Origin of the sequence: Pseudomonas sp. MF6755 (genome assembly GCF_016405635.1) — a bacterium.
Classification (GTDB): domain Bacteria; phylum Pseudomonadota; class Gammaproteobacteria; order Pseudomonadales; family Pseudomonadaceae; genus Aquipseudomonas; species Aquipseudomonas haemolytica.
This window is the reverse complement of the sequence record NZ_JAEKDA010000028.1, coordinates 1-57671: the sequence shown is the minus strand read 5'-3', so window position 1 is coordinate 57671 and position 57671 is coordinate 1. Positions and strand designations below refer to the sequence as shown.

The window sequence follows — 57671 nt, the reverse complement described above, 5'->3', positions numbered from 1 at the left end:
CGCCCCGTTAAACCACGCTGGCCGGAATTCGATATTGATTTGGGGGGTAAACCGGCAGGGATGCCGGTTTAGCCGCCCCGCGCCATGGATGGCGCGTGGCGGCGGCCCCCCAAATCAATGTCGGATTACGGGCACACCGAGCCTAGGCGAGGTGCCGAGTGGTGGGGCAAGAGCGTTTTGCTTACTTTTGCGCTGTTCAAAAGTGAGCCGCTGTAAGAGCGGAACCTTAAGTGGCCGTTACCGCAGCAATGGATATGTACACCGACAGACCGACAACCCACCCCCGACTGACGGTTATTGTCAGAAATATCCCACAAGAGTACAAATGTACTCCATGACAACCCTGACCCCCCGCCGTACCGCCATCCTGACCTTCATCCGCGATCGCATCGCACAACAAGGCCAGCCCCCCAGCCTCGCCGAGATCGCCGAGGCGTTCGGCTTTGCCTCGCGCAGCGTCGCCCGCAAGCATGTGGTGGCCCTGACCGAAGCCGGCTTTATCGAGGTCAACCCCAACCAGGCCCGTGGCATTCGCCTGCTCAATCAACCCGCGCGTCCCGAGTGGCTGGATGTACCGGTACTCGGCCGTGTGGCGGCCGGGCGACCCATCGGTGCCGATGCCGAGGTGCACAGCCGCTTGCAACTGGACCCCGCCACCTTCGCGAAAACCCCCGACTACCTGCTGCGGGTCCAGGGCGATTCGATGATCGAAGACGGCATTCTCGACGGCGACCTGGTGGGCGTACGCCGCAATGCGGAAGCCTTGAACGGGCAGATTGTGGTGGCGCGCCTGGACGGTGAAGTCACCATCAAGCGTTTCGAGCGCAATGGCGATCGGGTTCGCCTGCTGCCGCGCAACCCGGCGTATCAACCCATCGTGGTCGGCCCCGACCAGGACCTGGCCATCGAAGGGGTGTTCTGCGGCTTGGTGAGGCAAGGCTGATGGGTGCCGTGGTTGCCCTGGACTCGCTGTTCAATGGCGGGCGAGTCTGGAAGGGCCGGCCCGCCGCGCCACCGGCCAGCGTGCACCCTACGGGGCTGGCGGCGCTGGATGCGGTGCTGCCCAGTGGCGGATGGCCGGAAGCGGCCTTGAGTGAAATCCTGATGGCCAAGGACGGTGTGGGCGAGTTGCAACTGGTGCTGCCAACCCTGGCGCGCTTGTCGGCCCTGGGCGAGCGCATTGTGCTGGTGGCGCCGCCCTATACACCGTACCCCCACGCCTGGCAGAACGCCGGGGTGGATGTGCGCCAGCTTTCCATCATCCAGGCCGAGGAGCGCGACGCGCTGTGGGCGGTGGAACAATGCCTGCGCTCCGGCAGTTGCGGTGCGGTGTTGTGCTGGCCGCGCAAGGCTGATGATCGGGCTTTGAGGCGCTTGCAGGTGGCAGCAGAAACCGGCCAGACCCTGGCTTTTGCCTGGCGCCCCTTGAGTGACGCGATCAATCCATCGCCCGCCGCCCTGCGTCTGGCGGTCGAGGCCAGGCCCGCGCAAGTACGGGTGCTCAAGTGCCGGGGCGGGTTGGCCCATCCGGCGCCGATTGCCCTGGCGGGGCATTGAGGTTGCCATGCGTTGGGTGTGTATTGTCTTCCCGCAATTGGCGCTGGACGGGGCGCAGCGCGTGCACCCCGAGCCCGACCAACCCCTGGCGCTGCTGGCCGGCACGCCGCAGCGGCGTGTGCTGCAAACCGTCAACGCCGCCGCTCGCGCCTTGGGCCTGCGGCCGGGCCAATCGTTGACGGCAGCCCATGCCCTGGCCAAAAGCTTTGCCTGCGTCGAATACGATCCGCTGGAAATCGAGCGCCTGCAGCAGTTTCTCGCCGCCTGGGCCTATCGCTTCAGCTCTCAGGTCAGCCTGTATTACCCGCGGGCCTTGCTGTTCGAGATCGAATCGAGCCTGGGCCTGTTCGGGCCCTGGCCGCAGTTCGAGGCACGCTTGCGCAAGGAGTTGACCGAGCTTGGTTTTCGTCATCGCATTGTCGCCGCACCCAACCCCGCGGCGGCACGGGTGTTGGCGAACCTTTACGATGGCCTGGCGGTGGCTGACGACGGCGCCCTGATGCAGGCCCTGGCGCCGCTGCCCATTGACCGCGCAGGCCTTGAACCGCAGGCCGCCACTGCCTTGTCGCGCATGGGCCTGCGCACCCTGGCCCAGGTGCAGGCACTGCCTCGGCATACCCTGGCGCGGCGCTTTGAAGCCAGCCTGCTCAAGCACCTCGACGCCCTGAGCGGGCAACGGCCATTGGCCCTGGCGTTCTATCAACCACCGGACCAGTTTGATGCGCGCATCGAGCTGAATTTCGATGTGCAATCCCACCAGGCGCTGCTCTTTCCCTTGCGGCGCTTGACTGGCGATCTGTCGGCTTTTCTCTGCGGGCGCGACAGTGGCGTGCAGCGCTTCGACCTGCACCTGGAGCATGCCCAGGCGCCCGACAGCGTGATCAAGGTCGGCTTGCTCAGCGCCGAGCGCGAGCCTTTGATGCTGTTTGAACTGGCCCGTGGGCGCCTGGAGCAAGTCCAAGTCACCTCGCCGGTGCGCGGTTTGCGCCTGATGGCCGAAGACTTGCCGGTGTTCGTGCCGCAACGCCATGACCTGTTTGACGACCGCCCGCAACAAACCCTGCCGTGGGAACAATTGCGCGAACGCCTGCGCGCGCGCCTGGGGGATGAGGCGGTGCAGGGCCTGCGTTTTCACGCCGACCACCGCCCCGAATGCGCCTGGCAAGCCAATACAGACAGCCGTTCATGCCCAACCCTGAACAAGGTCCGGCGCCCCGGCTGGTTGTTGCTCGAACCGACCTTGCTGGCCGAGCAGGGCGTGCAGATCCTGATGGGCCCGGAACGCATCGAATCCGGCTGGTGGGATGGCGCCGATATCCGCCGTGACTATTACCTGGTCCAGACCCGCGCCGGCCAACAGGGCTGGGCCTACCGCATTGTGGGCCAAAGCGATGGGCTATGGCTGCAAGGCTGGTTTGCATGAGTTACGCCGAACTGCACTGCCTGTCCAACTTCAGCTTCCAACGCGGCGCTTCCAGCGCACTGGAGCTCTTCGAGCGAGCCAAAGCCCAAGGCTACAGCGCCCTGGCGATCACCGACGAATGCACGTTGTCGGGCATCGTCCGGGCCTGGCAGGCGGCGAAGGCGGTGGACTTGCCGCTGATTATCGGCAGCGAGATGCGCATCGAAAACGGCCCGAAACTGGTGCTGCTGGTGGAAGACCTCAGCGGCTACCAGCACCTGTGCCGGTTGATCACCCTGGCCCGGCGCCGTGCTGAAAAAGGCCGTTATCGCCTGCTGCAAGAAGACTTCGATCAACCGCTGCCCGGCCTGCTGGCACTGTGGGTGGCGCAAGACGACGACACCCAAGCCTCAATCGAATGGCTGCACCGCACCTTCGCCGAGCGTCTGTGGCTGGCGGTGCAGCTGCATTGCGGCCAGGACGATAGACGGCATCTGGAGCAACGCCTGAACCTGGCTGCCAGCCTGCAAATCCCCGCCGTGGCCTGCGGCGATGTGCATATGCATGCTCGCGGCCGTCGCGCCCTGCAAGACACCATGACCGCCATCCGTCACCACGTACCGGTGGCCGACGCCGGCACGCTGTTGCACCCCAATGGCGAGCGGCACTTGCGCAGCCTGGATACCCTGGCCGGGCTCTACCCGCAAGCATTGCTGGACGAAACCCTGGCGGTTGCACGGCGCTGCACTTTCGACCTGAGCCAGTTGCGCTATCACTACCCACGGGAGCTAGTGCCCGCAGGCCATGACGCGCAATCCTGGCTGCGCACCGTTACCGAAGAAGGCATCGCCCTGCGCTGGCCCGAGGGGGTCGATGTCAAGACCTTGGCGCAGATCAACAAAGAGTTGGAGCTGATCAGTGAGCTGGGCTACGAAAGCTACTTCCTCACCGTGCACGACATCGTGCGCTTCGCCCGCAGCCGTTCCATCCTGTGCCAGGGCCGCGGCTCGGCGGCCAATTCGGCGGTGTGCTTTGCCCTGGGCATCACCGAGATTGATCCGAGCCTGACCAGCATGCTGTTCGAACGCTTCCTGTCCAAGGAGCGCAACGAGCCGCCGGATATCGACGTCGACTTCGAACACGAACGCCGCGAAGAAGTGCTGCAATACGTATTCCAGCGCTACGGCCGCAACCGTGCGGCGTTGACGGCGGTAGTCAGCAGCTACCATGCGGCTGGCGCGGTGCGGGATGTGGCCAAGGCCCTCGGGCTGCCGCCGGACCAGATCAACGCGCTGGCCGACTGCTGCGGACGCTGGACTGACGACACGCCGCCCCTGGAGCGCCTGCGTGAAAGCGGCTTCGACCCGGACAGCCCACTGTTGCGCCGCGTGCTGACGCTCACCCAGCAATTGATCGGCTTTCCCCGGCACCTGTCCCAGCACCCCGGCGGTTTCGTGATTTCCGAATACCCGCTGGACACCCTGGTGCCGGTGGAAAACGCCGCCATGGCCGAGCGCACCATCATCCAGTGGGACAAGGACGACCTCGACGCGGTTGGCCTGCTCAAGGTGGATATCCTCGCCCTGGGCATGCTCAGCGCGATCCGCCGCTGTTTCGATCTGCTGCGCCGTCAACGCAACCTGGACTTGAGCCTGGCAGGCATCCCCAAGGAAGACCCGGCGACCTACGCGATGATCAGCAAGGCCGACACCATCGGCGTATTCCAGATCGAATCGCGGGCGCAGATGTCGATGTTGCCCAGGCTCAAGCCGCAGACATTCTATGACTTGGTAATCGAGGTCGCCATCGTGCGACCGGGGCCAATTCAAGGCGGCATGGTGCATCCGTATTTGCGTCGCAGAAATAAAGAGGAAGCAGAAACCTATCCTTCACCCGCGTTGGAAGCTGTGCTCAAACGCACTCTGGGCATCCCGCTGTTCCAGGAACAAGTGATGCAGATTGCCATGGTCGCTGCCGACTACGGCCCTGGCGAGGCCGACCAGTTGCGCCGCTCCATGGCCGCGTGGAAACGCCATGGCGGCCTGGAGCCGCACCAGCAACGCCTGCGCACCGGCATGCTCAAGAACGGCTACACCGAAGCGTTTGCCGCGCAGATTTTCGAACAGATCAAAGGTTTCGGCAGCTATGGCTTTCCCGAATCCCATGCCGCCAGTTTTGCCTTGCTGACCTACGCCAGTTGCTGGCTCAAATGCCATGAACCGGCAGCCTTCGCCTGTGCCCTGATCAACAGCTGGCCCATGGGTTTCTACAGCCCGGACCAGATACTGCAGGACGCCCGGCGTCATCGCTTGCAGATCCGCCCGGTGGATGTGCAGGCCAGTGACTGGGATTGCAGCCTGGAGCCTATCGACGGTCAGCAACCGGCGATTCGCCTGGGCTTGCGCATGATCTCGGGGTTTCGCGAGGACGATGGTCGGCGTATTGAGGCCGCACGCCAGCGGCAAATCTTCAGCGACATCGCCGACCTGGATACACGCGCCGGGCTGGATGCCCGTGCCCAGGCACTGCTGGCGGATGCCGGAGCCTTGCGTGCCCTGGCCGGCAACCGGCATCAGGCGCGCTGGGACGTGGCCGGCGTGCACAAGCAACTCGGTTTGTTTGCCGGCTTGCCCAGCCCCGATGAAGCGCTGGTGGCGTTGCCCGCACCCAGCGTAGGCGAAGACCTGTTTGCCGATTACGCCACGGTTGGCACCACCCTTGGGCCGCACCCATTGGCGCTGCTGCGCGCCGAGTTGCGCAAGCGACGCTGCCGCAGTTCCCAGGAGCTGCTGGCGGTGGAGCATGGGCGCAATGTGAGCGTCGCTGGGCTGGTCACCGGCCGCCAGCGCCCAGGCACGGCCAGCGGCGTGACCTTTGTCACCCTGGAAGATGAATTCGGCAACCTCAATGTGGTGGTTTGGCGCGATCTGGCCGAGCGTCAGCGCCAGGCGCTGGTGGGTTCGCGCCTGCTCAAGGTGGACGGCCGTTGGGAGGCGGTGGGCGAGGTGCGGCACTTGATCGCAGGGCGCCTGACCGACCTGACGCCGCTGCTGGAAGGGGTTACTGTGCGCAGCCGGGACTTTCGCTGAGCCCCCTGGTTTTTGCAGGGATGAGCACCTAATTTATACCCGATGAAACCATCCCTCTCGGGCGTGCTCCAAAACGTGCGACTGTCCTCTTCTTTGCACCGAGTCGAACCATGCAATTTTTAACCAACCCTCACGGCTGTGAAGGCTGGGCCGGTGAAATGGCCCAGCGTATTCGCGCGTTTGACTGGTCGACCACCGACCTGGGTCCCATCGACCGCTGGTCCACTAGCCTGGCCTGTACCGTCCAGATGATGCTGGCTTCCCCGGTGCCGATGGTGATGCTGTGGGGGCGCGCCGGCTACATGATCTACAACGACAGCTATTCAGTCTTTGCCGGCGGCCGCCATCCGTACCTGCTTGGCACGCCGGTGGAGCTGGGTTGGCCGGAAGTGGCCGAGTTCAACCGCCAGGTAGTCGACACCTGCCTGGGGGGCGGCACCTTGTCCTTCAATAACAAAGACCTGGTGCTGTCGCGCAACGGCAGGCCGGAAACGGTGTGGCTGGACCTTTATTACAGCCCCGTCGCCGGCGATGACCAGCAACCCGCCGGGGTGTTGGCGATCGTGGTCGAGACCACTGAGTTGGTGAAGTCTGAGCAGGTGCGCCAGGAACTCACCCACAACCTTGAGCAGCGTGTGGCCGCCGAAGTGCAGGCTCGCTCCGCTGCCGAAGACCAGTTGCGCCAGTCGCAGAAGCTGGAAGCGATTGGCGGCCTGACCGGCGGCGTGGCCCATGACTTCAATAACCTGCTGCAAGTGATCGCCGGCAACCTGCATTTGCTCGCCCGGCATGAGCCGGACAACCTCCAGGTGCAACGTCGCGTCACCGCCGCCATCGCTGCGGTGGAGCGGGGCGCCAAGCTGTCGTCGCAGCTGCTGGCGTTTGCCCGGCGCCAACCCTTGTCGCCGGCGGTGTACAACCCGCAACGCATCTATGCCGGCCTGGGCGAGTTGCTGCAAAGGGCGCTGGGGGAAACTATCCATATCGACGTGCAATTGCCCCAGGATTCCTGGTGCATCAACGTCGACCGCAACCAGCTGGAAAACGCGCTGCTCAACCTGGCGATCAACGCCCGCGATGCCATGCAGGGCGAGGGTGTGATTCGCATCACCGGCGAGAACGTCATCCTCAACCCTCCCGATTGCGCCGGCAAAGCCATCAAGCCCGGCGAATACGTGCGCCTGGCGGTGACCGATACCGGCGTGGGCATGTCCCAGGCAACCCTCATGCGTGCGTTCGAACCCTTCTTCACCACCAAGCGCGAAGGCCAGGGCACTGGCCTGGGGTTGAGCATGGTCTTCGGCTTTGTGCGCCAGAGTGGCGGGCATGTGGAGATGTGGAGCGAGGAGGGCAAGGGCTCGGTGGTGCAGATGTATTTCCCCCACAGCCTGGAGCCCGAATGCCTCGATGCCCACAGTGAATTGGACCTGCACAGCAATGGCCAGGAAACCATCCTGGTGGTCGAGGACAATGAAGGCGTACGCCTGACCGTGGTCGAGTTGCTGGAACAGTCAGGCTATACCGTCATCACCGCCGAGGACGGCGACCACGCCATGCAGGCGTTGCGCAGCGGTGTAGCACCGGACCTGATCTTCACCGACGTGGTGATGCCCGGCCGGGTCAAGAGCACTGACCTGGCCGACTGGGCGCGAGCGCAACAGCCACCGGTGGCAGTGCTGTTCACCTCCGGCCACACCCGCGACATCCTGTCCTCCAATCATCTGCTCAGCGCCGATATCCACCTGCTGAGCAAACCCTACAGTCCTGAGGCCCTGACGCAGCGGGTGCGTACGGTGCTCAACGCAAGACAAGGTTGCCCATGACTTCACAGCGCAACATCCCTCCGGTCACGGCCCAGCATTTGGGTTTTGTGCGGGTGCGTGGCGCCCGCGAACATAATTTGCGTAACGTCGATGTGGATATCCCCCGGGATGCCCTGGTGGTGTTTACCGGCGTGTCCGGCTCCGGCAAATCATCCCTGGCATTTTCCACCGTGTATGCCGAGGCCCAGCGTCGTTATTTCGAATCGGTGGCGCCCTATGCGCGGCGCTTGATCGATCAGGTCGGCGTGCCGGATGTGGACAGCATCGAGGGTTTGCCGCCGGCCGTGGCCCTGCAACAGCAACGCGGCACGCCAAGTGCGCGCTCCTCGGTGGGCAGCGTCACCACCTTGTCGAGCTTGATCCGCATGCTCTATTCCCGCGCTGGCAGCTATCCGCCGGGGCAGGCCATGCTGTATGCCGAGGACTTTTCCCCGAACCTGCCCCAGGGCGCGTGCCCGCAATGCCATGGCCTGGGCCGTGTGTATGAAGTGACCGAGGCGCTGATGGTGCCGGATCCGTCACTGACCATCCGCCAGCGCGCAGTAGCGTCCTGGCCGTTGGCCTGGCAGGGCCAGAACCTGCGCGACATCCTCGTGACCTTGGGCTACGACGTAGACATCCCATGGCGCGACCTGCCGAAAAAACAGCGTGACTGGATCCTGTTCACCGAAGAAACCCCCACCGTGCCGGTGTACGCCGGCTTCACCCCGCAGCAAACCCGCGATGCGTTGAAACGCAAGCTCGAGCCCAGTTACCAGGGCACCTTCAGCGGGGCGCGGCGCTATATCCTACACACCTTCGCCCACACCCAAAGCGCACTGATGAAAAAGCGCGTGTCGCAGTTCATGCAAGGCAGTGCCTGCCCGTTGTGCGAAGGCAAGCGGCTGACCCAGGCAGCGTTGTCGGTGAAGTTTGCCGGGGTAGATATCGGTGAGTTGTCGCAACTCTCCCTGGCGCAATTGGCCGAGTTGTTGCGGCCGGTGGCGGCGGGGCAGGACAAGATGAAGTTGTCGGTGGAAAAACGCCTGGCGGCCCAGCGCATCGCCCAGGACTTGCTCGAACGGGTGAACACCTTGATCGAGTTGGGCCTGGGCTATCTGTCCCTGGAGCGCAGCACGCCGACCTTGTCGTCCGGAGAGCTGCAGCGTTTGCGCCTGGCCACCCAGTTGGGCTCGCAGTTGTTCGGCGTCATCTATGTGCTGGACGAGCCCTCGGCGGGCCTGCACCCGGCGGATGGCGAAGCGTTGTTCACGGCGCTTGAGCGCTTGAAGGCTGCGGGCAATTCATTGTTTGTGGTGGAACATGACCTGGAAACCATGCGCCGCGCCGACTGGTTGATCGACGTGGGCCCGGCAGCCGGTGAACATGGCGGGCAGGTGTTGTACAGCGGGCCGCCTGCGGGGTTGGTGGATGTCGAGGCATCGCAGACCCGCGAATACCTGTTTGCCGAACAGCGCCCGACGAACCCGACGCGCCGCGAACCCAGCGCTTGGCTGAAGCTCGAAGGCGTGACGCGCAATAACCTCACTGAACTGAAGGTAGATTTCCCGCTGGGCTGCTTTACGGCGGTGACGGGTATTTCCGGCTCGGGCAAATCCAGCCTGGTCAGCCAGGCACTCCTGGAGCTGGTGGGCAGCGGCCTGGGCCGTGTGCTGGAAAGCGACGACGAGCCGAACCTGGAAGACGCTGCACCGCAAGCCAGTGGCGGGCGCATCAGCGCCGGGCTGGAGCACATCCGCCGGTTGGTACAGGTGGACCAGAAACCCATCGGCCGCACGCCGCGTTCCAACCTGGCGACCTATACCGGGCTGTTCGACAACGTGCGCAAACTGTTTGCCGCCACGCCGGCGGCGAAAAAGCGCGCTTACGACGCCGGGCAGTTCTCCTTCAACGTTGCCAAGGGCCGTTGCCCGAACTGCGAGGGTGAAGGCTTTGTCAGCGTTGAACTGTTGTTCATGCCCAGCGTGTACGCACCGTGCCCGACCTGCCACGGTGCGCGCTACAACCCCGAGACTCTGGCGATCAAATGGCAAGGCTTGAATATTGCCCAGGTGCTGGGGCTGACGGTGGAGCAAGCGGTGGAGGTATTTGCCGAACAACCTGGCGTACTGCGTTCGTTGCAGGTGCTGCGCGATATCGGCCTGGGTTATCTGCGCCTTGGTCAACCGGCCACCGAATTGTCCGGGGGTGAAGCGCAGCGCATCAAGCTGGCCACCGAGCTGCAACGCAATGCCCGCGGCGCCACCTTGTATGTGCTGGACGAGCCCACAACCGGGTTGCACCCCAAGGACGTCGACCGCTTGCTCAGCCAGTTGAATCACCTGGTGGACGCGGGGCATACGGTGGTTGTGGTGGAGCATGAAATGCGCGTGGTGGCCCAGAGTGACTGGGTGATTGATATCGGGCCGGGGGCAGGGGACCGGGGCGGGAAGGTGGTGGCGTGTGGTACGCCGCAGAAAGTCGCCAAGAGCAAGAGCAGCCGGACTGCGCCCTATCTGGCCCGAGAGCTGGTCTAAAGCTTGATGATGTCAAATGTGGAAGGGGGCTTGCTCCCGATGGCGGCGGGTCAGTCACAGATGTATCACTGACAATCCCTCATCGGGAGCAAGCCCCCTCCCACATTTAGCCCATTGTTAGTCAGTGAGGTTATGTTGGGTCTGCTCCTTGGCCAGCTTCACCACATTCTCCACCGTAAACCCAAACTTCTCCTGCAACTTGGGCAGCGGTGCCGACGCGCCAAAGCTGTTCATCACCACCTTGGCGCCGGTCTGCCCGACATAACGGTCCCAACCCAAGGGGCCCGCCTGTTCCACCACTACGCGGGCTTTCACTGCGGGCGGTAAGACGCTGTCGCGGTAGGCCTGGTCTTGATCTTCAAACAGCTCCCAACTCGGCATCGACACCACGTGCGCGGCAACGCCTTCGCCCTTGAGCTGCTCATAGGCGGCCACCGCCAGGCTGACTTCACTGCCGGTCGCGATCAGGATGACCTCAGGTTTGTCCGAACCGGCCAACACGTAGGCGCCTTTGGCCGCGCCAGTGGCGCTCGCGTATTTTGTGCGATCCAGCGTAGGTAGCGCCTGTCGCGACAGCACCACACAGCTTGGCCGATGGGTTTGTGCCAGGGCTACCTTCCACAACTCCAGGGTTTCATTCGCATCGCCCGGGCGCAGGGTCAGTAGCCCCGGTGTAGCGCGCAATTGGGTCAGGTGTTCGATAGGCTGGTGCGTCGGCCCGTCCTCGCCCACGCCGATGGAGTCATGGGTAAACACGAAGATAACCGGCAACTCCATGATCGCTGCCAGGCGGATCGGCGGTTTCATGTAGTCGCTGAACACTAGGAAGGTCGAGGTGTACGGCCGCAGGTAGGACAGCGCCATGCCGTTGGCAATCGCGCCCATGGCGTGTTCGCGGATACCGAAGTGCAGGTTGCGCCCGCTGTAGTCATCGGCGCTGAAACGCCCGGCGCCGTCGAAGGTGAGGTTGGTCTTGGTCGAGGGCGACAAATCCGCCGAGCCACCCAGCAACCACGGAATCTGCTGGGCAAAGACGTTCAGTACCTCACCGCCTGAGGCGCGGCTGGCGACGCCTTTGGCATCAGCGGCGAAGGTCGGCAGGTGCGCTTGCCATTGCTCGGGCATTTCCCCGGCGCGCATGCGCTGTAGTTCATCGGCCAGTTGCGGGTCGAGGGACGCCAGGGTCTGGTTCCACTCGGCGTACAGTGGCTCGGCACGCTCGTAGAGGGCATCGCGCAACACGCTGCGGGCTTCATCGGGCACCAGGAAATTCGAATCCTGCGGCCAGCCATAGGCGGCCTTGGTCAGGCGAATCTCGTCTTCGCCCAACGGCTCGCCATGGGCGGCGGCGGTGTTGTGTTTGTGCGGCGAGCCATAGCCGATCACGCTGTCGACCACGATCAGGGTCGGCGCGCCGGTATTGGCCTTGAAGGTTTCCAGCGCCACGCTCAACGCCTGCAAATCATTGGCATCGGTGACGTGCACGGTGTGCCAGCCGTAGGCCTGGAAGCGCTTGATTACGTCTTCGCTGAACGCCAGCTCGGTGTGGCCCTCGATACTGATGGTGTTGTTGTCGTAGATCCAGCACAGGTTATCCAGCTTCAAGTGCCCGGCAATCGAAGCGGCTTCGCTGCTGATGCCTTCCATCATGTCGCCGTCACCGCACAGGGTGTACACGTTGTAGTCGAACAGCACCTGGCCGTCGCGGTTGAAGCGCTCGCCCAGCCAACGCTCGGCCATGGCCATACCCACGCTGTTGGCGCAGCCCTGGCCCAAAGGACCGGTGGTGGTTTCCACGCCGGTGGTCATGCGGTACTCGGGATGGCCTGGGGTTTTGGAGCCCATCTGCCGGAACTGCTTGATATCGTCGAGGCTGATGGCTGGCTGGCCCGAGCGCTTGCCGTGGGCATCGATCTCCACCACACCGGCCAGGTGCAGCAGCGAATACAGCAACATCGACGCATGCCCCACCGACAGCACAAAACGGTCACGGTTGGGCCAGTCGGGATGCTCCGGGTGATAACGCAGGAAGCGACTCCACAATGTGTACCCCACCGGTGCCAGGCCCATGGGCGTACCGGGGTGGCCCGAGTTGGCCTTCTGCACGGCATCCATGGCCAGGGTGCGAATGGTGTTGATGCATTGGGTGTCGGCAACTGTGGCAACGTGATTCATAAAACCGTTCTCCCTCGGGTGGCGATCTACAGTGGAGGGCAGGGCACCGCAAAGGTTTGATCCCATCGCCAGGGTTACGACGAACGGACGCGTATTGACCGGGCACATGACAAGACCGGTTGGAATGGGCTAGCTTCAAGGGCGTAGGCCAATGAATAACTTGTGGAGGTACGCCATGCCAGTGAAACACGACCTGTATCAGGACTTGGGTTTTAGCAAGGAAGAGGTTCACAAGCGCAGGGCGGACGATAACCGGTTGGATTCGCTGCTCACTCATTATGACGAAGCCGACGCAAAGGTGCTGAAGGCAGAAAAAGCCAGTGCCGGCGATGAGGAAGTCGAAAACCTGAAGAAGAAACGGCTGTTGATCAAGGACGAGATCGTCGCGCGATTGGGCTAGCAGCAGGGCGGCAATATTTGTTCAGATTTGTATACGGGACATCGTAGGATTCAGTCTTTATGATGCGCCCCGTCCACCCGGCTCTGGGGACTTTTGTAGCGCAAGGATTGTGCTGCTGAGCCGGGGAGGACACCCTTTTTCATGCCAGCAGTGTTCCCATGCACTCATCGATGGAACGCTGCTGCGTCTGGCCATACAGCTGCAACTCATCAATCGTCTTGCGGCCCAGCGCCTTTTCAAATTCAGCCTGGTTGGCGTTGGCCGCGTAGTGACTCTGCGCCGCATCCCCCAGGTTTGACTGGAAGATCCCCGCCGCACTCACCGGCAGAAAATCCTCATACACCAATGGCTCCACTGCCACGTGACCGGCACTCACCAGCGCCTCAAGCGTGCGCGGCTGCTCGGCCTGACCGCGTGCTGCCAGGCCGATCTCGGTGACGAAATAGCGGAAGTACGCCAAGCCTTGCTCGCGCATCTGCGGGTGGTTATCAGGGAACGCCCGGAAGTGCTGTTCCATCAATTGCACATACCGCTCGGCGTTGGCCTCATTGGGGAACGCACCGAGTTCATCGCGGGCGGCGTTCAGCAGTTGGTCGTACAGGGCGCGGCCCTTGGGCGTCAGGGCGACGCCGCGTTGTTCGATTTCGCCAAAGCGCGCGCTGTGGCTGCCATGGGCATCGGTGAAGGCGATGGGTTCATCCAGGGCCTTGAAGCTGGTCTGGCGCAGCAGGATCGGGCACTGGCGCCGCGGCGGGCCTTCGATCACTGCCTTGGGCGTGATGCCTTTGCCAGGCATGGCAGCCTGCACCTGGTCGATGTCCAGGGTGCGTGGCGTGAGATGGTTGATGTGCGGGCCTTTGAAGGCGACCACGTCGGCGATCAGACGGTGCTGGTTGCTGAGTTGCTGGTATTGGGCGCCCGTGACTGTGGCCGTGTGGTGCCAGCGGAACGTCTCCAGCGCCTCGCGGATAAACACCTCGGCGTCGCTGGCATTCAGGCCGCCTTGTGTTTCGGCTTGTTCGATCAACGCCAGGGCGCCGGGGGTGAAGATTGAGCGCTTGGCCAGGGCGCTTTCGGCGAAGGCGCGCAGCGCCGGGTTTTCGATCAGCTCCAGGCGCAGCAATGAGGTAAATACGCGGAATGGGCTGGTTTGCAGCGCGTGCTCATGTACCGCGCGAAAGGCGGTGGAATGCACCGGCACCCCGGCAGGGCTGAGGTCGTAGTAGCCCACCGGTTGCATGCCCATGACCGCGAACAAACGGCTGATGGTCGCCAGTTCCGCAGCGGTGCCCAGGCGAATGGCGCCGTGGCGTTCCAGGTCCAGGCGCTGGATTTCCCCAGTGCGTTGCAGTTGCTGCGCAAGGCCCGGTTCGCTGTCGAGTACGCGAGCGTTGGTCTCGGCCACCAGTTCCAGCAGCGCGCCGTACAGCGGCACTTCATCCCGGTACATGTCGGACATGGCCTTGGAAAAGCCCTTGCGGATCTCATCGGGGCTGACATGTGCAGTGGCGTGCATAGAAAAATTCCTGATGGCTATGGCGATGAAAGTGGCCTTGCCCAGATTCTGTTGAGCGCCAAGCCGGCTTGCAAACGAAGATTCCTCTGGACTTCATTCTGCAAATGAATGCGACATGGCGCTTTGGGCACAGGCAACGATTGCAGCGCCTTACTCGAAGACACCTGCGCCATCTTCCAAGTCTTCATGTGCAACCGGGCGTCATTGGGTTCTACACTGCGCCTCACTGTGTAGGTGATGGAGGACTCAATGACGGCCGTACCCGTAACCAGCCTGCTTGACACGATTGAAGGCCAGCGCCTGGCCAAGCAAGACGCCGAACGTTGGCGCGAGTGGGGCCCGTACTTGAGCGAGCGCCAATGGGGCACGGTGCGCGAAGACTACAGTGCCGACGGTGACGCCTGGGCCTACTTCCCCCATGAACATGCACGTAGCCGCGCCTATCGGTGGGGCGAGGATGGCTTGGCCGGTTTCAGCGACAAGGCACAACGCTGGTGCCTGGGCCTGGCGCTGTGGAACGAGCAAGACGCAATCCTCAAGGAGCGCCTGTTCGGCCTCAATAATGCCGAAGGCAACCACGGTGAAGACGTCAAGGAACTGTACTTTTTCGTCGATGGCGTACCGAGCCATGCCTACATGCGCATGCTCTACAAGTATCCCCATGCCGCCTTTCCCTACACCGACCTGATCGCCGAAAACGCCCGCCGTGGGCTGGGCGATGCCGAGTATGAAATCCTCGATACCGGTGTGTTTGAAGACAACCGCTACTGCGACGTCAGCATCGAATATGCCAAACACCAGCCCGACGATATCTTCATGCGCATCACCGTGCACAACCGCTCGGACCAACCGACGCGCCTGCAGGTGCTGCCCCAGTTGTGGGCGCGCAATGACTGGAGCTGGACCTTCGATGCGCCCAAGCCCAGGTTGACCCTGGAAGGTGAGCGCGTGCTGGCCCGTCATCATGAGCTGGACGATCGCCAACTCAGCGCCTGGGGCCAGGACGGGGTGCAATGGCTGTTCTGCGAAAACGAGACCAACTTCGCCAAACTGGACGGGCAACCGACGCCAGGGCCATTCAAGGATGGCATCAACGATTATGTGGTGGAGGGTGATCAAGGGGCGATTCGTCGCGACGTGGGCACCAAGGTGGCGGCGCATTTCAGCCTCGAGCTGGCGGGCCAGGAAAGCAAAATTATCTATCTGCGTTTTGCCCCTGTGGATGCGCCCGAGGTCAATGCGCGCAAGCTGTTTGCACAGCGCCGCCAGGAGGCCGATGACTTCTACGCGGCCCTGCAACAGGGCATCGCCGATGACGATGCGCGCAATGTGCAGCGCCAGGCCCTGGCCGGCTTGCTGTGGTCCAAGCAGCTGTACTATTTCGACGTGAACCAGTGGCTCGACGGCGACCCGGCCCAGCCCGCGCCGCCGCCCGAGCGCCTGCATATCCGTAATACCCATTGGCGGCACCTGTCCAACTTCGACATTCTGTCCATGCCCGATACCTGGGAATACCCGTGGTACGCCTCCTGGGACCAAGGCTTCCAGGCGGTAGCCATGGCGCTGATCGACCCGGGCTACGCCAAGCAACAACTGCTGTTGCTGGTTAAGGACCGCTTCATGCACCCCAACGGCCAGTTGCCGGCCTATGAATGGCGCTTCGACGATGCCAACCCACCGGTGCATGCCTGGGCCAGCTGGCGTGTGTATCAGCAGGACAAGGCGCTGACCGGCGTGGGCGATATGGATTTCCTGGAGCGCATCTTCCACAAGCTGCTGCTGAATTTTTCCTGGTGGGTCAACCGCAAGGACGCCGAGGGCCGCAACCTGTTCCAGGGTGGTTTTCTCGGCCTGGACAATATCGCCTTGTTCGACCGCTCGGCCGCGCTACCGCCCGGCTACCAGTTGGACCAGGCTGACGGCACCGCCTGGGTCGCGGCCTATGCCCTGGACCTGATGCGCATCGGGCTGGAGCTGGCCAAGCGCAATGTGGTGTACGTGGATATTGCCGTGAAGTTTTTCGAGCACTTCCTGTACATCGCCGGCGCGATCAACCGCGTCGACGACAGCGCCGAAGGCCTATGGGATGAGCAGGATCTATTCTTCTACGACGTGCTGCACCGCCCCGACGGCCAGGGCGAACCGGTGCGCCTGCGTTCCATCGTCGGCCTGATGCCATTGTTCGCCGTATTGGTGCTGGAGCAGCGCGAGCATGAAGGCTTGGATGGGCTGCGCGAGCGCCTGCTGGGGTTTATGCATCACCGGCCGGACCTGGCCAAACTGGTCTCACGCTGGAACGAACCGGGGCAGGGCAACCGCCTGCTGCTGGCGTTGCTGCGCGGTGAGCGCACCAAGGATTTGTTGCGGCGCATGCTCGATGACAATGAGTTCTTGTCCGCCTTCGGGGTGCGCTCGTTGTCCAAGGCGTTCGCAGAGCAACCCCTGGCACTGAAGATGAATGGCGACACCTTGTGCGCCAGCTACCAGCCCGGCGAATCCGATTCACGCTTGTACGGCGGCAACTCCAATTGGCGCGGGCCGCTGTGGATGCCGGTGAACTACATGCTGATTGAATCGTTGCGCGAATTTCATCGGTACTACGCGGATAATTTTTCCGTGGAGTACCCGACGGGCAGCGGTTACCTGTCGTCCATGGAGGAGGTGGCTGATAGCCTCAGCCAGCGCCTTACGCGGTTGTTTCTCAGGGATGAAAATGGTCTGCGGCCGTCAATGGCGGGGTATGCGCAGTTGGAGGCGGACCCGGCCAGCCGTGACCTGGTGTTGTTCCATGAGTATTTTCATGGGGAGACGGGGCGAGGGTTGGGGGCTTCACACCAGACAGGCTGGAGTGCGTTGGTGGCGTTGTTGCTGCAACCCAGAATCTGAATACCACGGCAGATCAATGTGGGAGGGAGCAAGCCCCCTCCCACAGGGATTCAGGTTTTACCCATGAATCAAGCTGGGAACAGCTCGCTCAATTTCATCGCCAGCATCATGTCGCCTTCGGTGCGCAGCTTGCCGCCCATGAACGCCTGCATGCCGTCGGTAGAACCGTCGACGATGCCTTTCATGGTTTCTGCGTCCATGACCAGAGTCACTTGGGCGTCAGGGTTTTCACCTTCCAGCAGTTCGCAGGTGTTGTTTTTCACCACCAGCGAAAAATTCTGGGTGTCGTCGATACGGAAACCAAACACCAGGTCCAGGCCGTCGGCAGCGGCTGGGTTGAATTTGGCTTTCATTGCTTCTACAGCTTTGGCTACGTCAGTCATGGTTTCGATCCTTTTATGGTGAGTCCAGTGACCTTGGGGTCACGGTTGGCCGCAGTTCATCGGAAAGTGATGAGCTGCGGCGCCTTCAACAGTTGCAAGTGGGTATGACTGTTGAAGGAAGCCAGTGCCACCTCGCGACCGCGGAATTTCAGCTGGTTGAGCGAGGTGTTAACAATTTGCCAGTTCAGTTCGAACGCCTGGGCGGCAGGCATTCGGGTAATCAGGTGGAGCAGGGCGGTGATAGTGCCGCCGGAGGTAAACACGGCGATTTTGTCGGCGTTGTCGGCGGCCTCAAGGATGCGCTGTAAGCCACCCTGGACCCGCTCGACAAACCCCAGCCAGCTTTCCAGCCCTGGTGGATCATAGGTGCCGGCCAGCCAGCGCTCGATGAGCAGGGCGAAGATGCGCTGGAACTCACTGCGGTTCTGCGCGCCATTGCGCAGCACGTGCACGGCGTCGGGTTCGCTGCTGAGCAGGTCGGGCAACAGGCCGCGGATAATCGCTTCGCCGTCGAATTCGTTGAAGGCACTGTCGGTTTCCAACGCCGGAACCGGCAGGCCAAGGGCGCTGTATTGATCCAATGTGGCGGTGGCGGTGTGCTGCTGGCGACGCAGGTCACCGGCAACACAGCGGTCGAACGTAAGGCCCAGGTCTGCCAGGTGGCGACCGAGCACTTGCGCCTGTTCCACACCGACGGGCGACAGGACGTCATAGTCGTCTGCACCGAAGGAGGCCTGGCCATGTCGAATCAGATAGATGCTGCCCACGTCCGTTTTCCCGGTACGTTGAAAGTCTGGCGAGGTTATGAGGATGCCTGCGGGCTGTCAATGAAAAAACATACGCTTGTTTTAAAAGCGCGTTGGAGCCCATCTGCTGGCGGTTTGATCACTGGCTCCAACGCGGTGGCGTCGGTATGCTGGGGCCATCCGCGCCTGGCGCAGTGCATTCTTAAGGAGACATATGGATTTTTTGGCCGAATACGCGAGCTTTCTGGCGAAGACCGTCACCCTGGTGGTCGCTATTCTGGTGGTATTGATCAGCTTCGCAGCACTGCGCAGCAAAGGTCGTCGTAAATCCGCCGGCCAATTGCAGGTCAGCAAGCTGAATGATTTCTACAAGGGCTTGCGCGAGCGCCTGGAGTCGAGCCTGCTCGACAAGGACCAGCTCAAGGCCCTGCGCAAGTCCGAAAGCAAAGCCGAAAAGAAGCAAGGCAAGAAGAAACCCGAGGCCAAGCCGCGGGTGTTCGTGCTGGATTTCGACGGCGACATCAAGGCCTCGGCCACCGAAAGCCTGCGCCATGAAATCACCGCGCTGTTGAGCCTGGCCACACCCAAGGATGAAGTGGTGCTGCGCCTGGAAAGCGGCGGCGGCATGGTGCACAGCTATGGCCTGGCCTCGTCGCAACTGGCGCGCATCCGCCAGGCCGGCGTGCCGTTGACCGTGTGCATCGACAAGGTGGCGGCCAGCGGCGGCTACATGATGGCGTGCATCGGCGAGAAGATTATCAGCGCACCCTTTGCCATCCTCGGTTCCATTGGCGTGGTGGCGCAGTTGCCCAACGTCAACCGCCTGCTGAAAAAGCACGATATCGACTTCGAAGTGCTGACCGCAGGTGAATACAAACGCACCCTCACGGTGTTTGGCGAAAATACCGAGAAGGGCCGGGAGAAGTTCCAGGAAGACCTGGACATCACTCACCAGTTGTTCAAGAACTTCGTCTCGCGCTACCGTCCACAGTTGGCGATTGACGAGGTGGCCACCGGTGAAGTGTGGCTGGGTGTTGCCGCCCTCGACAAACAACTGGTCGATGAGCTGCAAACCAGTGACGAATACCTGGCTACCAAGGCCAAGACCGCCGAAGTGTTCCACCTGCACTATGCCGAGCGTAAAAGCCTGCAAGAGCGCGTCGGCCTGGCGGCCAGCGGTTCGGTGGACCGGGTGCTACTGACATGGTGGAGCCGGTTGACCCAGCAGCGGTTCTGGTAGCCAATCTTCAGAATGTAGGCCGCCCCTCCCACATTTAGCTGTGTGTGGGGATCGGCTTGCGCATCAACCTCCCCACCACCAGCGCCCCCAGCAATCCCAATAACCCCGCCACCCATAACACCCCGCTGAACCCGCCCACAAACGCCTGCCGCGCCAGCGGTTGTACCGTCACCCGCGCCGCTTCCGGCACCAGGCTCAGCGCCGCTGGCATATCGCCCGCCACCACCCGCGAAGCAATCCCAGCCACCTGTGCCTGCCATTGGGGGTCGATACTCGCGTTCAGCAGTTGCTCGCTATGGCTACTCAGCAATGCGCCATATACGCCGATAGCCAACATGATCGCGCTGAAACGCATGGTGGTGCTCATGCCCGACGCCATCCCCGCACGGTCCCGTGGTACACAGGCCATGATGTTTTTCTGCGTGTCGCCATTGAGCAATCCAGCCCCCGCACCGGTGACGGCAATCGCCAGGGCAAAGGGCAAATAGCCGCCAACCTGCACCGCCCAGGCGCTCAACAGGTTGCCGCAGCCCACCAGGGTCAAGCCGCTCGCCATCATTGTCGCCGGCGTGAAGCGTGCCGCCAGGCGTGCACCGATGCGCGGGCAGACCAGCATGGTCAAGGCGAACGGCAGCATGCCCAGGCCCGAGGCAATCGCGGAGAAACCGAGGCCGTTCTGCAGGTAGAACGGCAGCAGCGTCATCATCACTTGGGCACACCCGGCATAGGCAAACATGCCGAGCAAGGCGCCGATAAAGCGTGGGTGCCGAAACAGCTGCAAGTCCACCATCGGTCGCTGTTGCAGCCGTTCGACCAGTACGAACACGCCCATCAACAGCCCGCCACCGATCAGGCGGGCGTAGGTCAGCGGGCTGTCCCAGCCGACACGATTAGCCTCGATCAGCCCCCAGATCAGGCACAGCAAGCTGCCACTGAACGCCAGGCTGCCCCAGGGATCCAGGCGCGCCGATTGAGTGTCGCGAGACTCCGGGATCGCCCGCAGCACCAGCGCCATCAGCCCCAGGCCCACCGGCAGGTTGAGATAGAAAATCCAGCGCCAGCCCAAGTACTCGGTAATCAAGCCGCCTACGGTCGGCGCTGCGGTCATCGCCACACCCATGCACGCGCCCCAGAACGCCCACGCCTTGGCCCGTTCCGTTTCATCGTGGAAGGTATGCCCGATGGAGGCCAGCGCGGAGGTCAGCAACAGGGCCGCGCCCACCCCCTTTACTGCCCGGGCGGTGTCCAGCCAAAGCGCAGTGGGGGCCGCGCCGCAGCCAAGGGACGCAAGGATGAAAATCCCCAGGCCCCACACCAGGGTTTTCTTGCGGCCGAAGCGATCGGCGATACTCCCGGCCGGCAACAACAGCGCGGCGAACGCCAGCATATAGGCGCTGACCACCCATTCGATATCGGCAAAGTTGGCGCCCAGGTCGCGGGCGATGCTCGGCAGCGTGACGGCAACGATATTGGTATCGAGCACGATCAACGAACAGACGCCGGAAGCGGTCAGCAACGTCAGGCGTGGACTGACCCGGCTCATGATTGAATTACCTTACAGGTAATAGGGAAAACACAGTTGACGTACATCGCAAGGGCTCTCTAATGTTGAGTTACTGCAAGCTTATCCCCTGCCAATCACGTTTTTGTTAGGCGCGGGAAAGCACTTCATTACCTTTGAGCTAATGCTGCGATGGAAATCCGCCATTTTCGTTACTTCCTGGCCGTGGCCCGGCAGCGCAATTTCACCCGTGCCGCCGAGCAATTGGGCATCGCGCCGCCCACCCTGAGCCGGCAAATCCAGGACATGGAAACCAGCCTGGGCACGCGCTTGTTTATCCGCCAGCAGCGCGAAGTCAGCCTCACCGAAGCGGGTGCCGCGTTACTGATCGAGGCCGAAGCCACTGTGCGCCAGTTCGAGTTCGCCCAGCGCAATGCCCAGCGCGCCGGGCGTGGCGAGACCGGGCATATCGAGTTGGGCTATGTGGCCTCGGCGCTGTACTCGGGGTTATTGCAACGCCAGGTACAGGCGTTCAGCGAGGCGTTTCCCGACGTCAGCGTGACGGTGCGTGAATGCGCCATGGCAGCGCTGCCAGGCGCGGTGGCCGATGGGCGGTGCGATATCGGTTATATCCGCTCGCCGATGACCTTGCCTGACGGCGTGGACGCGGTGCGTCTGGACAGCGAAGGCTTTGTGCTGGCGCTGGCCCAGGATTCCTGGCTGTTGGGGCTCAGGGCGATCGCATGCGAACACCTGGAGAACGAGACGTTTATCTTGCCGGAGCAAATCAGCGGCACGTTGCACGTTGCCGCCCAAGGCGGCTACGCACCGCGCCTGGGGCCGCAGCCGGGCGGGTTGGTGGCGGTAGTGGCGCTGGTGTCGCTGGGGCAGGGCATAGCGGTGGTGCCGGCATCGATGGTCGGGCATGTGAGCCTGCCGGGCGTGGTGTACCGCACTATTCAGGGCTGCGATGCGTCGTCGTGGCTGTCGTTGATTCACCGGCGCTTTGAAAAAGCGCCGGCGGTGGCGCGGTATATCCAACAGGTCAAGCAGTCAGCCGCGGCTGCACCGAGTCGGCCAGCCGCGTAAGGATCAGGCAGCACGACACCGCCCCGGCATCCAGCACGCCGAGGGAGCGCTCGCCCAAGCGACTGGCGCGGCCGATCTTCGCCACCAGGTCCTTGGTCGAATCGCGCCCCTGGGAGGCCGCGGTTTTCATCGCCTCCAGCGCATTATTGAAGGAGGCCCCCGAGGCATGCGCCTGTTCAAACGCCTCTACCGCTGGAATCAAGGTATCCATCAGGCACTTGTCACCTACGCCCGCCTCGGTGATGTCTTGCAGTGAGGTCAAGCCGCCGCGCAACAGGTGGGCGAAGGTGGCGGCATCGATGTCTTCGCTGCCGCGCACTTCGTTGGCCATGCCGATAAACAGGCTGCCGTACAACGGCCCCATGGAGCCGCCGATGCCTTCCATCAAACTCAGGGTCAGTTCATCCAGGGCTTCGGCCAGGCTCAGTTGACGGCCTTCGATCGTGCGACCGCAATGGGCGAAGCCCTTGGCCATGTTGATGCCGTGATCGCCGTCGCCAATCGCGCCGTCGACTTCGCTGAGGTATTCACGGTTGGCCACGATGACGCTGACCAGATCGGCGACGATGGCGCTGCCATCGCGGGTGGAAAAATGCTGGCTCATGGTTCACTCCGCCTGGGTCATGCCGATGGAACGGCAGGGTTGGTCGATCAGGGTTTTCAGTTCTAAGTCGAGGCCGAGCAGGGTCAGGGTCACGCCCATCATTTCCAGGGAGGTGAAGTAGTTGCCGACGTAGCAACGGTGAATCTTCAAGCCCTTGGCCTTGAGCTGTTTTTCCACCTCGGCGTAGAAAATATACAACTCCATCACCGGTGTAGCGCCGAGGCCCGAGACCAGCACCACCACACTGTCGTCCTGACTGAAATCACGATCCGCCAGGATCGGTGCGAGCATGCGCTCGGCCATGGCGGCAGCCGGCTCAATCGGGATGACTTCGATGCCCGGTTCGCCGTGATGGCCGATGCCCAACTCCATCTGGCCGTCGGGGATCTGGAAGTTCGGCTTGCCCACGGCAGCGATGGTGCAGGGCGTGAGGCCGATACCAATCGAGCGGCAGTGGTCGACGGTTTTCTGCGCGACGCGAATCACCCCGTCCAGGTCGTAATGCTGGGCGGCGGCGGCACCGCCAATCTTCCACATGAAGATTTCCCCGGCCACTCCGCGACGCTTGGCGATATCCGCCTTGGGCGCCGAGGCCACGTCGTCGTTGGCGACCACGGTGCGGATGTGCATGTCTTTGCTGGCGGCCATTTTCATCGCCAGCTTGACGTTCATATTGTCGCCGGCGTAGTTGCCATACAGGCAAGCCACGCCTGCGCCATGGTCGGCAGCGCGGAAGGCGTCGAAAAAGCTCTTGGCGGTGGGCGAGGAAAAAATCTCACCGACCGCCACGGCATCCACCAGGCCCGGGCCGACATAACCGAGGAACGCCGGTTCATGCCCGGAGCCGCCACCGGTGACGATGCCGACACGGCCGCGGGCGGACGGCCTGGCTTTGACGATGACCCGTGGGTTGGTCTCGTACTGGCGCAGCTCGGGGTGCGCGACCAGGATGCCGCGCAGCATGTCCTCGACCACTTGGTCCGGATCGTTGATGACTCGATTCATAACGCGGGTTCCTGTGTTGTTGTTCTAGTGGTTCAACGCAGTCCAGTGTGGGAGGGGCCTGTGGTGTGCTTAGGGCTCGAGGACCACTTTGAGCGACTTGTCCCCACGCTCCATCACCGCAAACGCCTCCTTGAAATCCGCCAGCGCAAACTTATGGGTCACCACATCGCGCATGTCGATCTTGCGGTTGCCGATAAAGTCGATGGCCCTGGGGTACATGTACGGCCCCAGGTGCGAGCCAAGGATATCCAGCTCCTTGCGGTCGCCGATGATCGACCAATCTACCGTGGCCTCGTCATTGAACACGCTGAACTCGACGAAGCGCCCCAGCTTGCGCAGCATCGCCAGGCCCTGGTTGACCGCCTTGTGGTGGCCGGTGGCTTCGATATAGATGTCGCAGCCGTAGCCGTCAGTGATCTCGCGGATTTTCGCCAGCACGTCCACTTCGGCCGGGTTCCAGACTTCGTCGGCACCCATGCGCAGAGCGAGGGCGGCGCGTTCGGGTTTCATGTCCAGCACGATAAGTTTTTTCGGGTTGCGCAACCGCACCGCGCCGATGATGCCCAGGCCCAGGGTACCGGCGCCGGCGACCACCACAATGTCGTCATGGTCGACGTTGGCGCGCTCCGCCGCGTGCAGCGAGCAGGCCAGCGGCTCGATCAAAATCGCTTCGTCCGGGGCGATGGATTCCGGCACTTTGTGGATGATGCCTTCCTTGGTAAAGATCATGTACTGGGCCATGGCGCCCTGCACATTATTCTGGAAGCCATACAGGTCGTGCTTCTGGCACATCCAGTACTGGCCGTGGTTGCAGAAGCGGCAACCCCAGCACGGCACGATCTGCTCGGAGATAACCCGGTCGCCGACGGCCACGCCGCGTTTCTCGGCGCCTGGACCGAGGGCGACTACCCGGCACACGAACTCATGCCCGGGAATCATCGGCGGCTTCACGTAGCGCGGTTGCTCGGCATCGCCCCAGAACGACGGCGCGCCGCGATAGGTCTTGATATCGCCCATGCAGATGCCGCACAGCTCGACCTTGGTCAGGATCTCATCGGGGCCGGGCGTGGGCACGTCGACGGTTTCCAGGCGATAGTCTTCCGGGCCGTGGCAGACCACGGCCTGCATGGTTTTCGGGATGCTCGGGGCGAGTTGTTCAGGTGTGCGTTCGGTGACGGTAGACATGGCAAAACCTCACGACATAAAGATCAATTACTGAATGCTGTAGCCGCCGTCGATCACCATGTTGGCGCCGGTGATCATCTGCGCGGCATCGCTGAGCAGGTACAACGCCAGCCCGGCGATTTCTTCAGGCAATGCGAAACGGCCCGCCGGGATCTGCAATTTGGCCCGCTCACCCACTTCACCGGCCCAGGCTTTTTTGCCCAGGGCGGTTTCGACGATGGTGGGGGAGATAGCGTTGACGTTGACGTGTGGCGCCCATTCCATGGCCAATACCTTGGTCATGCCGACGATGGCCGCCTTGCTTGCACAGTAGGCAACGTGACGGTCCAGGCCGATCACGGCAGCCTGTGAGGCGAGGTTGACGATGCGCCCGCTGCCGCTGGCCAGCATGTGTTTGGCGCAGGCCTGGGCCATGAAGAAACTGGCCTTGAGGTTGATGTCCAGGGTGATGTCCCAGGCGCTTTCACTGACCTCGATGGCCTTGTCCAGCAGCACCACGCCGGCGCTGTTGATCAAGTAATCCAGGCGTTGGAAGTGTGCGAATACGCGGTCGACGGTGGGTTGTATCTGGGCGATCTGGCCGAGGTCGACGGCAATGCCCAGGTGCCCGGTACCGAGGCGGGCGGCCACCTCGACCACTGCGGGGTCGCGGTCCAGCAGCGCCACGCGGGCACCGCGCTCCACCAGTAGGGTGGCGCAGGCCAGGCCGATGCCGGCGGCGCCGCCGGTGATTACCGCGCAACGGCCACTGAGGTCGAAGGCTTGGTTCCAGAATCCAGACATGAGTGACTCCATTTTCGAAAACGGTGAAGATCAAAATGTGGGAGGGGGCTTGCCTGTATTTCAAGTCAATAGCTACTTACCGCCGCTGACCTGTTTGTACAGCGCATCCGCATTGGCATTGGTCACCGGCACCCACGGCAGGATGTAATTCTTGGCCGTGCCGTCGCCCCATTTCACGTCCTTGGCATAGCGCTCCCAGATCACCGACTGCGGCTTGTAGTCCTTGCCGGCCAGGGCGCGCAGGGCCACGTCCAGCGCGCCTTGAGACTGGGCCTGGGCATCCTGGAGGAAGGTCGTGACTTCATCTTTTTTCGCCGCCTGGATCGCATCCGGCATGCCGTCGATGGAGGTGACGGGCACGTCCTTGGACGTCAGGCCATGGGATTTCAGCGCCTGTACGGCGCCCAAGGCCATGTCGTCGTTCTGCGCGATCACACCGTTGATGCCCTTGGGGTGGGCGTTCAACCAGTCTTCGGTGAGGGTCAGGGCCTGGGCGCGGTCCCAGTTGGCGGTTTTCTTCTCGATGATCTTGATGTCCGGGTGCTTGCCCAGCACTTCCAGCTCGCCTTTTTCCCGGTCGATCTGCGCCGACTGGCCAATCGGGCCCTGGATGATCACCACGTTGCCCTTGCCGTTGAGCTTGTCGACCATGGCCTGGGCCTGCAGGCGGCCGCCTTCCACGTCGTCGTTACCGACATACGGCACGTTGGCATCGGCTACTTTCGTATTGGAGGCGATGACCACCACGTCGTTGCTCATGGCGGCCTTGACGGTACCCACGCCGGCCTTGGTATCAATCGGTACGAACAGAATCGCGTCGTAGCGTTGAGTCACCATGTTTTCGATCTGGTTGTTCTGGGTCAGGGCGTCGTAGTTGCCGTCGAACACCGTCAACTGCACGGTGCCATCCTTGACGGCCGGATGTTCCTTGAGCTCCCGGACCCAGTTCTGCATGAACTGGCCCTTGAGGCCGTAGACGGCTGCACCGATCTTGTAGGTCTTGCCATCGCCAGCCAGGGCGATACTGCTGGCGAGCAGGGAGAGGGCCGCCGCGGCGGCCAAGGGGGTACCCAGTTTCATAAGTAGAACTCCAGTTATTGTTATCGGTCGTTCTTCAGCGTTTTTTCTTGCGCCACACGTCGATCAGTACTGCGAACACGATGATCAGGCCCTTGGCGACCTGCTGGTAATAGGAGGACACGCCGAGCAGGTTCAGGCCGTTGTTGATCACACCGATCAACAGCGCACCGAACAAGGTGCCGACAATGCTGCCGGTACCGCCCGACAGGCTGGTGCCGCCGATGACCACCGCGGCAATCGCGTCCAGCTCATAGGAAACCCCAGCCTGGGGCAGGGCAGAGGTGGTACGTGCCGACAACACCACGCCGGCCAACCCGGCGAGCAGGCCCGAGACCACGTACACCGAGAACATCACCTTGCGCACGCCGATGCCGGAGGTGCGCGCGCTTTTTTCATTGCCGCCCACCGCGTACACATAACGGCCGTAGGTGGTGTAGCGCAGCACCATCCAGAAGATCAGCGCGACCACGGCGAAGATGATGATCGGCACGCCCACCGGGCCGATCTTGCCGATACCCAGGGCCAGGTAGGCGTCGGGCAGGTCGGTGATCGGGCTGCCGTCGTTGAGGATAAAGGTCATGCCCCGGGCAATGCTGAGCATGCCGAGGGTCGCCACGAACGGCGGGATCGACAGGTTGGCGACCATAAAGCCATTGACCACGCCGAGCATCGCCCCGGCAAACATCCCGGCGCTGACGGCTGCCAACAGGCCGTAGCCCTGGGTCGCGACCATGGCGCTGCACAGCCCGGCAAACGCCAGGATCGAACCCACTGACAGGTCGATGCCCTTGGTCAGGATCACATAGGTCATGCCCACGGCGAGGATGCCGTTGATGGAGGTCTGGCGCAGGATGTCCATCCAGTTGCGCCAGGTCATGAAGTATTCGCTGGAGAACGCCATCACCACGCAGAGCAGGATAAACACCAGCGGCAGGCCGAAGCGGTCGAGGGGCAGGCGCAGGCGCTTGCGTGGCGCCGTGGTTACGGGGGCGACAATGGTTTTGGCATTCATGAGGCAAGACTCAACAAGGCTTCCTGGGAAAGGGCGGTGTCGGTGCTGATGGTGATCAGCCGGCCGCCCTTGAATACGGCGATGCGATCGCTCAGGTGCAGCAGTTCCGGAGCTTCCGACGAGACCACGATGGCGGCTCCACCGGCCCGCACGAACTGGTCGAGCAGGTGGTAGATCTCCTGCTTGGCGCCTTCGTCGATGCCCCGTGTCGGCTCATCGCAAAGCAGGCACACAGGTTCCGTGGACAGGCATTTGGCGAGCACCACTTTCTGTTGGTTGCCGCCGCTCATGGACGCCACCGGCAGTTCCAGGGAGCTGGTCTTGATTTGCAGGCGCTTGACCATGTCCTCGGCCAGTTGGGTTTCTTTGCGTGCGTTGATCAGCGACCAGCTCGACAAGCGCTTGTAGGCCGACAGTGCAATGTTCGACAGGATGCTGCCGCTCAGCACCAGACCGCTGTCCTTGCGGTCTTCGGTGACCAGCGACATGCCCGCGTCGATGGTGGCCTTGGGCAGCCCGATGGGCATGGGCTTGCCTTGCAGGGTCACGCTGCCGGAATCCGCCACAGTCAACCCGTAGATGCAATTGAGAAACTCACTGCGCCCGGAGCCCATCAGCCCATAGATGCCGAGGATCTCGCCGCGGCGCAGTTGCAGGCTGATGTCGTGGAACTCGCCGTTGCGGCTCAGGTTGTCGACTTGCAGGCAGGTGTCGGCGGCGCATTCGCGGCCGACCTTGTGGTCGATGCGCGTGAGTTCCTGGCCGACAATGCCGCGTACCAGGTGGTTGCGGTCGATATCGGCCATGCGCCCGCTTTCGACAAAGGCGCCGTCGCGGAAGATGCTGTAGTCATCGGCGATCTGCGCCAGTTCGCTCAAGCGATGGGACACATACACGATGCCGGCGCCACGCGCGGTGAGGCGGCGAATGGCCTTGAACAGGGTCTCGGCCTCGCGCTCGCCGATGGCCGAGGTAGGCTCATCCATGATCATCACCTGGCAGTCATGGCTGAACGCCTTGGCGATTTCCACCAGTTGGATCTGCGCCACGCTCAAGCGGTACATGGGGCGGGTGGCGTCGACGTCGAATTCCAGGCTTTCCAGCAGCTCGCGAGTGCGCCGGTAAAGGGCCTTGCTGTCGACGATGCAGCCGGCGCGGCGCGGTTCGCGGCCCAGCCAGATGTTTTCGGCAACGGTCATGTAGGGGATGGGTTCCAGCTCCTGGGTGATCATCGCGATCCCCGCTGCCAGGGCTTCACTGGGGCGGTTGAACTGCACCGGTGCGCCGTTGAGCACAATGGTGCCGGCGTCACGCTGGGTGATGCCCATCAGGATGCTCAAGAAGGTCGACTTGCCGGCGCCATTGCCGCCGCACAGGGCGTGGACGCTGCCGGCCCGCAGAGAGAGGCGCCCGTCACGCAGGGCAGGTACCCCGGCGTAAGCCTTGGCGACGTGTTCAGCCTGGAGCAGTAATGGCGTGGCCATCGGCGTGTCCTCGTGCTGTGAATTCTTATTAGGTCGCACAGTCATGTTTCGCTGTGATCATATGTGTATCAAATGAAATTCTGATCAGTCAATCTCTTTCACTGAAAAGCGTTAATTCTCATCTTGAGTGGCAATAACGCCTGTTTAGGTAGCTTTGACTGGGAGGTCAGTTAAATCACGCTTGACATGAAGGACATAATGATCGCGAAATGACTGAGAGGAATTTCATTGATTGATCATATGATCAGTTCTAATCAAGGTCAGGGCAGCGGAGCCAGACGCCATGAACACAATTTTCCCGGTGGCTATCGGATGCGATGAAGCGGGTTTTGAGCTTAAAGAGCTGTTGAGGCGTCATATCGAGGCGCTGGGTTACCCGGTGACCGACTTCGGCACCCATTCCACTGCGCCGGTGCTTTATCCGGATATCGCCCTGGCGGTGGCCAATGCCATTAACGCCGGGCAGCAGCGCCTCGGCGTACTGGTGTGCGGCACCGGGATCGGCATGGCTATCTCGGCCAACAAGGTGCTGGGCATCCGTGCAGCCCAGGCCCATGACACCTATTCGGCGGAGCGGGCGCGCAAGAGCAACGATGCGCAGATCCTGTCCATCGGTGCGCGGGTGATCGGTGCGGAGCTGGCCAAGAGCATTGTCACTGCGTTCCTGGCCTCGGAGTTCGAGGCGGCGCGTTCCGGGGCCAAGGTCGAGCGCATCAACGCGATCGAGCGCGATGGGCATCAATAGTGGACGGCACGGGGCAAGAGTCGCGAGAATGCGCCTTTGACGCCGAAACGGAAGCCCGTCCCCATGAGTGACAGTACCCAGCGCATGGCCAGTGATATCGATCAAATGACCGAAGTGGCGATGCTCTATTACCTTGAGAACGTCACTCAGGAAGCCATCGCCAAGCGCTTCGACCTGTCGCGGGCCAAAGTCAGCCGCCTGCTCAAGCGTGCGCGGGATGAAGGCATTGTCGAGGTGCGCGTGTTGCAGCACCCGGCGATGAACAATGAGCTGGAGCGGGCGCTGGTGGAGCGCTTCAAGCTCGACCGGGCCTTGATCGCCGTCGACCACAGTGACCCCGACACCCAGCGTTCGGCGGTCGCCAGCCTGGTGGCCAACTACCTGAACAAGACCCTGGGCGACGGCATGATCGTCGCCGTGGGCATGGGGCGTAACGTGGGTGCGGTGGCCGACAACGTCTTTCTGCCGGTGACGCGCAACTGCACGTTTGTGTGTGCCATCGGTGGTTCACTCAAGGCTGGCGAGTACATGAACCCCGACCATATCTGCCGGCGCCTGGCCCTGCGCTTTGGCGGCGAGAGTGAAAGCCTGTACGCCCCGGCGCTGGTGGCCAACCCGGAACTGCGCGGGGTGTTGATCAATAACGATACGGTGCGTTCCACCCTCGACCGTGCGCGGCGTGCCGACATTGCCCTGATCGGCATTGGCGACATGAGCGAAAACAGCAACATGGTACGCATGGGCTGGTTCTCACCCCAGGAAATCGCCCAGGCGCGCTTGTCCGGCACGGTGGGCGACATGATGGGCTATGACTTTATCGACATTCACGGCCAGCCGGCGGTCAACGCCATCCAGGGCCGAGTGATCGGGTTGACGGTGCAGGAACTGTTCCGTATCCCGGATGTGGTGGCGATTGCCAGTGAAAACACCAAGGCGGCGGCCACGTTGGGGGCATTGCGCTCGGGGGTGATCAATACGCTTGCGACGACCGTCACCAATGCTCACACCATCCTGGCGCTGGACGACGCCACGCGTAAAACCTGACATCACACCATTCCAAATGTGGGAGGGGGCAAGCCCCCTCCCACATTGGTTTTGCATAAGTCTGGGAGACAGGTTTTGTAATAATTTTGCTATGTGAGCAATTTGTATATTAACTGTACGCTTCAAGCCCTTTTGTTATTTCAGGACCTGCATGAACACCCTCTCGGAGCCTCCCAGTCGTCTTTCCCCAAGACGCTTGCTGTCGTTGTTCCCACTGAAGCACCCCGTATTTCGCCTGCTAACCTTGTCCCGGTCCACTGACCGCGCATTGCCGTGTCCGGCATTCTGAAAACTTGAATACAGAGACTTTATAAATGGAATGGTTAGCGGATCCAACGGCCTGGCTCGGCCTGTTGACCTTGATTGTGCTGGAACTGGTGCTGGGTATCGACAACCTGGTGTTTATTGCGATCCTGGCGGACAAGTTGCCGCCGGAGCAGCGTGACCGTGCGCGGTTGATCGGTTTGTCCCTGGCGTTGCTGATGCGCCTGGGCCTGTTGGCGAGTATCTCCTGGTTGGTGACCCTCACTCAGCCGCTGTTCGAGGTGTTCGACAAGAGCTTCTCCGGCCGTGACCTGATCATGCTGTTTGGTGGTGTCTTCCTGTTGTTCAAGGCCACCATGGAATTGCATGAGCGCCTCGAAGGCCATGTGGCCCAGCGCTCGGGCAATGTGGCCTATGCGATGTTCTGGCCGATCGTGGCGCAGATCGTGGTACTCGACGCGGTGTTCTCCCTCGACGCGGTGATTACCGCTGTGGGCATGGTGGACGAGCTGGCGGTGATGATGATCGCGGTGATCGTATCCATCGGCCTGATGATCGTGGCGAGCAAGCCGCTGACCCGCTTCGTCAACGCGCACCCCACAGTGATCATGCTGTGCCTGGGCTTCCTGATGATGATTGGTTTCGCCCTGACCGCCGAAGGCTTGGGCTTCCATATTCCGAAAGGCTACCTGTACGCGGCCATTGGTTTCTCGATTTTGATCGAGGTGTTCAACCAGATCGCCCGGGCCCGGCGCAAGAAGTCGGCACAAGGTGTGCTGCCGGTGCGTGAGCGAACCGCCCACGCGGTGATGCTCTTGTTGGGCGGCCGCAGCCTGGCGGTGGAGGAGGTGGGTGAAGACGTTGCCGATCTGCTGGGTGAGCCAGATGCTGCGCAGGGTCCGCTGTTTGACCGACGTGAGCGGGTGATGATCAGCGGTGTGTTGCAACTGGCCGAGCGGCCGATTCGCACCCTGATGACCCCGCGGGCCAAAGTTGACTGCATCGACCTGGCAGACGATCCCGACACCATCCGCCTGAAATTGATGCACTCGTCTTACTCACGCCTGCCGTTGATCCGCAACGGCGCGGTGGATGAGCCCTTGGGCTTCGTGCACAAGAAGGAACTGCTCAAGGAGTACCTGGCCGGCAACGAGCCGAACCTGGAACACCTGGCGCGCCGGGCGATCAACCTGTTGGAAAGCTTTTCGATCCTCAATGCCCTGGAGCAGATGCGCCAGGAATCCACCCACATCGCCTTCGTGATCAACGAATTCGGGGATTTCATGGGCGTGTTGAGCATGACCGATATTCTTGAATCCATCGCCGGTGAATTGCCCGACGCCAGTGAAATCGAAGGGCCGGATATTGTCGAGGAGGGCGATGGCTTCCGTGCCAATGGTGCCCTGAACCTCAACCTGGTGCGTCAGCGCACGGGCTTCAAGGCTGCGGCGACCGAGGATTATCAAACCTTGGCGGGTTTGGTGATGAGCCTGCTCGACCGTCTGCCAGTGGTGGGCGATAGCCTGGAACATGAAGGCTGGCGCCTGACCGTGGCGGAAGTGGAGGAACGTCGGGTGACGCAGGTGCATTTGCGCCCTTGCGTGGGTCATAACGGCTGAAGATGCCCTGCACAAACTGCTCCTGTTCTTCCGGGGGGCCGAAGCCTTTGAATTTTTCTACCAAGGCGCCATTCAGGTAGATCAGCAGCGTCGGGGTACCTGTCACGTCAGGGTGCCTCGGCGTGTGCGCGCAATCGAGCACCAGGCTCACGACCCTGGGATGCTTCCAGGCGTGCAGTTCGAATAAGGGGCCTGCGTCCGCGCAAGCGGGGCAGTGCTCTGATACAAACAGAAGGAACACCGGGCGTGGTGTGTTCAGTACCCGTTCGAACGCCTTGGCGTTGGAAATTCTGCTCGTGGCAATTCCCATGGTGATCTCCCTTCAGGCCGCGTTGGTTTTTGCCAACGCTAAGCCGGTGGCTCACCGCCGTCTACTGTCAACCTTCACAGGTCGGCCTCGGTCGCTGCATTCAGCGTGCAGTCAGTCCAAGGCGGTCAGTATGGGGGCGCAGTAACACCGTTGTGGGGCGTCGCGTAGCAAATCCAGTGCGCTGATGTACGGCACCGTTTATCTCTCCAATATCTATCTAGCTGATCCATAACGGATTTCTCTCCAGCATATTTTTCCGCAAGCACCTGTGGCACACTTTCTGCTGTCTATTCCGTTGTTACATACTACGTTCCGGTATAGCGGAATACACAACTCCTGGAGTGCTTGTCATGCATCACCGACCTTCCGTGTTCAAAGCGTGTGTTTTTCTCTTCGCCGCATCGGCTTGCCTCGCCAGTGTTGTGCAGGCGGCGGACAGCAAGCTCGATAATGTGCTCAAACGTGGGCATCTCATCGTAGGTACAGGCAGTACCAATGCGCCGTGGCACTTCCAGGGAGCGGATGGCAAGTTGCAGGGGTTTGATATCGACATCGGTCGCATCGTGGCCAAGGGTTTGTTCAACGACCCGAGCAAGGTTGAATTTGTGGTGCAGTCTTCCGATGCACGTATTCCCAACCTGCTCACCGACAAGGTCGACATGAGTTGCCAGTTCATCACCGTCACCGCCAGCCGTGCGCAGCAGGTGGCCTTTACCCTGCCGTATTACCGCGAAGGCGTTGGCCTGCTGCTGCCGAACAACAGCCAGTACAAGGAAATCGAAGACCTGCAAGCGGCGGGCGATAACGTCACCGTGGCCGTGCTGCAAAACGTGTATGCCGAAGAACTGGTGCACCAGGCGCTGCCCAAGGCCAAGGTCGACCAGTACGACAGCGTCGACCTCATGTACCAGGCCGTGAACTCCGGTCGCGCCGATGCCGCTGCCACCGACCAGTCTTCGGTCAAATACCTGATGGTGCAGAACCCCGGCCGCTATCGCAGCCCGACCTACGCCTGGAGCCCGCAAACCTATGCGTGCGCGGTCAAGCGCGGCGACCAGGACTGGCTGAACTTCGTCAACACCGCGCTGCACGAAGCCATGACCGGTGTGGAGTTCCCCACCTACAAAGCCTCGTTCAAGCAGTGGTTCGGCGTGGATCTGCCAGAGCCTGCAATTGGTTTTCCCGTGGAATTCAAGTGATCCGGACCCACCGGGGCGTGCCTGAACACGCCCCACTCAGGTACTGCTGACCATGAACTATCAGTTGAACTTTGCCGCCGTCTGGCGTGATTTCGACACCTTACTGGCGGGGCTCGGCCTGGGCCTGCAGTTGGCCTTGCTGTCGATCGCCATCGGCTGCGTGATCGGCCTGCTGATGGCATTTGCCATGCTGTCCAGGCACCGCGCATTGCGCATCTTTGCCTCGGTGTACGTGACGGTGGTGCGTAATACGCCGATCCTGGTGTTGATCCTGTTGATCTACTTCGCCTTGCCGTCGCTGGGGATTCGCCTGGACAAGATCCCTTCGTTCATCATCACCCTGTCGCTGTATGCCGGGGCCTACCTGACCGAAGTGTTCCGCGCCGGGCTGTTGAATATTCCCAAGGGCTTGCGTGAAGCCGGGTTGGCCATCGGCCTTGGCGAGTGGCGGATCCGCGCCTATATCACCGTGCCGGTGATGCTGCGCAATGTGCTGCCGGCGCTGTCGAACAACTTTATCTCGCTGTTCAAGGACACCTCCCTGGCCGCTGCGATTGCGGTGCCGGAGCTGACCTATTACGCCCGCAAGATCAACGTCGAAAGCTACCGGGTGATTGAAACCTGGCTGGTCACGACCGCGCTCTACGTGGCCGCCTGTTACCTCATTGCCATGCTGCTGCGTTACCTGGAGCAGCGTCTGGCGATCCGTCGTTAAGGAGGGTTTCCATGTACGAATCCCCCAGTTGGCTGCATGAGTTGTGGGTCGCCCGCGATACGCTCTGGGCCGGCTTCCAGGCCAGCGTGTACGTGTCGGCCCTGGCGATCATCTTCGGTACCCTGATCGGCATCGTCGCCGGGTTGATCCTGACCTACGGCAAGTTCTGGATGCGTGCGCCGTTCCGTCTGTATGTTGACCTGATCCGTGGCACGCCGGTGTTTGTGCTGGTGTTGGCGTGTTTCTACATGCTGCCGGCCCTGGGCTGGCAAATCAGTGCGTTCCAGGCCGGTGCGGTCGGGCTGACCTTGTTCTGTGGCTCCCACGTTTCGGAAATCGTGCGCGGCGCGCTGCAGGCCATTCCCCGTGGGCAACTGGAAGCGGGCAAGGCGATTGGCCTGACGTTCTACCAGTCGCTGGGCTATGTGCTGTTGCCCCAGGCCCTGCGGCAGATCCTGCCGACCTGGGTCAATTCATCCACGGAAATCGTCAAGGCCTCGACCTTGCTGTCGGTGATCGGCGTGGCTGAATTGCTGCTGAGCACCCAGCAGGTGATTGCACGCACCTTCATGACCCTGGAGTTCTACCTGTTCGCCGGTTTTCTGTTCTTCGTCATCAACTACGCCATCGAATTATTCGGGCGCTACATTGAAAAGCGGGTGGCCTTGCCATGAACCAAGCTCAAACCAACCCAGCGCTGCTGGACATTCGTGGCCTGCGTAAACAATACGGTGAGGTGGAAGTGCTCAAGGGCGTCGACCTGTCCATGCAGCGCGGCAATGTGGTGACGTTGATCGGCTCCAGCGGCTCGGGCAAGACCACCTTGTTGCGCTGCGTGAACTTGCTGGAAGAGTTCCAGGGCGGGCAGATCACTCTCGATGGCGAATCCATCGGCTACAGCGAGGTCGGCGGCAAGCGCGTGCGCCATCCGGAGCGGGTGATTGCCCGGCATCGCGCAATGACCGGCATGGCATTCCAGCAATTCAACCTGTTCCCGCATTTGACCGCGCTGCAAAACGTCACCCTCGGCTTGCTCAAGGTCAAGAAGATGGGCAAGGATGAGGCGGTGGCGCTGGCCGAAAAATGGCTGGACCGCGTCGGCTTATTGGAGCGCCGCAACCACTTCCCGGGCCAATTGTCCGGTGGCCAGCAACAGCGCGTGGCGATTGCCCGCGCTATTGCCATGAACCCCAGCCTGATGCTGTTCGACGAAGTCACCTCGGCCCTGGATCCAGAACTGGTGGGCGAAGTGCTCAGCGTGATCAAGGGGCTGGCGGAAGAGGGCATGACCATGTTGCTGGTCACCCACGAAATGCGCTTTGCCTATGAAGTCTCAGACCAGATCGTCTTCATGAACCAGGGGCGCATTGAAGAGCAGGGCACCGCCAAAGACATCTTCGAGCGGCCGCAGTCGCCGCGCCTGGCGGAATTTCTCAAGAACATTCGTTTTTAACAAGGAGCAACTTTTATGAGCATTACTCGTTACGGTACCGGCAGCACCGCAGGTGGCGGCCAGCCACGTCCTTTCGCCCGTGCGGTGGAAGCCGATGGCTGGCTGTATGTGTCAGGCCAGGTGCCGGCGGTGGACGGCGAAATCATCAGTGGCGGCATCATCGAGCAAACCCGGCAGACTATGCGTAACGTGGTGGCGATCCTCGAAGAAGCCGGTTACGAACTCAAGGATGTGGTGCGCGTTGGCGTGTGGCTCGAAGACCCACGGGACTTCTGGAGTTTCAACAAGGTCTTCGGCGAATACTTCACCCCCGAACACGCCCCGGCGCGCGCCTGTGTGCAGGCCAATATGATGGTCGATTGCAAGGTCGAGATCGATTGCGTGGCCTACAAGAAAAAGGGCTGAATGCCCCCACCTTTAAGCCCACAGCAGACCCAGTGTGGGAGCGGGCTTGCTCGCGAATGCGGTGGGTCAGTCACAGATGCATTCACTGACCCACCGTATTCGCGAGCAAGCCCGCTCCCACAGGGGTTCACTGTGCAGCATTACCACTATGACCGGACCGACGATTGCCATGACCGAAGACACCATCAAGCGCCGCGCCAAAGGCCTGGACCGTGCGTTCGATATCCTCGATTTTCTCAAGGAAATCGGCCAGCCCCTGCGCCCCAATGATATTGCCAGCGGCATTGGCAGCCCCAAATCCACGGTCTATGAACTGGTCGCATCCTTGCTGGAGCGGCGCATCCTGGAAACCGTGGGCAAGGACGGTCACGTGTATCTGGGCCGCCAGCTGTATTTCCTGGGTCAGGCACACCTGCGCCACTTCGACCTGACCCGCGAGGCCGACCATGCCTTGCAGGACATCGTCAGCCAAACCCACGAAACCGCGCAGATGTGCCTGCTCAATGGGCGCAAATACACGGTAGCGCTGATGCGCGAAGGCCAGCGGCATTTCCGTATTTCTTCGGATATCGGTGAAAACGCGCCGATCCCTTGGACCGCTTCCGGGCGCCTGCTGCTGGGGCACTTGAGCGACCAACAGATCGTCGACTTGATCGACCCCGACGATTTCATTCTGCCGGACGGCCAGCGCCTGGCGTTGCACAGCTTCCTGGCTCAGATCCGGCAAGCCACCCTCGATGGGTTCTTTTCCTTCGACAGTGTGGCCGACACCTTTACCCATTGCTTTGCCGCCCCGGTGCGGGACGCCCAGGGCGTCAGCATCGCGACTTTATGCATTGTCGCCCCCCGGGCCGATGCCAGCAAAAACTACCACGACTATCGCCGGGTGCTGATCAACAGTGCCAACAGCCTGGCCCGGCGTATCAACGAATAGGAGTTTTCCATGTCTGCCCTCAATGCCGTTGAAAAAGGCGCCGCCGCCGTCGGTGCCCATCTGGTTCGCGACGTCAGCCTGCCGGCCCTGGTGCTGCACCGCGACGCCCTGGAACATAACATCCGCTGGATGCAGGACTTTGTCAGCAACAGCGGCGCTGAGCTGGCACCCCACGGCAAGACCAGCATGATGCCCGCGCTGTTCCAGCGCCAGATCGCTGCCGGCGCCTGGGGCATCACCCTGGCCAGCGCCGTGCAGACCCGCGCCGCCTACGCCGGTGGCGTGCGGCGTGTGCTGATGGCCAACCAATTAGTGGGCGCGCCGAACATGGCGTTGATCGCCGACCTGCTGGCCGATAAGGATTTTGACTTCCACTGCATGGTCGACCACCCGGACAACGTCGCTGACCTGGGGCTGTTTTTCGCCGCCCGTGGCCTGCGCCTGAACGTGATGATCGAGTACGGCGTGGTCGGTGGCCGGTGCGGCTGCCGCAGCGAGCAGGAGGTGCGCGAGCTGGCCAAGGCGATCAAGGCCCAGCCTGCACTGGCCCTGACCGGTATCGAGGGCTACGAAGGGGTGATCCACGGCGAGCACGCGATCAGCGGCATTCGTGATTTCGCCGCCAGCCTGGTGCGACTGGCGGTGGACCTGCAAGACAACGATTTTTTTGATCTGCCAAAACCTATCATCACCGCGTCGGGCTCGGCCTGGTATGACTTGATCGCTGAGTCGTTTGAGGCGCAGAACGCCGCCGGCCGTTTCCTCAGTGTGTTGCGCCCAGGCAGCTACGTGGCCCACGACCATGGCATCTACAAAGAAGCGCAATGCTGCGTGCTCGAGCGCCGCAGCGACCTCAACGAGGGCCTGCGCCCGGCGCTGGAAGTCTGGGCGCACGTGCAGTCGCTGCCGGAGCCAGGCTTTGCGGTGGTTGCTATGGGCAAGCGCGATGTGGCCTACGACGCCGGCTTGCCAGTGCCGCTCAAGCGCTACAAGGCCGGGATTGTGCCGGTGCAGGGTGATGATGTGAGTGCGTGCAAGGTCACGGCCGTGATGGATCAGCATGCGTTCATGAGCGTGGCGCCGGGTGTTGAATTGCGCATTGGCGACATCATTTCGTTCGGCACGTCCCACCCATGTCTGACCTTCGACAAATGGCAGGTGGGCTGCCTGGTGGACGAGCAGTTGCAGGTGGTCGAGTCTCTGCATACCTGCTTCTAGACCGCGTCGCTCCTATCGGGGGCAAGCCCCTCTCACAGGAGAATGTATTCCAAATGTGGGAGGGGGCTTGCCCCCGATGAGGCCATCAGCCCCACCGAGACAGCAGCCATGACGACCCAACCCCGCATCGCCCTCATCGGCGAATGCATGATCGAACTGCAACACCGCGCCGACGGCAGCCTGCACCAGAGCTTCGGCGGCGACACCCTGAACGCGGCGGTGTACCTGCGCCGTGAGCTGGGGGATTTGGGCAGCGTCGACTACGTCACCGCCCTGGGCGATGACAGCTTCAGCGACGCCATGTGTGCCCAGTGGCAAGCCGAGGGCCTTGGCCTGGGCAGGGTCCAGCGTCTGCCCGGACGCTTGCCAGGCTTGTACTGCATCCAGACCGACGCCAATGGCGAACGTAAATTTCTGTATTGGCGCAATGAAGCAGCCGTGCGCGATTGCTTCACCACCGCGGCGGCCGAACCGATCCTGGCGGCGTTACCAGGTTATGACGTGGTGTATTTCAGCGGCATCACCCTGGCGGTGCTGGGCGTGGTCGGGCGCGAGCGCTTGCTGCAAACCCTGGTCGAAACAAGGCGCCGCGGTGGCAAGGTGGTGTTCGACAACAACTACCGGCCACGGCTGTGGGCCGATGTGGCAACGGCCCGTGAAGCTTATCGCAGGGTATTGGCTGAAGTGGATATCGCCTTGCTCACCGAGGATGACGAGCGCGGGTTGTTTGGTTATGAAGACAGCGAGCAGGTGTTTGCCGCCTATCCATCGATTGCCGAGGTGGTGCTCAAGCGTGGGGCGGATGCGTGTCTGATTCGTTGTGCGGGGGAACGCTTTGCGGTGCCAGCATTGAAGGTGGAGAAGGTAGTGGATACGACGGCGGCGGGGGATTCGTTCAGTGCGGCGTATCTGGCCAGTCGGCTCAATGGTGGATCGCCAGCAGAGGCTGCCTTGGCGGGGCATCGGTTGGCGAGCCGGGTGATTCAGGTGCCGGGAGCTCTAATACCTAGGTGAATGGCCGCCTGCGGCGGATCGGGAGCAAGCCCCCTCTCACAGTTGACCCTATTCCAACTGAAGGAATGCAGTCTAGTGTGGGAGGGGGCTTGCTCCCGATGGCGGTGTACAGCCAAGCCCATCAGTCCCGGTAAAACACCTGCACCAAATGATAACCAAACTTGCTCTTGATCGGCCCGTGCACCACCTTCACCGGCTTCTTGAAGATCACCGCATCAATCGCCCCCACCATCTGCCCGGGCCGCACTTCACCCAGGTCACCGCCACGCTTGCCCGATGGGCAGGTGGAATACTTCTTGGCCAGCACGTCAAAGGCTTCGCCCTTGGCAATGCGCTGCTTGAGTTGTTCGGCTTCTTCGCTGGTTTTCACCAGGATATGACGGGCTTGGGCTTTCATTGATCTCTACCAGGTGTGCGACGGCGCGCGATTATGCCTGAACTCATGCGTCGACGCCGATCATGCTGCGGATTTTGGTGGCCAGCAGATCGATGGAAAACGGCTTGGCCACCATGTCCATGCCGTCCTCCAGGAAGCCTTGGCGCTCGGCGGCTTTTTCGGCGTAACCGGTCATGAACAACACCCGCAGGCCGGGGCGATGCTGGCGGGCGATTTCTGCCAGTTGCCGGCCATTCATACCCGGCAGGCCGACGTCGGTCACCAACAAGTCCACGCGCAGATCCGATTCCAGTAACGGCAGCGCGGCACGGGCATCCGCCGCCTGGTGGGCGGTATAGCCCAGTTCATCAAGGACGTTGACCACCAGCATGCGCACCGCCGGGTCGTCTTCGACCACCACCACCGCTTCACCGGCCAGGGCCAACGGCGCTTCGGTCAGGCTGGCGGGCAGGTTGCTTTCCAGTGCGGTGCCATGCAGGCGCGGCAGGTACAGGCGCACACTGGTGCCCTGGCCCGGTTCGCTCTGGATCGTCACATGCCCACCGGACTGCTGAGCAAAGCCGTAGATCATCGACAAACCAAGGCCGGTACCTTGGCCGATGGGCTTGGTGGTGAAGAACGGGTCGAAAGCCTTGGCGAGGATTTTCGGCGCCATGCCGCTGCCGTTGTCACTCACGCCGAGCATCACGTAGTCGCCGGCCTTGACCGGCTCCAGGGTGGTGATGTCGGTGCCGTCCAGGTAGCTGTTGGCGGTTTCGATCAACAGCTCGCCGCCGTCGGGCATCGCATCGCGGGCGTTGATCACCAGATTGAGCAGGGCGTTTTCCAATTGGCTGGCGTCGGTGTTCACCGGCCAGATGTCCTTGCCCAGTTGCACCTTGAGCGTGATATGCGCGCCCTTGGTACGCCGGAACAGGTCTTCCAGGGACGCCACCAGTTGGTTGGGGTCGGTGGGGCGCCGGTCCAGCGACTGGCGCCGCGAAAACGCCAGCAGCCGATGGGTGAGGGCGGCCGCGCGGTGGGCGGAGGACACGGCGGCATCGGCAAAGCGGCCGATTTCGTCGCTGCGCCCGGCGGCAATATAGCGCTGCATCAGGTCCAGGCTGCCGATGATGCCGGTGAGCATATTGTTGAAGTCGTGGGCGATACCGCCGGTCAACTGGCCCACCGCTTCCATCTTCTGTGCATGGCGCAGGGCGTCTTCGGCACGCTCGCGTTCGAACATCTCGTTTTGCAAGCGCTGGTTGGCCTCGGCCAGCGCCTGGGTGCGCTGGGCCACGCGTTCTTCAAGGTTTTCGTTGAGATGGCGCAGAGCTTCTTCGGTGAGTTTGCGTTCGGTCTCGTCGATCACAAAGATATAAAAACCATTCACCGAGCCATCATTGCTGAAGCGCGGCAGGTACTTCATCAGCGCATGGCGCGGGCGGCCATCGCGATGGGGCGTGACGGTCATGAAACTGCATGCCTTGCCGTTGAGCGCGGCGCTGATCTTGTCTGCGCGTCCGGCATAGATCTCATCGCCGAGCACTTCGCGGATGGTCTTGCCGTACAGCTCCTGAGGCGTCTTGCCATACCAGTCGAGGTAGGCGCTGTTGTTGAGGCGAAAGCGCTGTTGGTGATCGACATAGCCGATCAGCACCGGCATGGCGTTGATGATCAGTTGCAGCTCGGTCTGGCTCTGGCGCAGGGCCTGTTCGGTGTGTTTGCGCTCGGTGAGGTCCAGCGCGGCACCGAGGAAACGTGCAGGCCGGCCCTGTGGGTCCTTGTAGCAACGGCCACGGGCGAATACCCAGCGCACCTGGCCGTCGGCTTGCAGCAGACGGTACTCCTCGGCGTATTCGGTACCGAAGGTGATGCAATGCTTGATGCTGCGCGCCACCATGCCGCGGTCTTCGGGGTGCACGCCTTGCAGGTAGGCGCTGATGGGCAGCAGGCCGGCGTCATTCGGGTCGACGCCGTGCAGGTAGGCGAAATGCGCATCGGCAATGAAGCGGTCTTCACCGATGTCCCAGTCCCAGGTGCCTACGGCATCGGTGGCCGCCAGTGCCAGTTGCAGGCGCTGCTCGGTGTTGTGCTGGGCCTTGAGGCTCTCTTCGGAACGCTGCTGCAGTTCGAGGGTTTTGCTGCGCCGTTCATTGGTTTCGATGGCTGTGACCAGGATGCCGGCCACCAAGGCGCTTTCATCGCGCACCGGGCTGTAGGTCAGGTCGAGCCAGATTTCGGTGTCGCGACCCTGGCGTTGCACCACAAAGCGCTGCTCGCTGAAGGTGCGCACCTGGCCGCCAAGGACAGCGTCGTAGATCGGCGCCGCGAAGCTTTCCAGCTCCGGCCAGGTGTGGTGCGCCGGCTGGCCAAGGGCGACGGGGTGCTTGTTGCCCACCAGTCGGGCAAAGCCATCGTTGTAGAGTTGAGTGAGTTGCGGCCCCCACAGCAACACCATCGGCATCGGCGAATGTACGACGATATCGACGGCTGTGCGCAGGCTTTGCGGCCAATCACTGGCCTCACCGAGGGGGCTTTGCGCCCAGTCCAGCCGCTTGATCAGTGCAGCGGCTTCGCTACCGGTGGATGTACCATTCATGAAAAAGCCCTGAGTTTGACGCTTTGAAAAATGACAACACCCATTGTCCCAAGGGACAACAATGGATGACTACCCCCGAAAAATAGCATGCATTGAGGTTTTTTCTTCAAAACGCCGCGTCAGCGCTGAAACCTTTCATCTAATAATCCAATTCAGCTCGATTGCGAAATTGCTCCAGTGCCTGGGGGTTGGCCAGGGCATCGGTGTTCTTTACCGGCTCGCCATGCACCACGTTGCGCACCGCCAATTCAACGATCTTGCCGCTGATGGTGCGGGGGATATCCGTGACAGCGAGGATCTTGGCCGGCACGTGGCGCGGTGTGGTATTGGCACGGATCACCTGGCGGATCTGCTGTTGCAGCGCCTCATCCAGTTCGATCCCGTCATCAAGACGCACAAACAGCACCACGCGCACATCGTCCTGCCAGCGCTGGCCGATGGCGAGGCTTTCCAGTACCTGCGGGAATTTTTCCACCTGGCGATAGATCTCAGCGGTGCCGATGCGCACGCCGCCGGGGTTGAGCACCGCGTCGGAGCGCCCATGAATCAACAGGCTGCCATTGGCCCTTTGCTCGGCATAGTCTCCTTGTGCCCATACGCCGGGGAACTGGCTGAAATAGGAGGCGCGCATCTGGGTCTGTTGAGGGTCGTTCCACAGCCCGATGGGCATGGCAGGGAAGTGCCGGGTACACACCAGTTCGCCTTTTTCCCCGACCAGCGGGCGGCCCTGGTCGTCCCAGACTTCGATGGCCATTGCCAGGCTCTTGCACTGCATCTCACCGCGCCGCACCGGCAGCACCGGGTTGCCGATCACAAAGCAGGAGACGATATCGGTGCCGCCAGACATCGATGACAGGCACAGCTCGCCCTTGATCTCGCGGTACACATAGTCATAGCTCTGGGGTGACAGCGGCGAGCCGGTGGAGATCAGGCCCTTGAGGCTGCCCAGGTCGTGGCTCAGGCGTGGTTGCAGCCCGGCTTTCTCCAGGGTGGCGAGGAATTTGGGGCTGGTGCCGAACACGCTGATTTTTTCCGCATCGATCAGGTCGATCAAACGTTCGGGGCCAGGATGAAACGGTGAGCCGTCATACAGCACCGCCGTGGCGCCGAGCGCCAGCACCGACACCAGCCAGTTCCACATCATCCAGCCGCAGGTGGTGTAGTAGAACAGGCAATCCTCGCGGCCGAGGTCGGCATGCAGGCCGTGTTCCTTGAGGTGGGTGAGCAGCACGCCGCCAGTGCCGTGGATGATGCACTTGGGTACGCCGGTGGTGCCGCTGGAATAGAGGATGTACAGCGGATGATCGAACGGCACCGCAACAAATTCAGGCTCGCCGCCGGCGAGGTAGAAGTCGTCCCACAGCGCGATCCGGGCTTTGGTGGTGTAGTCCCCAACCTGCGCCTCGGGCCGGGCGTAGGGCACGATGATCAGTTGTTGCAGGGACGGCAGGCGTTCGAGGATTTCATTGAGCTTGGCGCTCTGGTCGATGCTTTTGCCCGCATAGCGGTAACCGGCGCAGGTGATCAGCACCTTGGGTTCGATCTGGCCGAAACGGTCGATTACGCCCTGGGTGCCGAAGTCCGGCGAGGAACACGACCAGATTGCGCCGAGGCTGGTGGTGGCGAGCATGCCGACCAGGGTTTGCCAGGTGTTGGGCATGCACGCGGCGACGCGGTCCCCAATGCCGACACCCGCTGCGCGCAGACTCTGTTGCAGGCCGGCGACGTGGGCGGCCAGCTCGGCGTAGGTCAGTTGTTCGCGCTGGCCATCTTCGCTGATCGCCACCACGGCCGGGTGATCATCGCGGCGACGCAACAGGTGTTCGGCAAAGTTCAGGGTGGCGCCGGGAAACCACTGGGCACTGGGCATTTCGGTGCCTTCGATCAGGGCCGCCGTGGGCGGGCTGCGAAACTGTACGTCGAAGAACGCAATAATCGCCTGCCAGAAGTCCGGGCGCTGGTCGATGCTCCACTGGTGCAGGGCGGGGTAGTCGCTGAGCTGCAGGCTGTGGCGAGCATTGATGAAACGTCGGAACTGGTCCATGCGTGTGTTGGCGATGCGTTCGGGGGAGGGTTGCCAGAGGATGTCGGACATTGCGAAATCTCTTGTTCTTGTATCGGTCTTCCAAACAACAGCGTTCCAATGTGGGAGGGAGCAAGCCCCCTCCCACATTAGAACTCCAGTGTTTGGCTTCTTATTGGGCCAACCAACCACCATCGATATTCCACGCCGCACCACGCACCTGGGCGCCGGCCTCACTGCACAAAAACAGCACCAGCTCACCCAACTGTGACGGCGTCACAAACTCCAGTGACGGCTGTTTCTCCGCCAGCAAATCCTGTTGCGCCTGCTGCGGGTCGACCCTAGCAGCAACGCGATCATCGATCTGCTTCTGCACCAATGGCGTCAGCACCCAGCCCGGGCAGATGGCGTTGCAGGTCACGTTGCTGGTGGCGGTTTCCAGGCCCACTACTTTGGTCAGGCCGATCACCCCATGCTTGGCCGCCACATACGCGGCTTTGCCGACTGAACCGACCTGGCCATGCACCGAGGCGATATTGACGATACGCCCCCAGCCCTTGGCCTTCATGCCCGGCAAGCTCAGGCGTGTGCTGTGGAACACCGAGGACAGGTTGATAGCGATGATCGAATCCCAGCGTTCCACCGGGAAATCCTCCACCGCGGCCACATGCTGGATGCCGGCGTTGTTGACCAGAATGTCCACGCCACCGAATTCGCGCTCGGCGTAGGCGAGCATGTCGGCGATCTGCGCCGGGTCGCTGACGTCTGCCGGGTGGTGCCCGACCTTGCCGCCAAATGCCTGCACCTGGGCGATCACCGCGCTGGCGTCGCCAAAGCCGTTGAGGATCAGGTTGGCGCCGGCCTTGGCCAGGCTCAGCGCTATACCCAGGCCGATGCCGCTGGTGGAGCCGGTGACCAGGGCGGTCTTGCCATTCAAAGTCGTCATGAAAACCTCACACAATGCCGGTGGCGTAGAAAGTACCGATCACCACGAACACCGCGAGGGTCTTGATGATCGTGATGCCGAAAATGTCCTTGTAGGCTTCGCGGTGGGTCAGCCCGGTGACCGCCAGCAGCGTGATCACCGCGCCGTTGTGGGGCAGGGTGTCCATGCCGCCGCTGGCCATGGCCGCGACTCGGTGCAGCACTTCAAGGGGGATATTGGCCGCGTGGGCCGCTGAAATAAAGCTTTCGGACATCGCCGCCAGGGCGATGCTCATGCCGCCGGAGGCCGAACCTGTGATACCGGCGAGCAGGGTCACGGTAATCGCTTCGTTGACCAGCGGGTTGGGGATGCCCTTGAGCCAGTCCGCCAGCACCAGAAAGCCCGGCAACGAGGCTATCACCGCGCCAAAGCCGTATTCCGATGCGGTGTTCATGGCCGCGAGCAATGCACCGCTCACCGCGCTTTTACTGCCTTCGGCCAGCTTGCTTTTGATCGCCGAGAAGCCGAACACCAACACCACGATAATCCCCACCAGCAGCGCCGCCTGCACCGCCCAGATCGCGGTGAGCTTGGCGATTTCGGTGGTCACTGGCGCGCTCATGCCTGGCAGGCTGAGGCTGTGGGTCTTGCCGTACCACTGCGGGATCCAGTGCGTGAACAGCAGGTTCATCACCCCCACCAGGATCAGCGGCGACAGCGCGACCCAAGGGTTGGGCAAGGTCAGGTTCTCGGCGGTTTCCGGCTCATTGCGCAGCTCGGTGCCATAGCCTTCACCGGCACGCTGGGCCTTGTTGCGCTGGCGCGCCAGGTAGAGCATGCCGGCGCAGAATACGAAGATCGTACCGATCAGCCCCAGCCACGGTGCGGCCCAGGCGGTGGTGTTGAAGAAGGTGCTGGGGATGATGTTCTGGATCTGCGGGGTGCCGGGCAGGGCGTCCATGGTGAACGAAAACGCACCGAGGGCGATGGTGGCCGGGATCAGGCGCTTGGGGATATTGCTCTGGCGGAACATCTCCGCCGCGAACGGGTATACCGCAAACACCACGACGAACAGGGATACGCCGCCGTAGGTGAGCAGGGCGCAGACCAACACGATGACCAGCATCGCCTGGCGGGTGCCGAGCAAGCGGATCGCAGCCGCCACAATGGAGCGCGAAAAGCCCGACAGCTCAATGAGCTTGCCGAACACCGCACCGAGCAGGAACACCGGGAAATACAGCTTGATAAAGCCGACCATTTTTTCCATGAACACCCCGGTAAAGGCAGGGGCGACGGCGGAGGGGTCGGTGAGCAGCACCGCGCCGAGGGCGGCAATGGGGGCAAACAGGATAACGCTGTAGCCACGGTACGCAGCCAGCATCAGCAGCGCGAGCGCGGCCAGGGCAATGATCACACTCATGGTGTGTCTCCATCGGATTGTTATTTTTGTGGGGTGAAGCGGTGGGAAGGGCTATAGCCAGATGTGTGCCATGTTTTTAACTGATTGAAAAACAACAATATTTTCAGGAGTTTCAACAGCGCTTTGAAATATTATCTCTACTTTGAGACAAACAAATACCAAATGTGGGAGGGGGCTTGCTCCCGATAGCAGTGGGTCAGGTACAGATGCTCAGCCTGGCACTCTGCTATCGGGAGCAAGCCCCTCCCACATTGGATTGTCTTTATATTGAGAGTTAAGTCTTAATTTTGAGATTGGGTGAGGCCCAACGTTACCATCTTCTTGTACAACGTCGACCGCCCCAGCCCCAATCGCCTGGCCGCTTCCACCACATTCCCCGCGCACGCCTGCAACGCCGCGCCAATCACCTGCCGATCAAACCGCTCCCGCGCCGCCGCGAACGTTTCACCCTCGACCGCCGCCACCGCGCCTCGTTGCACCGGACTGAAAGTGCCAATCGCCGCGCGGATCTCATTGGCATTCAACACCAGGTCATCACTCAACAACGCCGCCCGCTCCAGCACATTGCGCAACTCGCGGATATTCCCCGGCCACGCATGCTGGGCCAACAACGCCAGGGCATCGCGGTCGAGTTCATGCTGGCTGCGCAGCTCTTCGAGAATCGCCTCGCTCAACGCCGGAATATCTTCCAGGCGCTCGCGCAACGGTGGCACCTGAATCGGCAGCACATTCAGCCGGTAATACAAATCCGCACGAAACTCGCCACGCTTGATCGCCGCTTCCAGGTCCATGGAGGTGGCTGCAATCACCCGCACATCGCTGTGCAGCATCTCGTTGGAACCCACTGGTTCGAATTCCTTTTCCTGCAACACCCGCAGCAGTTTGCTTTGCAGCGGCAGCGGCATGTCGCCGATTTCGTCGAGAAACAGCGTGCCGCCCTGGGCAATCTGGAACTTGCCGGGGCGGCCCTTGCGGTCGGCGCCGGTAAACGCGCCGGGTGCGGTGCCGAAGAACTCGGCTTCGAGCAGGTCATGGGGAATCGCCGCGCTGTTGATGCTCACGAAGGCTTTGTGCGCCCGCGGTGACGCGCCGTGGATGGCCTGGGCGAGCAGTTCCTTGCCGGTGCCGGTTTCTCCCAGCAGCAACACCGGCGACTCGGCGCTCGCACTGCGCCGCGCCCGGCGCTTCACCTCAAGGCTGGCGGCGCTGGTGCCGATAAAGTGCGCGAAGTTGTATTTGCTTTGCCGCGAACGCAGCAGCGAGCGCGTCGAGGCGAGCTCTTGCTGCATGCTCAGGTAACGCTCGATCAGCGGCGACAGGTTGCGCAGCTCATCGAACAACGCAAACCCAATCGCGCCGATGACCGCCCCGGCATCGTCGTGGATCGGCAGGCGCATCACCACCAGCGGGCCTTTGGGGGTGTCCTGGATATCCAGCAGGATCGGCTGGTCGTTGCGCACCACCTGGCGCAGCAGGCTGTTGGAGATCACCTGCTCGCAGGGCTGGCCGATGGCTTCATCGGCACGCTTGAGACCGAAGCGCTTGGCGTAACGCTCGTTCATCCAGACGATATTCGCGTCGCGGTCGACAATGACCGTGCCTTCGCTGGACTGCTCGATGATCTCGAACAACGACTGGATGGCCAGGCCGCGAACGCGTGGGTAGTCCTTGAGGCTCGTGCTCATGGAGGCAGAATCCTGTTAATGATCACAAGGGAATATGCGCCGCTGCCAGCAGTTCCTTGGTGTAGGGGTGCTGTGGTGCCTCGAAAACGTCATGGCTGGCGCCGCGCTCCACCACCTTGCCATCCTTGACCACGATCATGTCATGGGCCATGGCGCGGACCACCGCCAGGTCATGGCTGATAAACAGGTAGGTCAGGGCATATTTGTCCTGCAGTTCACGCAGCAGCGCCACCACTTGTTTCTGCACCGTACGGTCCAGGGCTGAGGTGGGCTCGTCGAGCAACATCAGCGCCGGCTTGAGCACCAGCGCGCGGGCGATGGCGATACGTTGGCGCTGGCCGCCGGAAAATTCATGGGGGTAGCGATGCCGGCTGGCGGGGTCGAGGCCCACGTCCTTGAGCACCTGGATCACTTGCGCATCGCGCTCGGCCAGGCTGCAGGGCGCGTGCACCTCCAGGCCCTCGCTGATGATTTGCTGCACCGACATGCGCGGGCTGAGGCTGCCATAGGGGTCTTGGAACACCACCTGCATCTGCTTGCGCCATGGGCGCATCTGCTTTGGATTCAGCGGGTCGAGCGCCTCACCCTGGAAACGGATGCTGCCGGTGGAGTCGAGCAAGCGCAGGATCGCCTGGCCCAGGGTGGACTTGCCCGAGCCGGACTCGCCGACAATCCCCAAGGTCTTGCCGCGCTGCACACTGAGGCTGATGCCATCGACAGCATGCAGATAAGTCTTGCGCCGAAACAACCCGCCACTGAGGGGAAACTTCACGCTGAGGTCATCCACCTGCAACACCGTCTCGCGCTCATCACCGCACAGCGCATCGCCCGTGGGCTCGGCGTCCAGTAGCAGGCGGCTGTAAGGGTGCTGCGGGGCTGTAAACAGGGTCTGGCAGTCGGCCTGCTCGACGATTTCCCCGGCACGCATCACGCATACCCGCTGGGCAATGCTGCGCACCAGGTTGAGGTCATGACTGATCAGCAACAGCGACATGCCCAGGCGTTGCTGCAAGGACTTGAGCAGCAGCAGGATCTTGCGCTGCACGGTCACGTCCAGCGCTGTGGTGGGTTCGTCGGCAATCAACAGTTCCGGCTCGCAGGCCAGAGCCATGGCGATCATCACCCGCTGGCGCTGGCCACCGGAGAGTTGGTGCGGATAGGCCTTGAGCCGCTCCTGGGGTTTCTGGATGCCCACCAGCTCGAGCAATTCCAGGATGCGCGCCTGCGCCGCCTTGCCACCCAGGCCCTTGTGCAGCAGCAGCGTTTCGCCGATCTGTTTTTCAATGCTGTGCAACGGGTTCAGGGAAGTCATCGGCTCCTGGAAGATCATCGCGATGCGATTGCCGCGCAACTTTTGCAGAGTGGCCGGTGCTGCGCCAAGCAACTGCTGGCCGCGATACGTGATGGAACCGGTGGTTTCAGTACCGGCTTCGGGCAGCAGTTGCAGGATCGAATGAGCCGTCACCGACTTGCCCGAGCCCGACTCACCCACCAGCGCCAGGCACTCGCCGGGGCGCACGTCCAGGCTCAGGTTGCGCACCACGGTCTGGCCGCTGAACGCGACGCTCAGGTCGCGGATTTCGATCAGGTTCATAGGCAATTACTCATGAGCGAGGGTCGAAGGCGTCACGCAACGCCTCGCCGATAAACACCAGCAACGACAAAATCAGCGCCAAGGTGAAAAACGCGGTCAGGCCCAGCCAGGGCGCTTGCAGGTTCTGCTTGCCCTGGCCGATCAACTCGCCCAGGGATGCACTGCCGGCAGGCATGCCGAAACCGAGGAAGTCCAGGGCGCTCAAGGTGGAAATCGCCCCGGTCAAAATGAACGGCAAATAGCTCAGGGTCGCGGTCATGGCGTTGGGCAGGATATGCCGGCGAATGATCTTGCCGTCGCCCAAACCCAGAGCGCGTGCGGCCTTGACGTATTCCAGGTTGCGCCCACGCAGGAACTCGGCGCGCACCACGTCCACCAGGGCCAGCCAGGAAAACAGCGCCATGATCCCCAGCAACCACCAGAAATTCGGCTCGACAAACCCCGACAGAATAATCAGCAGGTACAGCACCGGCAGCCCGGACCACACCTCCAGAATGCGCTGCCCGAGCAAATCCACCCAGCCGCCGTAGTAACCCTGCAACGCCCCGGCGGCGATGCCGATGGCGGCGCTGATGGCGGTCAAGGCCAGGGCAAACAGGATCGACACCCGTGCGCCGAAGATCACTCGCGCCAACACATCGCGGGACTGGTCATCGGTGCCCAGCCAGTTCACCGCCGACGGCGGGCTCGGGGCCGGGCGGGTCAGCTCGTAGTTGGGGGTGTCGTCGCTGAACGGAATCGGTGGGAACAGCATCCAGCCGCCATCCTGCTTGATCAGCTTTTGCACGTAGTCACTGCGGTAGTCGGCCTGGAATGGCAACTGCCCGCCGAACTGCTGTTCGGTGTAGCGCTTGAACACCGGGAAATACAGCTCGTTCTTGAAGCTGAGCACCAGGGGTTTGTCATTGGCGATCAACTCGCCGCCCAGGGTCAGGATGAACAGGCCGATAAACAACCACAGCGACCACCAGCCGCGACGGTTTTTCTTGAACCGTTCGAAACGCCGGCGGGCCACGGGAGACAGGTTAAGCATCAGGCGTTCCTCGCGGCGAAGTCGATACGCGGGTCCACCAGGGTGTAGCAGAGGTCACCGATGAGTTTTATCAAGAGGCCGAACAACGTGAAGATAAACAGCGAACCGAACACCACTGGGTAGTCGCGGGATACGGCTGCCTCGTAGCTCATGCGCCCCAGGCCATCGAGGGAGAAAATCACCTCGATCAGCAGCGAGCCGGCAAAGAACACGCTGATAAATGCCTGGGGAATGCCTGAGATCACCAGCAACATGGCGTTGCGGAACACGTGCCCGTAGAGCACCCGGCGTTCACTCAAGCCCTTGGCGCGGGCGGTGACCACGTACTGGCGGGTGATTTCATTGAGGAATGAATTTTTGGTGAGGATAGTCAAGGTAGCGAAGCCGCCGATTACCAACGCCGTCACCGGCAGTACCAGGTGCCAGAAGTAGTCGGCGATCTTGCCCACGGTGCTCAGTTCGGCAAAGTTTTCCGAGACCAGCCCGCGTACCGGGAACCAGTTCAGCGAGGTGCCACCGGCGAACACCACGATCAGGAACATCGCAAACAGAAACGCCGGCATCGCATAACCGATCACGATGGCCGTGCTGCTCCACATATCAAAGCTGCTGCCATGGCGCACGGCCTTGCGTATGCCCAAAGGGATCGACACCAGGTAGGTGATCAACGTGGCCCACAGGCCAAGGGAAATCGTGACCGGCATCTTTTCCAGGATCAGCTCGGTCACCGTTGCGCCGCGAAAGAAGCTGTTGCCGAAGTCCAGTTGGGCGTAGTTCTTGAGCATCAGCCACAGGCGTTCCGGTGCGGATTTGTCGAAGCCGTATTGTTTTTCGATGTCCTTGATCAGCTTAGGGTCCAGGCCGCGGCTGGCCCGCGAGCCGCTGCTGATGCCTTCGCCGGAAGAGCCACCGACCGCGCCACCGCCAATACCCTGCAGATGGGCGATGGCCTGTTCCACCGGCCCGCCGGGCGCGGCTTGCACGATCACGAAGTTCACCAACAGGATGATCACCAGCGTCGGGATGATCAGCAGCAGGCGCCGTACGATATAGGCAAACATCAACGGGCTCCTCCGCGTTTTTTCAGCTCGGCCTGCATTTGCTCGTTAGTCAGCGGCGTGGGGCTGACTTCCCACCAGGTTTCCAGGGCTTCGTCGTTCTTCGCCTCGATGGCCGGGCGGCCGAAACGGTTCCACCACGCGGCGGAGGTCCCTGGCGGGTAATAGTTGGGGATCCACAGGTAATTCCATTGCAGCACCCGGTCCAGGGCATGGGCGTAGGTGAGCATCTGCGCCTGGGTGTCGGCCTTGACCAGGCCGTGGATCAGCGTGTCGACGGCCGGATCCTTGAGCACAATGTAGTTGTTGGCGCCCGAATCGGACGCCGCGGCAGAACCGAAGTAGTTGTACAGCTCCATGCCCGGCGAGGTGGTGACCGGGAAACCGGTGACGATCATGTCGTAGTCCCGGGCCATCAGGCGGTTCACGTACTGCGAGGAGTCGATGCGGCGGATATTGAGGGTGATGCCGATCTGCGCCAGGTTGCGCTTGTACGGCAGCAACAGGCGCTCAAGGCCGTTCTGGACATTGAGAAAAGTGAACTCCAGCGGCTCGCCTTGAGCGTTGACGAGTTTGTCGCCAAGCGGTTTCCAGCCGGCGTCTTCCAACAGGGCCAGGGCTTGCAACTGTTTATCGCGGATCATCCCGCTGCCGTCGGTGACCGGAGCCTTGAACACCTGGGTAAACACCTCGTCGGGGATCTGCCCGCGCAACGGTTCGAGGATCGCCAGCTCTTCTTGGGTTGGCAGTTGGCTAGCCGCCAGGGGGCTATTGGAAAAGTAGCTCTGTTGGCGGATATACAGGTTGCGCATCATCTGCCGGTTAGCCCATTCGAAATCCCACAGCATCGCCAGGGCCTGGCGCACACGGCGATCCTTGAAGATCGGTTTCTGCACGTTGAACACATAGCCCTGGGCCGGTTGCGGCATCTCCTTGGCCAGGTGCGCGCGTTGCAGGCGGCCATCGTCCAGCGCCGGGCCGTTGTAGCCGATGGAGTAACCGGTGGCGGAAAACTCACGGTTGAAGTCATAGGCGCCACCGCGCAGTACCTGGCGCGCCACTTCGGTGTCGCCGAAGTATTCCAGGCTCAGGTGATCGAAGTTGTACAGGCCACGGCTGACCGGCAAGTCCTTGCCCCACCAATCGGGGTCGCGGGTAAAGGTGATGGTGCTGCCGGAGTCGATCTTGCTGACCTTGTACGGGCCACTGCCCAGCGGTGCTTCGTAGCCGCCGCCATTGGCAAAGTCGCGGCTCTTCCACCAGTGCTCGGGGAACACCGGCAACGTGGCGATATCCAGGGGCAGGGTACGGTTTTCGTTGCTGGAAAAATCGAAGCGTACCTGGCGTTCGCCTTCGACTTCGACGTGCTTGACGTCGGCAAATAACGTACGAAAACGCAGGCTGCCTTGGGTCATCAGCAGATCAAAGCTGTAGCGTACATCTTCGGCGGTAATGGGGGTGCCGTCGGCGAAACGCGCCTTGGGGTTCAGGTAGAAGCGCAGCGACAGGCCATCGTCAGCGCGTTCCATCTTTTCTGCCACCAGGCCGTAGACGGTGTAGGGCTCATCCAGCGAGCGCAGCGCCAGGGGCGCATAGACCCAACCGTCGACCTGGGACACGCCGATGCCTTTGTCGATATACGGCAGCACATGGTCGAACCGCCCGACCTCCAGCGCCGAGCGCCGCAGGCTGCCGCCCTTGGGGGCGTTGGGGTTGGCATAGTCGAAATGACTGAAACCGGCGGAGTACTTGGCCGGCTCGCCGTAGACCGTCAGGTAGGTTTGCGGGGCGGCGATCACCGCAGTGCTGGCCAACAGCAGGGCCAGGGTAGAAGAGAGCAGAGATGAAAAAGCCAATCGCATTATCAGCCTTGAACGCCGGGTAAAGAAGAATAAGGATTTGTACGCTAACGGCCTGGGCATCGCCAGCCGTCAGATGCACAACGGCCCACCAAAGGGTGGGCCGTTGTTTATAGCATCAGCGCAGATTGAATCAATCCTGGCGGCTGGTGACTTCCAGCAGGTGATAACCGAACTGGGTTTTCACCGGGCCTTGCACGGTGTTGACCGGTGCGCTGAATACCACGGTGTCGAATTCCTTGACCATCTGGCCCGGGCCGAACGAACCCAGGTTGCCGCCGTCGCGGCTGGATGGGCAGGAGGAGTTGGCTTTGGCGATTTCTGCGAAATCAGCGCCGCCTTCAATTTGGGCCTTGAGTTCGTTGCACTTGTCTTCAGTGGAAACGAGGATGTGACGGGCGGTGGCTTTGGCCATGGGAACAATCTCCTAGAGTAAAAAACGGTGAGCGTACCGGATTCAGGCGGTTATTTCTCGGCAAAGTTCCACCGGTTTTCCAGCCCTCACATTTTTCAGCGTGCCGGTTCAAGGCAGCATGAGATAGTCGTTGCGCTGCATTATCGGTCGGTGCGGCCCTTGCACCAGATGGATATAGCGCCCGTCCACCAGATCGATGGGCAGGCAGTCGTCGATATCCAGCACGCCGTCGGTGTGCGCCTGGGACCAATGGCCCAGCATCTGCTGCTTGCCCTTGCTCATGGCGTCCTGCTTGTTGCGGGCGACCACCAGCAGGTAGTGATGGGCCTCGCCAAAGCTATTGGCCTCATAGCCGCCCAAGTTGATGAAGTACAGGCGGGGCGTTTCGGCGGCGGGCGCCAGGTGGCTGAGTTCGACTTTCCAGCCGTCGACGCCATCCACGGCCATCCACGAATCGATATGCACGCCCTTGGGGCTGCCAAACCACGCGTCGCGCAGTTGCGGGTAGCTGGCCTCCAACGTGTCCGCCACCGCGAACGCCACATCGTGTACTTCAATTTTCGCCCGTGGGTGCTTGCCCCCGAGCATGACGACAAACAGCATTACCGGTGATTCCTGGCGACTGGCGAAAGGGCAACCATACTGCGATTGAACCCTTTTGTCCGCTCAATGCCACACTGTTAACCCGCACATTCACCAGGAGGTTGTCATGCGTACCATTGATCTGGCCGGCGTTCCCGTTCCTGTCATCGGCCAGGGGACCTGGCGCATGGGCGAAGACCCGAGCCGGCGGCGCGCCGAAGTCGCTGCGCTGCAACTGGGTATCGACGAGGGCCTGACCCTCATCGATACCGCCGAGATGTACGGCGAAGGCGGTGCCGAAGAGGTGGTCGGCGAGGCCATTCGAGGCAAGCGCGACCAGGTGTTTCTGGTCAGCAAGGTCTACCCCCATAACGCCAGCCACAAGGGCGTGCCCCGCGCCTGCGACGCCAGCCTTCAGCGCCTGGGCACCGATTACATTGATTTGTATCTGTTGCACTGGCGCGGCCAGTACCCACTTGAAGAAACCGTTGAAGCCTTCGAGCGTTTGCGCGAGGCGGGCAAGATTGGCCGGTGGGGTGTTTCAAACTTCGATGTGGCAGACCTGCAGGAACTCGCATCCCCGGCGTGCGCGACCAACCAGGTGCTCTATAACATCGAAGAACGCGGAATTGAATTCGACCTGCTGCCATGGTGGCAACAGCACCATTTGCCACTGATGGCCTATTGTCCTATCGCCCAGGGTGGTGAGCTGCTGTCGAGCCCGACCCTCAAGCAGATTGCCCATCGCCATGACGTGACAACCGCCCAGGTCTCTCTCGCCTGGGTCCTGCGCCAGGAGGGTGTTATCGCTATCCCCAAGGCGGTCACCCCCGAACACATCCGGCTCAATGCCAGGGCCGCAACCCTGGTATTGGATGAGCATGACCTTGATGCGATTGATCGCGTGTTTGGCGCGCCCAAGCGTAAGCATCCGCTGGCGATGGTGTAGCCGGCCAGCAGGAACGGCGCCTTCCGTGGCAGCCGTTCCTGCGAGGTTAGCCGGCTACCGGGCTGCGCCAGTCGTCTGAGCCGGAAGTGCCGGCGACTTCGTGAGTCCAGATGATCTTGCGATAGGTGAAGTGCACATCCTCCAAATGCGTGAAGTGGGCGTTGTCAGGGTCCTGGCAGTTGGGCATGCGTGACTGGATGTCCACGATGGTTGCGCCTTCCAGTTCAATGGTGAAGTAGTGCTCCTGTGTCCCGGCGGAGGAGGTGCGCAGCCACTCCAGGCGGCAGGACACTTCTTCACCTGTGGTCAGGGCGCTGAAGAGCAAGGGTGAGGATTTGTCGAAGACCTTGCTGATCATCAGCGGCTTGTGCACGCGCTGACCGGTCGGCTGGCCCGATTGCGGGTCACGGGGAATGATGACCTGATGGGCAAAGGCCTGCACCAATATCTGGTCCTCATGACCTTCCTGATAAATGTTGCCTACCGAGTCCTGGGTGAATGTACCTGCGGTGATCAAACCTTGTTTTACACCGGTGACGGAGAGGTACGCGGGTGTGGGCATGTTTCTGGTTTCCTTGCCTGATTGAGTAGGGGGTGCCGAGCGGCGAGATAGCCGGGCGAATAGGAGTTAAGGAAACTCTGAAAAAGACTTTCTGATTTGGCAAAATACCGCGACCCCACCCACCGAGTTTCCCGATGAAGCAGATGACCTTCGCCGACGCCGAGTACGCTGGCAAGCGCAAGCAAACCCGCA

47 protein-coding genes and 1 pseudogene are annotated in these 57671 nt (G+C 61.9%); 22 read left to right on the top strand and 26 right to left on the bottom strand.

Going from position 1 to position 57671, the window contains the following annotated elements; genetic code table 11:
• The first annotated feature begins 325 nt into the window (after positions 1–325).
• From lexA to uvrA, 6 genes are all read left to right on the top strand, one after another.
• Positions 326–943 (top strand): transcriptional repressor LexA, encoded by a 618-nt coding sequence (gene lexA, locus JFT66_RS27995; protein WP_034119977.1) that lies wholly within the window; start codon positions 326–328, stop codon positions 941–943.
• The gene (gene imuA, locus JFT66_RS27990; RefSeq protein ID WP_034119975.1) at positions 943–1557 is read left to right on the top strand and encodes a translesion DNA synthesis-associated protein ImuA; all 615 of its coding nucleotides are present in this window, start codon (positions 943–945) and stop codon (positions 1555–1557) included. Before lexA ends, imuA begins: the two co-directional genes overlap by 1 nt.
• A 7-nt stretch (positions 1558–1564) precedes the next feature.
• Positions 1565–2980: a Y-family DNA polymerase gene (locus JFT66_RS27985; RefSeq protein WP_034119974.1), complete on the top strand. Its 1416-nt coding sequence runs from the start codon at positions 1565–1567 to the stop codon at positions 2978–2980.
• On the top strand, positions 2956–6048 hold the full coding sequence (locus JFT66_RS27980; RefSeq protein WP_198860533.1) for an error-prone DNA polymerase: 3093 nt from the start codon (positions 2956–2958) through the stop codon (positions 6046–6048). Before JFT66_RS27985 ends, JFT66_RS27980 begins: the two co-directional genes overlap by 25 nt.
• Positions 6049–6158: 110 nt before the next feature.
• Positions 6159–7871, top strand: a complete 1713-nt coding sequence (locus JFT66_RS27975) for an ATP-binding protein (RefSeq protein ID WP_198860532.1) — start codon at positions 6159–6161, stop codon at positions 7869–7871.
• Positions 7868–10387, top strand: a complete 2520-nt coding sequence (gene uvrA, locus JFT66_RS27970; protein WP_198860531.1) for an excinuclease ABC subunit UvrA — start codon at positions 7868–7870, stop codon at positions 10385–10387. Before JFT66_RS27975 ends, uvrA begins: the two co-directional genes overlap by 4 nt.
• A gap of 117 nt (positions 10388–10504) precedes the next feature.
• Here uvrA and tkt read toward each other — a convergent pair whose 3' ends face one another.
• Positions 10505–12562 carry a transketolase gene (tkt, locus tag JFT66_RS27965; protein ID WP_198860530.1) on the bottom strand — a complete coding sequence of 686 codons (2058 nt, stop codon included), beginning with the start codon at positions 12560–12562 and terminating at the stop codon, positions 10505–10507.
• Between the two features lie 175 nt (positions 12563–12737).
• Here tkt and JFT66_RS27960 point away from each other — a divergent pair, with 175 nt between their 5' ends.
• Positions 12738–12962 carry a YdcH family protein gene (locus JFT66_RS27960; RefSeq protein ID WP_034119969.1) on the top strand — a complete coding sequence of 75 codons (225 nt, stop codon included), beginning with the start codon at positions 12738–12740 and terminating at the stop codon, positions 12960–12962.
• Positions 12963–13101: 139 nt separating this feature from the next.
• Here JFT66_RS27960 and hglS read toward each other — a convergent pair whose 3' ends face one another.
• Positions 13102–14478, bottom strand: a complete 1377-nt coding sequence (gene hglS, locus JFT66_RS27955) for a 2-oxoadipate dioxygenase/decarboxylase HglS (RefSeq protein ID WP_198860529.1) — start codon at positions 14476–14478, stop codon at positions 13102–13104.
• Between the two features lie 249 nt (positions 14479–14727).
• Between hglS and JFT66_RS27950 the strand changes: the two genes are divergently transcribed.
• Positions 14728–17364, top strand: a complete 2637-nt coding sequence (locus JFT66_RS27950; RefSeq protein WP_198860528.1) for an MGH1-like glycoside hydrolase domain-containing protein — start codon at positions 14728–14730, stop codon at positions 17362–17364.
• Positions 17365–17432: 68 nt separating this feature from the next.
• Here the strand turns inward: JFT66_RS27950 and JFT66_RS27945 are convergent, their stop codons facing one another.
• Together JFT66_RS27945 and JFT66_RS27940 are read right to left on the bottom strand one after the other, a co-directional pair.
• Positions 17433–17747: an SCP2 sterol-binding domain-containing protein gene (locus JFT66_RS27945; protein WP_069788445.1), complete on the bottom strand. Its 315-nt coding sequence runs from the start codon at positions 17745–17747 to the stop codon at positions 17433–17435.
• A gap of 56 nt (positions 17748–17803) precedes the next feature.
• On the bottom strand, positions 17804–18514 hold the full coding sequence (locus tag JFT66_RS27940; protein ID WP_198860527.1) for a histidine phosphatase family protein: 711 nt from the start codon (positions 18512–18514) through the stop codon (positions 17804–17806).
• Between the two features lie 193 nt (positions 18515–18707).
• On the opposite strand from JFT66_RS27940, the gene sohB reads away from it, so the two are divergent.
• Complete coding sequence (gene sohB / locus JFT66_RS27935) at positions 18708–19733, top strand: protease SohB (RefSeq protein ID WP_124386286.1); 1026 nt, start codon at positions 18708–18710, stop codon at positions 19731–19733.
• 34 nt (positions 19734–19767) lie between these two features.
• Here the strand turns inward: sohB and JFT66_RS27930 are convergent, their stop codons facing one another.
• Positions 19768–21276 carry an MFS transporter gene (locus JFT66_RS27930; protein WP_034119960.1) on the bottom strand — a complete coding sequence of 503 codons (1509 nt, stop codon included), beginning with the start codon at positions 21274–21276 and terminating at the stop codon, positions 19768–19770.
• A 150-nt stretch (positions 21277–21426) separates the two neighbouring features.
• Between JFT66_RS27930 and JFT66_RS27925 the strand changes: the two genes are divergently transcribed.
• Entirely contained in the window at positions 21427–22323 is an 897-nt protein-coding gene (locus JFT66_RS27925; protein WP_034119959.1) for a LysR family transcriptional regulator, read from the top strand.
• Here JFT66_RS27925 and dhaL read toward each other — a convergent pair.
• The 7 genes from dhaL to JFT66_RS27890 all read right to left on the bottom strand — a co-directional run bounded on the left by dhaL (position 22280) and on the right by JFT66_RS27890 (position 29476).
• Complete coding sequence (gene dhaL / locus JFT66_RS27920; protein ID WP_034119958.1) at positions 22280–22927, bottom strand: dihydroxyacetone kinase subunit DhaL; 648 nt, start codon at positions 22925–22927, stop codon at positions 22280–22282. The genes JFT66_RS27925 and dhaL overlap by 44 nt on opposite strands.
• Before the next feature lie 3 nt (positions 22928–22930).
• A complete protein-coding gene (locus tag JFT66_RS27915; protein WP_153839528.1) occupies positions 22931–23932 on the bottom strand; it encodes a dihydroxyacetone kinase subunit DhaK in 1002 nt (333 codons plus the stop codon).
• A gap of 69 nt (positions 23933–24001) precedes the next feature.
• A complete protein-coding gene (locus tag JFT66_RS27910; RefSeq protein WP_032876099.1) occupies positions 24002–25117 on the bottom strand; it encodes an MDR/zinc-dependent alcohol dehydrogenase-like family protein in 1116 nt (371 codons plus the stop codon).
• A 27-nt stretch (positions 25118–25144) separates the two neighbouring features.
• Positions 25145–25900 carry an SDR family oxidoreductase gene (locus JFT66_RS27905; RefSeq protein WP_153839530.1) on the bottom strand — a complete coding sequence of 252 codons (756 nt, stop codon included), beginning with the start codon at positions 25898–25900 and terminating at the stop codon, positions 25145–25147.
• A 72-nt stretch (positions 25901–25972) separates the two neighbouring features.
• Positions 25973–26980 (bottom strand): substrate-binding domain-containing protein, encoded by a 1008-nt coding sequence (locus JFT66_RS27900; RefSeq protein WP_034119955.1) that lies wholly within the window; start codon positions 26978–26980, stop codon positions 25973–25975.
• A gap of 34 nt (positions 26981–27014) precedes the next feature.
• A complete protein-coding gene (locus JFT66_RS27895; RefSeq protein WP_198860526.1) occupies positions 27015–27992 on the bottom strand; it encodes an ABC transporter permease in 978 nt (325 codons plus the stop codon).
• Complete coding sequence (locus JFT66_RS27890; protein WP_198860525.1) at positions 27989–29476, bottom strand: sugar ABC transporter ATP-binding protein; 1488 nt, start codon at positions 29474–29476, stop codon at positions 27989–27991. Before JFT66_RS27890 ends, JFT66_RS27895 begins: the two co-directional genes overlap by 4 nt.
• Positions 29477–29759: 283 nt before the next feature.
• On the opposite strand from JFT66_RS27890, the gene rpiB reads away from it, so the two are divergent.
• From rpiB to JFT66_RS27875, 3 genes are all read left to right on the top strand, one after another.
• Positions 29760–30221: a ribose 5-phosphate isomerase B gene (rpiB, locus tag JFT66_RS27885; RefSeq protein WP_034119952.1), complete on the top strand. Its 462-nt coding sequence runs from the start codon at positions 29760–29762 to the stop codon at positions 30219–30221.
• 63 nt (positions 30222–30284) lie between these two features.
• Positions 30285–31265, top strand: coding sequence for a sugar-binding transcriptional regulator (locus JFT66_RS27880; protein ID WP_003191835.1), 981 nt, complete (start codon positions 30285–30287; stop codon positions 31263–31265).
• 314 nt (positions 31266–31579) lie between these two features.
• Entirely contained in the window at positions 31580–33148 is a 1569-nt protein-coding gene (locus tag JFT66_RS27875; protein WP_034119951.1) for a TerC family protein, read from the top strand.
• Positions 33149–33173: 25 nt separating this feature from the next.
• Here JFT66_RS27875 and JFT66_RS27870 read toward each other — a convergent pair.
• Positions 33174–33458: pseudogene (locus tag JFT66_RS27870) on the bottom strand (thioredoxin family protein); the annotation flags it as partial.
• 350 nt (positions 33459–33808) lie between these two features.
• Here JFT66_RS27870 and JFT66_RS27865 point away from each other — a divergent pair.
• The 8 genes from JFT66_RS27865 (at position 33809) to JFT66_RS27830 (ending at position 40396) form a co-directional block, all read left to right on the top strand.
• A complete protein-coding gene (locus tag JFT66_RS27865; protein ID WP_034119949.1) occupies positions 33809–34657 on the top strand; it encodes a transporter substrate-binding domain-containing protein in 849 nt (282 codons plus the stop codon).
• A gap of 52 nt (positions 34658–34709) precedes the next feature.
• Positions 34710–35372: an amino acid ABC transporter permease gene (locus JFT66_RS27860; protein ID WP_017737242.1), complete on the top strand. Its 663-nt coding sequence runs from the start codon at positions 34710–34712 to the stop codon at positions 35370–35372.
• 11 nt (positions 35373–35383) lie between these two features.
• Entirely contained in the window at positions 35384–36046 is a 663-nt protein-coding gene (locus tag JFT66_RS27855) for an amino acid ABC transporter permease (protein WP_153871789.1), read from the top strand.
• Entirely contained in the window at positions 36043–36825 is a 783-nt protein-coding gene (locus tag JFT66_RS27850) for an amino acid ABC transporter ATP-binding protein (protein ID WP_153839533.1), read from the top strand. The genes JFT66_RS27855 and JFT66_RS27850 overlap by 4 nt, the downstream gene beginning before the upstream one ends.
• A 15-nt stretch (positions 36826–36840) precedes the next feature.
• Positions 36841–37230, top strand: coding sequence for a RidA family protein (locus JFT66_RS27845; RefSeq protein WP_034119946.1), 390 nt, complete (start codon positions 36841–36843; stop codon positions 37228–37230).
• A gap of 169 nt (positions 37231–37399) precedes the next feature.
• Positions 37400–38164 (top strand): IclR family transcriptional regulator, encoded by a 765-nt coding sequence (locus JFT66_RS27840; protein ID WP_034119945.1) that lies wholly within the window; start codon positions 37400–37402, stop codon positions 38162–38164.
• A 9-nt stretch (positions 38165–38173) separates the two neighbouring features.
• Positions 38174–39382, top strand: coding sequence for an amino acid deaminase (locus tag JFT66_RS27835; protein ID WP_153839534.1), 1209 nt, complete (start codon positions 38174–38176; stop codon positions 39380–39382).
• Positions 39383–39490: 108 nt separating this feature from the next.
• On the top strand, positions 39491–40396 hold the full coding sequence (locus tag JFT66_RS27830; RefSeq protein WP_198860524.1) for a sugar kinase: 906 nt from the start codon (positions 39491–39493) through the stop codon (positions 40394–40396).
• Positions 40397–40517: 121 nt separating this feature from the next.
• Here the strand turns inward: JFT66_RS27830 and JFT66_RS27825 are convergent, their stop codons facing one another.
• From JFT66_RS27825 to JFT66_RS27770, 12 genes are all read right to left on the bottom strand, one after another.
• Positions 40518–40793, bottom strand: a complete 276-nt coding sequence (locus JFT66_RS27825) for a peptidylprolyl isomerase (protein ID WP_003174397.1) — start codon at positions 40791–40793, stop codon at positions 40518–40520.
• A gap of 43 nt (positions 40794–40836) precedes the next feature.
• Positions 40837–43374 carry a PAS domain-containing hybrid sensor histidine kinase/response regulator gene (locus JFT66_RS27820; RefSeq protein WP_034119942.1) on the bottom strand — a complete coding sequence of 846 codons (2538 nt, stop codon included), beginning with the start codon at positions 43372–43374 and terminating at the stop codon, positions 40837–40839.
• A 139-nt stretch (positions 43375–43513) separates the two neighbouring features.
• Positions 43514–45469, bottom strand: coding sequence for an acetoacetate--CoA ligase (locus tag JFT66_RS27815; RefSeq protein ID WP_198860523.1), 1956 nt, complete (start codon positions 45467–45469; stop codon positions 43514–43516).
• 100 nt (positions 45470–45569) lie between these two features.
• Positions 45570–46343 (bottom strand): 3-hydroxybutyrate dehydrogenase, encoded by a 774-nt coding sequence (locus JFT66_RS27810; RefSeq protein WP_198860522.1) that lies wholly within the window; start codon positions 46341–46343, stop codon positions 45570–45572.
• Positions 46344–46350: 7 nt separating this feature from the next.
• Positions 46351–47742 carry a GntP family permease gene (locus JFT66_RS27805; protein WP_034119939.1) on the bottom strand — a complete coding sequence of 464 codons (1392 nt, stop codon included), beginning with the start codon at positions 47740–47742 and terminating at the stop codon, positions 46351–46353.
• Positions 47743–48023: 281 nt separating this feature from the next.
• On the bottom strand, positions 48024–49427 hold the full coding sequence (locus JFT66_RS27800) for a sigma-54 interaction domain-containing protein (protein WP_198860521.1): 1404 nt from the start codon (positions 49425–49427) through the stop codon (positions 48024–48026).
• A 22-nt stretch (positions 49428–49449) separates the two neighbouring features.
• Positions 49450–51021 (bottom strand): ABC transporter ATP-binding protein, encoded by a 1572-nt coding sequence (locus JFT66_RS27795; protein ID WP_198860520.1) that lies wholly within the window; start codon positions 51019–51021, stop codon positions 49450–49452.
• A gap of 10 nt (positions 51022–51031) precedes the next feature.
• Positions 51032–52054, bottom strand: a complete 1023-nt coding sequence (locus JFT66_RS27790; protein WP_034119933.1) for an ABC transporter permease — start codon at positions 52052–52054, stop codon at positions 51032–51034.
• Positions 52054–53115: a microcin C ABC transporter permease YejB gene (locus tag JFT66_RS27785; RefSeq protein ID WP_153871796.1), complete on the bottom strand. Its 1062-nt coding sequence runs from the start codon at positions 53113–53115 to the stop codon at positions 52054–52056. The genes JFT66_RS27790 and JFT66_RS27785 overlap by 1 nt, the downstream gene beginning before the upstream one ends.
• Entirely contained in the window at positions 53115–54974 is a 1860-nt protein-coding gene (locus JFT66_RS27780; protein WP_198860519.1) for an extracellular solute-binding protein, read from the bottom strand. The genes JFT66_RS27785 and JFT66_RS27780 overlap by 1 nt, the downstream gene beginning before the upstream one ends.
• Positions 54975–55104: 130 nt before the next feature.
• Entirely contained in the window at positions 55105–55386 is a 282-nt protein-coding gene (locus JFT66_RS27775) for a peptidylprolyl isomerase (RefSeq protein ID WP_010210937.1), read from the bottom strand.
• Between the two features lie 108 nt (positions 55387–55494).
• A complete protein-coding gene (locus JFT66_RS27770) occupies positions 55495–55989 on the bottom strand; it encodes a DUF1543 domain-containing protein (protein ID WP_153871798.1) in 495 nt (164 codons plus the stop codon).
• Positions 55990–56095: 106 nt separating this feature from the next.
• Between JFT66_RS27770 and JFT66_RS27765 the strand changes: the two genes are divergently transcribed.
• Positions 56096–56917, top strand: coding sequence for an aldo/keto reductase (locus tag JFT66_RS27765; RefSeq protein ID WP_034119927.1), 822 nt, complete (start codon positions 56096–56098; stop codon positions 56915–56917).
• A gap of 46 nt (positions 56918–56963) precedes the next feature.
• Here JFT66_RS27765 and JFT66_RS27760 read toward each other — a convergent pair whose 3' ends face one another.
• Positions 56964–57479 carry an Hcp family type VI secretion system effector gene (locus JFT66_RS27760; RefSeq protein ID WP_034119926.1) on the bottom strand — a complete coding sequence of 172 codons (516 nt, stop codon included), beginning with the start codon at positions 57477–57479 and terminating at the stop codon, positions 56964–56966.
• Between the last annotated feature and the right edge of the window lie 192 nt (positions 57480–57671).

Bases quoted from the DNA above. Each gene is read 5' to 3' on its own strand.
- JFT66_RS27780 (WP_198860519.1), bottom strand. From the start codon at position 54,974: ATGCGATTGGCTTTTTCATCTCTGCTCTCTTCTACCCTGGCCCTGCTG.
- lexA (WP_034119977.1), top strand. From the start codon at position 326: ATGTACTCCATGACAACCCTGACCCCCCGCCGTACCGCCATCCTGACC.
- JFT66_RS27905 (WP_153839530.1), bottom strand. From the start codon at position 25,900: ATGTCTGGATTCTGGAACCAAGCCTTCGACCTCAGTGGCCGTTGCGCG.
- imuA (WP_034119975.1), top strand. From the start codon at position 943: ATGGGTGCCGTGGTTGCCCTGGACTCGCTGTTCAATGGCGGGCGAGTC.
- JFT66_RS27835 (WP_153839534.1), top strand. From the start codon at position 38,174: ATGTCTGCCCTCAATGCCGTTGAAAAAGGCGCCGCCGCCGTCGGTGCC.
- JFT66_RS27815 (WP_198860523.1), bottom strand. From the start codon at position 45,469: ATGTCCGACATCCTCTGGCAACCCTCCCCCGAACGCATCGCCAACACA.
- JFT66_RS27950 (WP_198860528.1), top strand. From the start codon at position 14,728: ATGACGGCCGTACCCGTAACCAGCCTGCTTGACACGATTGAAGGCCAG.
- JFT66_RS27785 (WP_153871796.1), bottom strand. From the start codon at position 53,115: ATGTTTGCCTATATCGTACGGCGCCTGCTGCTGATCATCCCGACGCTG.
- rpiB (WP_034119952.1), top strand. From the start codon at position 29,760: ATGAACACAATTTTCCCGGTGGCTATCGGATGCGATGAAGCGGGTTTT.
- JFT66_RS27765 (WP_034119927.1), top strand. From the start codon at position 56,096: ATGCGTACCATTGATCTGGCCGGCGTTCCCGTTCCTGTCATCGGCCAG.
- JFT66_RS27875 (WP_034119951.1), top strand. From the start codon at position 31,580: ATGGAATGGTTAGCGGATCCAACGGCCTGGCTCGGCCTGTTGACCTTG.
- JFT66_RS27855 (WP_153871789.1), top strand. From the start codon at position 35,384: ATGTACGAATCCCCCAGTTGGCTGCATGAGTTGTGGGTCGCCCGCGAT.
- JFT66_RS27825 (WP_003174397.1), bottom strand. From the start codon at position 40,793: ATGAAAGCCCAAGCCCGTCATATCCTGGTGAAAACCAGCGAAGAAGCC.
- JFT66_RS27860 (WP_017737242.1), top strand. From the start codon at position 34,710: ATGAACTATCAGTTGAACTTTGCCGCCGTCTGGCGTGATTTCGACACC.
- sohB (WP_124386286.1), top strand. From the start codon at position 18,708: ATGGATTTTTTGGCCGAATACGCGAGCTTTCTGGCGAAGACCGTCACC.
- JFT66_RS27930 (WP_034119960.1), bottom strand. From the start codon at position 21,276: ATGAGCCGGGTCAGTCCACGCCTGACGTTGCTGACCGCTTCCGGCGTC.
- JFT66_RS27800 (WP_198860521.1), bottom strand. From the start codon at position 49,427: ATGAGCACGAGCCTCAAGGACTACCCACGCGTTCGCGGCCTGGCCATC.
- JFT66_RS27805 (WP_034119939.1), bottom strand. From the start codon at position 47,742: ATGAGTGTGATCATTGCCCTGGCCGCGCTCGCGCTGCTGATGCTGGCT.
- JFT66_RS27960 (WP_034119969.1), top strand. From the start codon at position 12,738: ATGCCAGTGAAACACGACCTGTATCAGGACTTGGGTTTTAGCAAGGAA.
- uvrA (WP_198860531.1), top strand. From the start codon at position 7,868: ATGACTTCACAGCGCAACATCCCTCCGGTCACGGCCCAGCATTTGGGT.
- JFT66_RS27975 (WP_198860532.1), top strand. From the start codon at position 6,159: ATGCAATTTTTAACCAACCCTCACGGCTGTGAAGGCTGGGCCGGTGAA.
- JFT66_RS27850 (WP_153839533.1), top strand. From the start codon at position 36,043: ATGAACCAAGCTCAAACCAACCCAGCGCTGCTGGACATTCGTGGCCTG.
- JFT66_RS27895 (WP_198860526.1), bottom strand. From the start codon at position 27,992: ATGAATGCCAAAACCATTGTCGCCCCCGTAACCACGGCGCCACGCAAG.
- hglS (WP_198860529.1), bottom strand. From the start codon at position 14,478: ATGCACGCCACTGCACATGTCAGCCCCGATGAGATCCGCAAGGGCTTT.
- JFT66_RS27910 (WP_032876099.1), bottom strand. From the start codon at position 25,117: ATGTCTACCGTCACCGAACGCACACCTGAACAACTCGCCCCGAGCATC.
- JFT66_RS27980 (WP_198860533.1), top strand. From the start codon at position 2,956: ATGGCTGCAAGGCTGGTTTGCATGAGTTACGCCGAACTGCACTGCCTG.
- JFT66_RS27945 (WP_069788445.1), bottom strand. From the start codon at position 17,747: ATGACTGACGTAGCCAAAGCTGTAGAAGCAATGAAAGCCAAATTCAAC.
- JFT66_RS27810 (WP_198860522.1), bottom strand. From the start codon at position 46,343: ATGACGACTTTGAATGGCAAGACCGCCCTGGTCACCGGCTCCACCAGC.
- JFT66_RS27795 (WP_198860520.1), bottom strand. From the start codon at position 51,021: ATGAACCTGATCGAAATCCGCGACCTGAGCGTCGCGTTCAGCGGCCAG.
- JFT66_RS27845 (WP_034119946.1), top strand. From the start codon at position 36,841: ATGAGCATTACTCGTTACGGTACCGGCAGCACCGCAGGTGGCGGCCAG.
- JFT66_RS27925 (WP_034119959.1), top strand. From the start codon at position 21,427: ATGGAAATCCGCCATTTTCGTTACTTCCTGGCCGTGGCCCGGCAGCGC.
- tkt (WP_198860530.1), bottom strand. From the start codon at position 12,562: ATGAATCACGTTGCCACAGTTGCCGACACCCAATGCATCAACACCATT.
- JFT66_RS27760 (WP_034119926.1), bottom strand. From the start codon at position 57,479: ATGCCCACACCCGCGTACCTCTCCGTCACCGGTGTAAAACAAGGTTTG.
- JFT66_RS27820 (WP_034119942.1), bottom strand. From the start codon at position 43,374: ATGAATGGTACATCCACCGGTAGCGAAGCCGCTGCACTGATCAAGCGG.
- JFT66_RS27985 (WP_034119974.1), top strand. From the start codon at position 1,565: ATGCGTTGGGTGTGTATTGTCTTCCCGCAATTGGCGCTGGACGGGGCG.
- JFT66_RS27915 (WP_153839528.1), bottom strand. From the start codon at position 23,932: ATGAATCGAGTCATCAACGATCCGGACCAAGTGGTCGAGGACATGCTG.
- dhaL (WP_034119958.1), bottom strand. From the start codon at position 22,927: ATGAGCCAGCATTTTTCCACCCGCGATGGCAGCGCCATCGTCGCCGAT.
- JFT66_RS27770 (WP_153871798.1), bottom strand. From the start codon at position 55,989: ATGCTGTTTGTCGTCATGCTCGGGGGCAAGCACCCACGGGCGAAAATT.
- JFT66_RS27900 (WP_034119955.1), bottom strand. From the start codon at position 26,980: ATGAAACTGGGTACCCCCTTGGCCGCCGCGGCGGCCCTCTCCCTGCTC.
- JFT66_RS27830 (WP_198860524.1), top strand. From the start codon at position 39,491: ATGACGACCCAACCCCGCATCGCCCTCATCGGCGAATGCATGATCGAA.
- JFT66_RS27790 (WP_034119933.1), bottom strand. From the start codon at position 52,054: ATGCTTAACCTGTCTCCCGTGGCCCGCCGGCGTTTCGAACGGTTCAAG.
- JFT66_RS27775 (WP_010210937.1), bottom strand. From the start codon at position 55,386: ATGGCCAAAGCCACCGCCCGTCACATCCTCGTTTCCACTGAAGACAAG.
- JFT66_RS27865 (WP_034119949.1), top strand. From the start codon at position 33,809: ATGCATCACCGACCTTCCGTGTTCAAAGCGTGTGTTTTTCTCTTCGCC.
- JFT66_RS27840 (WP_034119945.1), top strand. From the start codon at position 37,400: ATGACCGAAGACACCATCAAGCGCCGCGCCAAAGGCCTGGACCGTGCG.
- JFT66_RS27890 (WP_198860525.1), bottom strand. From the start codon at position 29,476: ATGGCCACGCCATTACTGCTCCAGGCTGAACACGTCGCCAAGGCTTAC.
- JFT66_RS27880 (WP_003191835.1), top strand. From the start codon at position 30,285: ATGAGTGACAGTACCCAGCGCATGGCCAGTGATATCGATCAAATGACC.